This window comes from Gemella sp. 20925_1_85, assembly GCF_041433735.1.
Lineage (GTDB): Bacteria > Bacillota > Bacilli > Staphylococcales > Gemellaceae > Gemella.
The window spans coordinates 56,997-114,667 of sequence record NZ_JAPWCC010000002.1 but is presented as its reverse complement, the minus strand read 5'-3'; the positions used below and the strand labels follow the sequence as shown (position 1 = coordinate 114,667).

The window sequence follows — 57,671 nt, the reverse complement described above, 5'->3', positions numbered from 1 at the left end:
GGTAATATGGTGATATAACTATGTAATTCATAAATCTTTGTCTCCTCTTAACTTTATTATAAATTTAACTTATCTAAAAAGTATGGCATTTGAATTCTCCACCAAGGCCAGTCATGGGCAACATCTTCACCCCATACATCAAACCATGCTGGAATATTCTTTTCTTCAAATGCTCTTTTCAAACTATAAAATGATGGTAATCCATCTTGTTCCCATGGACCTAACCCTGTACATACAATAATATCAGCGTTTCTATAGTGATCAATAAACCATCCATCATTTTGATTCCAAATATTATCACTAGGTGAATTTCTATATATTAACTCATCATTTCCATATTCACCTACGAAAAATCTAGCATCATATACTCCACTAAGTGAGATTACTTTTCCAAATACATCTGGATGTTGTAGGAAAATATTAAATGAGTGATATCCTCCCATGCTACATCCAGTAGCCATCATTTGTCCAAACCAACCTGTTTTATGTTTAATAAACGGAATGGCTTCTTCAATGACATATTTTTCATACTGTGTATGAGCCAATGCTCTGTCATGACCATTTTTCCAGTCGCATAACCATGATTCACTATCGACACTCGATAATGTAAAAAATTGTACTTTTCCTTCATTTATAAAACTTTCACAAGCATGAATCATACCAAAATCATAATACTCATTGTGTGTACCACCTGATGAAGGAAACACAACAATCGGTAATCCTGCATGGCCATACCTATTAAGAACCATTTCTCTTCCTAAATTTCCACTATAATGACTTAAATTCTCTATATTCAATACTAAAACCTCCATTTTCTAAAAAATTCTATTACCAGTTCTCACTTATAAATCTCAAACATTCTGGTAAATATTTAGCCCAACACTCCTCACTGTGTTCTCCATTAGCTACAACATTTAATTTCAACTCACTTGTAGATAAACCAGCATCAATTAGCTGACGATAATAATCTAAACTTGCATCAATATATAATTGTTTTAAGTTACCGTTTGCTAATTGCTTATCCGTATCATCACCTTCATTTGTTCCAACTTCAATATACACTCTTTGATCTGAGACTTTATGTTTCGAAATAAATCTATCAAATTCTGGTTTATTTAACCAATTTGCAGATGAAAATACTCCAAGACACCCTACAACATCTTTATGTTCTAAACCAATATATTGTGATATATTAGCACCTAAAGAACTACCAATCATCGCTGTATATTCTCGTTGTGGTTTAGTACGATATGTACTATCTATGAATGGTTTAACTACATTTACAAAGAAGTCAGCATATTCTGACCCCAATCCACCTAAAGTCAAACCAAAATTTAATATTGGTAAACTTGAAAACTTCCAAGGTGCATATTCATTCATTCTTCCCTCATTATCATTATCAATCCCAACTATTATCATTTTTGGCATATCAGGATTTCTCTTAATTGCTGGTATAACCTTCCACGAATGTCCACTAAATGACTCACCACTATAAAAAACATTTTGTCCATCATTCATATACACTACAGGATAGTGTTTATGTTCATCTTGAGCATAGCCTTTTGGTAAAAGAACTCTAATACGACGATTTTTTCCCGTGTACGGCACTTTTAACTCATGCTCTTTCATTTCTAAATAAAAATACGCATCTCTATTCATTAATATTTTCCTTTTAAATTATTATTATAGCTATAATTCTACCTTATTTCTCTTATAAAATCAATTAATTGAGTGTAATTTTTCATGATTTTTCTGAAAATTAATTATTATTGATTATTTATATACTAGTGCAATATTCATAATTATATAATATATATAAAAAAACGAATTACCATACGGTAATCCGTTCCCCTCTATTAAAACTCACTATATACATACTCTTGGACATTTGAAAAATCCGTTAAAAAACAATATATTATTATTCCCATTATTACTGTATAAAAGAATAATACCCATAATGTTAGTCTTTGTTTATAGCTTAATTTACTTTTTAAGTTTGTAAAGATCTCTTTCAAAATCAATCCATCCTCTCCAACCTAGATGCATCGCATCATACATATAATAGTCTTCATATTCTTTACTTGAATAATCCATTACCTCTATATTATTATTTTTAGCAATTTCTTTTAATTTATTGTAGGCAACTTGTCTCTTTTCACTACCTATTCCAGTATAGTCACTCCATTTCCCGTGAGCAGGAAGAATTGCAAACTTGATATTCAACTTCAAGTCCTTAACAATAGATAATAGTATATCTAAGTCTTCGTATTCTTTAGAATCATCATACTTTGTATTTTTTGAACTATCTTTTAATTGATTATATTTAACTCTTATATATTTGTCATAATATGTATTATCAATTTGATAATCATTGTTATTAGTTCTTTCTTTGGCTTCCTCAGCTACTTTTTTATCTAATTCTTCCCAATTATAATCAGGTGTCTTTTCTCCACTAACTGGATAAAATTCTTTACCTTTATTTTTATAAAAGTTCAATTTATTTTTTAAAACATAAAAGTAATTATCAAGTTTTATAAACTCTCCTGTAAATTTATTACCCTTACCTTCTAAAAAATATCGTTTATAGCTTTTATACTTTTTATTCAATTCTTTATTTGTAGATGAAAGTTCTATAACCCTATTAATAAATTTCTCTTTGGTATCTCTACTAATATTATCATTTTTCATAGTATTATAGACATGCTCACTAGAAATCCTAGATAGAAATGCATCCTTTAAAATACCGTTTTTGTTATCAAACCACTGAATAGATTGAATCATTACTATCTCATTATTTTTCACATCATTCCCTATTGATCCAATAGTAGCCGCATGAATAATATTTTGAGAGTTCCCAACTCCTACTTGCATTATATTAAAATCTTCGTAATTGAATATTTTCTTAGGGTGATAATTTTCATTAATAGTCGTTGTTAACTCTGAAGACCCCAAAAGTAAAAGTGTCCTAGGCGTCATATTTTCAACTATTATATCTTTACTTTTATACTTTTCAAAAGCAGTACTATATCTAACACTATTGTCGTTCGACTTATAGTAGGTTTGTACCTTCTTTAAGAGGGTCACATCTAAAATTATAAGTGTAATTAATACCAATACTATTGATATTAAAAATGCTTTTAATCTTATCATGTTATTATTTCCTATTTTCTATATATGAAATTACCTTGTTTGGGGTATCGATTTCTTCATATGTTACTTCTGTTGGAGCTATGCTTAATCCGAAGATTTCTTCGATTTTTACTAACATTTCTACAAAAGCTAATGAGTCCATTAACCCTTCTTCTTTCATGTTTATATCTAAATCTTCTCTTACTACTTCGTCTTCACAGATTTCTTCTAACATTTCTAATACTTGTTCTTTTATCATCCTTGTTCTCCTAACTCTATATTATTTTTTTAGTACATGGCTTATTAGTTTATATGGTTCTCCTGAGAAGATATATAAACCTATTATTACTAAGTTGATCGTTATGAACCAACTAAGTACTTTATACCATGTTTCATTTTTATTCTTTTTGTAAAATTTACTTTTCTTTTGATAATATTCAAATCCTGCCATAAGTATTCCATGGTAGAATCCATATACTATATAGCTTATTGTTAAGCCGTGCCAAAATCCCATAAGAACCATGTTTACCATATAGGCATACATTGCTGTATTAAGTCTTTTCTTGAATCTTTTCTTCTTTGTTGCTTCCATAAAGACTCTTGAGAATACGAAGTCTCTAAGCCACGTTGATAGTGTTATGTGCCATCTATTCCAAAAGTCTTTTATGTCTATACTTAGGAATGGTTTATTGAAGTTCATCGGTGTTCTTATTCCTAAGATGTTACTACTACCTACTGCCATTAAACTGTATCCTGCAAAGTCAAAAAATAAGTACAATGTATATAGGTACATGTATTTTAATGAATAGACAAATGTCCCATGGTTTGTTAAACCTACTAAGTAGTGGTAACTTAGTGTTGAAAATACTATTTTATATAGTAATCCTAATATTAGTCTGTAGACTCCTTCTCCAGCTAATTCTAAGTACTCTGTCTTCGGCATTCTTTCTTTTATTTCGCTCATAAACCTTCTACTTCTGTCTATCGGTCCTGCGCTAACTGTTGGGAAGAATAGTAGGAATTGTACATATTCTACAGCACTGATTTTTTCTTTTATTAAGCCATCTGATATTTCTATCATAATTTGTATTGTCTTAAATGACATATATGATATTCCTATAAAGGCTAATAGGTGTAAGTGTGTATTTGCGAATACTTTGTTTATTACTAGTGGTAATATTGAAAGTATTACCAGTATTTTCAAGTATTTTTTACTTTCTGTTTTTTGTGCTATTAGTACTAATATGTATTCAAATAGAATAAATCCTACTAGGTAAGATAACATTGTGATACTCTTACCGTATATCGCTATGGCGAATATTACTGATAGTGCTAAGATATAATATTCTATTTTTTTACCTAGGTAGTTTATTATAAATCCTATGATTAGTGCTATAGCTAAGCATAAGAAAAATTCATTTCCGTCAAAGTGGTTCATTCTATACTAACTCCTTTAACTTTTTCTTATCTATTTTACCGTTGTTGTTTAGTGGCATTTCTTCTAAGAATACTATTTTTTTCGGTATCATATATTCTGGCACTAATTTTTTTAGTTCTTGTTTTATTTGTTTTGTTACTTCGAAGCGTTTTTCTATTTCTTCGTTATATACTACAAATGATGTCAATGCTTTTACTTTTCCGTCTTCATAGCTTGGTACTGTCGCTGCTTGACGTATTTTTTTATTTTTAAGTAGATTGTTATCTATGTCTTCAAGTTCTATTCTGTGCCCATGTAGTTTTACTTGGAAGTCTATGCGCCCTTCACAAAATAGCATTCCGTCTTTGAAGTACCCTAAGTCTCCTGTTAGGTAACTTCTTTCTTCTTTTCCGTCTACCTCTCCTATACCAAATTTTTCATTTGTTATAGCGTCGTTTTTAAAGTATCCTTTTGCGACTGTGTTTCCTGTGATTACTATTTCACCTTTGTTCTCTTCATCTGGATTTGCTAGGTGTACTTTTGTACCCCATTTTATTTCTCCTACTGGTAGATTCTCATAGTATTTTTCATTTACTTCTTTTGTTATTTCTACCCATGTGACCATTACTGTTGATTCTGTTGGCCCATATGTATTTATTACTTGTGCATCTTCAAAGTTTTTATGAATTTTTTCTACTGTTGTGCTGAATAGTTTTTCTCCACAAAAGACGAATTGTTTCACCTTCGGCATAAGACTTTGATTGAAGTTTTTATCTATGAAACACATTTCTATAAATGATGGTGTTGAGATCCATATTGTTGCATTTGATTTATTCAGTTCTTCAAACATTACTTTGAAGTTCTCTTGATGTTTTTTATCTATTTGTACTAAAGAGGCTCCTAGATAAATACTTGGCCATAATGACATTACCGATAAATCAAATGAGAACGGTGGATGTCCTAAGAACACTAATTCTTCTTTTTCATCATAGTATCCCGTGTACCAGTGTAAGAAGTTATTTAAATTATTGTATGTAATACATACTCCTTTTGGTTTTCCTGTACTTCCTGATGTGAAAATTATATAGAATATATCTTCATCTTTTACATAGTTTTCTTTTGAAATAGCGTTTTGAGTACTTGAGATTATTTCTTTAGCTGACTTAACATCTAGCATTTCTCTAGATAGTTCTATTTCTTCTGTGACCAGTACTACTTTTGAATCTGTTGTTTCTACTATTTCTTCTACTCGTTCTTTCGGTGTATTTATATCTACTGGACAAAATGCTCTTCCTGATTTTACACACGCTAAAAAGTACACTAACATAAATGGATGTTTATGTCCGTACACTACTATAGGGCTTTTGTCTTCACCCAGTTTTTCTTCAAGATAAGACGCAAGTCTATCTGAATACTCTATTAAATTTTTATATGTTAAATTTTCATTCTGATATATATTATTAATATATACTTCTTTAGAACTGTTTCTATATTGTTCTAGTTTTTCAAAAAAAGTTAATTTCATATTTATTTTATCCTTGCCTCTATATCTATTCTTTATCGACTTTTTATTTTCCATCACGATAGACCAAAAAATCGACATCATACTCCTTATACTATTATAATATAAAACTTAACAAATGTGATTAAAAATTAGTAAAAATTATAAAAAAAATTGATTTATTGCTTATTATTTTCAAAACAACAAATCAATTTTCATAATTTTTTTCTAAACTCGATTTATTTTAGGTCATTAAGTAACTTTTCTTTTAAATCTTTTGGTTTGAGCTCTACCTTCTCTTTATAACTAAGTCGTGTATCACTATTACTTGCAAAGTTAAATAAAGTTCCCTTCTCAGCAGAATATTGATTTCCAACCTCATAATTAGATAAATCGAAATCAAATGCAAAGATTTTTTCTATAAGTATCATTATATTTTCAAGATTTTTATTAACTAATTTTTCAAGTTCAGGACTTGTAAATGCTTTATGACTATCCGCTCCATGAATTTTTTTAGCTTTTGTAGTTCTAACATACATAATCTCAGGAGCTTTTTCATAAAATTCATCATCTAATATTAAATCACTATTTGCTAAACCTCTTAATCTATAGGTCTTTAGATCTTTTCCTAATTTAGCTATTTCTCTATAAAATATCCCTAATATATCCTCTGAATTTTTGTCAAACATCAGTTCACATGCCAATGCATAAGTTAAAATCTGAGAAATAAACCCTAATTCTAAACTATCTAAAGAAAAATCACTTTGACTACTCTTATAATCAATTATTGAAATATTCTTTCCATTAACATCTACTCTGTCAATTACCCCTGTGAATTTAATAGGTGGTATATTATATTTTTGTTTCAGTTCTTTTTTATTAACTTCCCCAGTTTTGACATTTTCACATGTAATAACATTGTCTACTATTTCCAGAGTGAATGATCTTTCTAAGAATGTTGGCATAAATTCTGTTAGAGCGAAATATTTTATTTCTATTGCTATAGCTACTTCAAGTCTCATAATCATATTATTTAAAATATATTTATGAGTATTTAACAATTCTATTAACTGCAATGTTTCTAATATATCTTTATTATCACTAGAATAAATAACATCATTCAATATCTTTTTAATACTAAACCTTCTTGTGATATCTTCATCTTTCGTCGTATTTATATCAAATTTACTTCCACATTCAGCTATAAAATTAGTTATTCTTTTTTCTGACATTACTGCATGGAAGAATTTTCCAGTAACAAGATTATCGATATCAATATCTCTTTCCTCTGCTATTCCAAGTACTCGTTTAACAAAGAATTGATATGGATTCCTTTCGAAATCAGAAATTTTAGAGATACTAAACTTAGAAAAACTTTCTTTCTTAATTTCTAAAAATTCATCTATATATTCTGAACTAAGTTGAAACTTATAATCTCTGATTATTTTAGATAAATAATTTTTAATACTAGTATCATTAGTGAAAAATACTCGGTCATTTAATTCATCAAGAACTTCGTAATTCTCATAACTTTCATGTTCTGAAGTAAGGTGATACTGCTCTAAAAACTTAATCATAAGTTCTACTAAAACCTCAACTTCTTTTGTCTTACTATCTTTCACTTCCATAAATCTACGATAAATTTTTGCAAATAGATAATTAAATTCCTTAGTTGAAACTATTTCTGAAATATTTTCTAAATAGTAATTATAGTCAGCAATAGAAAACTCTAAGATTTTTGAAGTTTGCTTTTCTTCTAATTCTGGGAATAAAGATCTCACAGTATTTAAGTATGGAGATGCAAAATTCTCTTTAAAACTTTTATCAATTAAACTATAACTTATATATGTTTTCTCTTGAGCTCTTGTCATAGCAATGTAGGCTACAAACTCTTCATCAATAAGTGCCGCTTCTTTTGTCGGCGATAAAAAGATATCATCATTTATTAATCTTTCTTTATCTTTATCGTCTATTAATCCTGAACTTTTAGATACTGGCAATACATCTTTATTGAATCCCATAACAAAGACAACTTTTTTATTTTCAACTTTTGCTAAATCCATAGTAGACATAATAATAGAATTATTTATTTCTGGTATTGAACGATACTTAATAGATGTTAATCCAGTATTAAATAGAGTTATGAATTTTTTATATTCAAACTTTTCACTGCCAAAATTCTCATTTATATCATTAATATATTCAAGAATTTTTTTATAAACTTGTCTATCTATACTATCAATTTTTAACTCTTCTATATTATCATACTCACCATCTTCTTTATCAAGATACATTTTAATCTTACAATGATCAAAAACATCTACTAATTTTTTTATGTATCTTTTAGCTTGAAGATTGTTCTTAGCTGAGACTTCTGAAACCTTATTAATAAGTTCTAATAAAACTTGTCTACAAATTTCAAGCTGTTCAGAGTTATACTTCCCTGTCTTTTCAATAAAGTAATCTTTCAGTATATCACTATGCGTATTTACCAATTTTTCATTCAATATATTTTCAAGGTCGTCTATCGAAATTACTCTAACTTTTTCTAATAAATCTCTGTATTTATATCTTCCACTTATATTATTTACTAGATTACTTGCTAAAAACTTATCTTTTATAATGTTTTCATCTAATTCTACAATATATTTTTCTAGTTGTTTTTCATCAATATTTGAATCTCCTAGTAAAACATATGCAATAACCTTTTGGCGATAAATATTCTCAAAATTCGTTAATCTAGTTTTTAACAGATTTAATAATCTAGTTTTAAAACTACCTTCATCAAAATATAACGTCTCTTGTATAAACTTAACTAAACGGTGATTACTAGTTTCAATATTTTTATCTAAATGAACGTCTAAATTGTAATCTTTAAAAATATTCAAATAATTTTCGTATGTATTATCACGATAAAGAATTGCTATCTCATTTTGATTGATATTATTATGTTTAAGTTTTACAATCTCACGAGCGATTTGTTTAACTTCTAACTCCTTATTTTTTGCACACATATTTTCAATACTATCATCAATCTCATACTGTGCTGTGAAGTTTTTATAGTATTTATAAGCAAGAATATCATTAGAAACCCCATTAAATCGACCTTTATGAGTTTCTAATTCTTCATATTCCTCTACTTTATTATCTTTTATTTTAAATTTCAACGTATTTATTTCTTCTTTTTTTACAAAGGCTACTACAGAAAAATTCACATCATTATTATTTTTCACTATTTCATTCATACTAGCAACAATCTCATGAGATTTTCTAAAAATATCAAGCTTATATTTTTCTTTACTATACAAATCAGATAGATAAAAGTCATTATATTTCATCTTTTCTAGTTCATAACCTTGAAGTAGTTGTGATAAATCAAAATTAAAATATCTATTTGCATCACTTATGACACTTATTATTAACTTTTTAGACTTTTGGGCAAGTTTCTCGATGTAATAATACTCCTGTGCTGTAAAGTTATAGTAAGCATCCACATAAAAAATATAATCACTTAAATCATTGTATTCCATGTACAAAAGCAATTCATTTATATAATCTACTTTATCAAAAGAACCCTGTTCTTTTAATAACCTCGAATATTCAACATATATTTCTAAAATAGCTTCCAATTTTTCTCTATGACTACTATCTAGATTAGTGTTTTTCTCTAAATACTCTTCTAATACATTAATACTTACGTTATACTCTTTTAATTCATTTATAATTTCTTCAACAACTTCTATGAAATTAACATCTTGTATAATTCTTTTAACTAAAAAGTTCTCATTACTTTCTAAATTTTTTGCAGCTTTATAGAAATAAAATGGTTTAATATTATCTCCTAGCCTACTAAGATTATCCATTCCCAATTGTTTCGATAATCTTCTAGTTAGACTTGAGAAGTTCATAACATCGATATTAAAAGTACCACCAAACTTATCGCACAAGATTTTTTCAAAATTAAAACTGTTCTGTTCTGGAGTTAATACGATTATTTTATGGTTATCTCTATTTAACTCGATATCATTTAATATGTAGTTCGTTTTCCCTACACCACTTGGACCGATTAATAATTCTAAGTTCATGTTTTCTCCTTTCTTTTTATATTACTTTATATTCCAGTCATTTTAATCTTCGCATAATTATCTTTAGAATAGACTTCTACCTTCGGTCTAATTCTTTCTTTTAGCTCACTAACATGTGAAATAATACCAATATTTCTTCCGTATGATTGTAAATCTATTAGCGTTGTTAGCGCAATATCTAGTGTTTCTGTATCTAATGATCCAAATCCTTCATCGATAAAGATAGTCTCAAGCGATATCCCACCACTTTCATTTTGAATAACTTCCGCTAACCCTAAAGCGAGAGCTAAAGAAGCTAAGAATAATTCTCCTCCAGAAAGAGAACTAATAATACGAGTACTATTTAGATAAATATCATGTATTTCAATCTCTAAACCTTGAAGACCTCCACCTTTCGATTTTTCATCGCGTCTAATAAATCTATATCTGTCATTTGTCATTTGTAATAATCTTTTAGTTCCAGCAACTAGAATTAAGTCTAGATAATATCCTTGAACGTAAGTTTCTAATGATTTCCTATTTTCAGTTTTCCCACTTACAACATCACTAAATGCTATAATTTCTCTTATCTCTTTAGATGATTCTAATAGTTCAATATACTCACTATGAATTTTTTTATATAATTTTTTATTATTTTCTAATCTTGTATTAAGAATTACAACTTTTTCTATAAAATCATTAACTTGAAATTCAATATTTTGTAGTTTCTGATGCTCTTCTTCTAAATCAGGTTGTTCTATCTCTTCTAACTCTTCTACGAGTTTTTCTATATTGTTTACTATAATTTTCTTGGCATCTTCAAATTTATTAATTTGAGATTCAAATTCTTCTAATTTAACCAATTCTGCTATGTCTTCTTCTGCCATTTCTAAAGTTATATAATACTTATTAAGCTTAGAATTAGTAAAATTCTCTACAATACTTTCTATTCTTTTACTAACTTCTAGTAAATTTTCTTTATTATTTTTCTGTTCTGTTTCTAGTTTAGTTTTTCTTATCAATAATTCATTACTATTATTTTGCTGAACGTTACATCTATTATCAAAGTCTTCAACCTGAGATTGTATTTTCTCATAATAGTCAGCAAACTCATCTAGCTCAATTTTCACATTTTTTTCAAACTGTTCTATTTTATTTTTCGCTTCTAGATGTTTTTGTTTAATTTCATCTTCATTTTTAAATAACTCTGAAAGTTCCTCTATTTCTTGATTTAGGCCCTTAATTTTATCCTCAGCTATTTTGATTGCTTTACTAATATCCGTTAGTTTAAGATTCTCTGTCTTTAATTCGTCTTCTAATTGTAATAGTTCTTCCTTAGATTTAAAGTTAATTGTATCCTCTAAATTTTTCAAAAGAGCACTTATTCTTTCTATTTCTTCTTCATCTTTTTTTATAAGAGTTTCTAGTTGAATTGTATCTTTATTAACTTTTTGAAGTGATTTTTCTATACTTTCATCTACTGCCTCTAAAGAGGAAATTTCTGGTAAGTGTTCAATCTTTTGTTTACATAAAGGACATTCATCACCTTCATGCAATTTCAATAGAAAACCATTTAAAACTTCTTGCTCTTTATTCTTATTTAATAATATAACTTCTTTCTCTAATTTCTTCTTCTCTACTTCAAGTTCTTCTAATTGTTTTTTATCAAGAGTAAGTTTAAAACTCTTGTCACTTACTTCAGCTAATTTATTATTATATTCTTCGAGTTTTTCTACATCTTGTTCTTTCTTTAAAACTTCTAATTTTAACTTACCAATACTGCTCTCTAGTATAGTTTTCTCCTCAATATCCTCTAAGTAGCCTTCTTTTGAAACTTTCAACCTAGAATCTAACTCTTTATATGTTTCTTTTTTCAAAGCAAGCTCTTCTAATGTTTTACTATAGATTTCAATGTTGGCTTTTGCAGAATTTAATTCATTAAAGTTATTATAGAAAAACTTATAATCAACAGTTTCCTTTCTAAGTTCTTCTATATTATCTTTTTGTGCATTTAATTCTAATTGTAATTTCTTATTATTTTCTAAGTCTAATTTATATTTGTCTGTATCAATTAATAAATCTTTCTCAAGTTTTCTTAATTGTGATTGTTTATTTAATAAAGTACTGTACTCTATAATCTTATCTTTACTCTTTTGTAACTCTTTTAACTTCTCTACTTCTAATCTTAGACTTTTATAATAGTCTTCTTTTTCACTTAGATTAGCTAGTTCTAACTTGTTATTTTTAAGTTGGATAAATTTATCATTGAGCTTACTTAATTCTATAAATTTCTCTTTTTCTTTAGAAAAACTACGTTCTAATTTTAATAATTCTTTTTTCTCGTTTTTTATTGTTTCTTCTTGTGAGTGAATAATACTTAGTATTTCTTCAAAATTTTCGTCTTTTAAATATTCAAACTTCGTAAGTTCTTCCTCAATATCAAACTGCTCAAATCTAGTAATCAATTCTTTTTCTTTTTGCTTATGTGAACTATCTAATTTTTTGGCTTGTTCTTGCAGTTGTTCCACGAATTTTTGATAGAAGTAAGTATTAAATAAAGATCTTAAAGTTTCTTTTTTTTCACTTGATTTTGATAATAAGAACTCTTTAAATTTCCCTTGAGGTAAGATAATTATTTGACAAAATTGCTTATCATCTAAACCTATCAACTCTTCTACTTTTTCTTTTACCTCTTGTTCTTTTGAGGCAATTACTTCTAATTTTTCATCAGTATATTGCATTAAAGCAACTTTCCCCGATGTTAAGTTTTTATTACCAGCCTTCAAATACGCCAGAGTTCTCTCAATTCTATATTTTTTTCCACTTAATTCAAAATCAAAGTTAACCTGTGTTTTATCCTTATCCAAGGCTGTCTTTGTTCTTAGTGAAGCTATATCTTTTCCCCCGGTTGTCTTATTGTATAATGCATAAGTAATAGCATCAAATAGTGTTGACTTCCCTGAACCAGTTTTTCCTGTAATTAGAAATATCGGTTCATTTATTATTTTATCCCATTCTATTATTTCATTCTTATATGGACCAAATTCTTTTAATTCTAATCTAATTGGTTTCATCTTGATTCACCTTATCTATAATATTTACCAGTACTTTTTTTTGTCCTTCAGTTAATTCATTACCAGTTTGTTCATTATAGAATCCCTCTATTAACTGTAAAGGACTCTTAGTTAGCATCTCTCTGTCTAATTTCACTTCATTATCAATGCCAGTATTTCTTTTTTGCTTTAGTATCAGAGTATTAGGATAATATTCTTTAATTCTAGGTAACGGATCAGTAATTCCCTCTAAACCACTCAGTTCCATACTAAAATAATCATTTTTACAATCATAACTTTGTTGAAACTCTTTCGTTAAAACTTCTTCATAAGATGCACTAATATTATATAGCTTTCTTTTTTGTTTTAATGGAATAAATTCTTCACTATAACTTTCCTTTGTTACCTCTACAAACCTCATTCCTTTAATTTGGGAAGCTTCAGAGAATGAGTACGCCATTGGACTTCCACTATATTTCAAACGTTCTTCATTTATTGCATTCGGATTATGAAGATGACCTAGAGCAACATAATCAAACTTGCCAAAGACTTCCACAGCCACATTTTCAACAGTTCCTATAGATATTTCTCTTTCAGAATCTGTCTCTAATCCTCCCGATACAAAAGTATGAGCTACTAAAATATTAATCTTATTCGTATCTAAATTTTTATAAATTTCATCAATTACTCTTTTAGTTGCTGCATTATGGGTTGTTAATGTAGGGTCTTCAAAATATTCTCTCGCTTCAAAAGGTTCAAAATATGGTAGTAAATATATATCGGCATCTTCATAAGAAATTTTATCAAAAGCTTGTTCTAATCTTGTATGAAGATAAAACTTATGTTTGCTAAACCAAGCTTCACCAATCGCCAATCTTTCTCTACTGTCATGGTTTCCACTAATAGCAAAAATTGGTATGTTGCACTCTATATTAATCTTAACTAATAATTCTTGAAGAAGTTTAGTCGCTTCTTTACTAGGGATACTTCTATCATACAAATCCCCTGCAATAATTAAAAAATCAAGATTAATATTCTTAATCTCAGTTATTAAATTCTCAAACACAAACTCCTGATCTACTAATAAATCTAATCCTTGTAATTTTCTTCCAATATGCCAATCAGCAGTATGTAAAAATTTAACCATATTATCACCTTTTCCTATAAATTATCTCTATTATATTATATATTAAAAACACTCAAAATAGTAGTAAAGATTAAATCTTCCTAGAACCAATTACTACTAATAAAAAATTATAATAACATATCATATTTTAAAGCTCATAAAAAAAATAACGAGAAGTAAACCAACTTCTCGTTATAATCATTATCTATTTTCCAAACAATCTTTGAATATCATTCCATGTTACTGCTAACATCAACGCAACCATTAATAATCCAAACGCTACAGTTAAGTAATATTGAGCTTTTTTATTAATTGGCTTTTTGAAGATTGCTTCATAAATTACGAATATGATACGTCCACCATCAAGAACTGGAATAGGAATTAGGTTCATGAGACCTAAGTTAACACTTAAAATTCCTGTCCATTTTAATGTTGTAATTAAACCACTTTGTGCAGCTGCAGAAGACATTTCATAAATCGCTACAGGTCCACCTAGTTGGTTTAAACTAAATCCTCCATTAAACAATGAAGCAAACAGATTAATAATTCCCATGAAAATCGCAGTTCCATAATATAGAGTTTGTTCAAAACCACTCTTAATTGAACCAGCTAAGTTTTTCTCATACGCTTGGTTTATTCCAAGTTTATAAGTTTTAACTTCTTTACCTTTTTCCACAGTTGTTTCTTCTTTTGGTGTAACTTTAATTTCTTGTTGTGAACCATCACGTGAAACTTTTAATGTAAGCTCAGAACCATTAGAACTTACTATCTCATTAGTCATTTCTTTCCATGTTGTAACACTCTTACCATTTACCTGCTCAACTACATCACCTTGTTTTAATCCTGATGAGTAAGCCGGATAGTTAGAAGCTAGTTCACCTAAACGCGTAGTATTAGATGGTACTCCACTATAAATTGAAATACCTAAGAAAATTGCTAGCGCTAATATAAAGTTCATTAATGGTCCTGCAAATAATGTCCAGAATTTTTTCCCCCATGAGTGTGAAGAAAACATTCTTTCTACTGGAGCAATTTGCTCTTCCATTCCACCAAATGCAACACATGCATCTTTTCTTACTTCATAACGTTCTATTTTATCACCAACAAAACCTTCTACGAATAATTTTTCTGTTAGATCAAATTCATTTAATTCTAATGGAAGTAAATCCATATCATTACTTTTATCTAAAACTATTTTTTCGACCTTATCATTTTCATCTAGTTTTAAATTAATTTTCATTCCTTTTTTTAGGTCATATACCGACATATCATTATTAAAATCAAAAACGTTATCCGGCATTTTTACATATCCACCAACAGGAAGAAGTCTAATCGTAAAGTTAGTCTCCCCTATTTTTTTGTGAAATATCTTAGGTCCCATTCCTATTGCAAACTCTTGGCACAATATTCCTGATTTTTTAGCAACTATAAAATGACCGAATTCGTGAATAGTTACTACTACAAAAAATATTAATATAAATGCTATAATACCTTGCATCTAATACCCCTCTCTATATTTTAAAATAAACTTAGTAATATTATTAAACATGGTGCTGATAGAATAACAGAATCGAATCTGTCAAAAATACCACCATGCCCTGGTAATAAATTACTACTATCTTTTACTTGATATTCTCTTTTGTATGCTGATTCAATTAAATCACCAAATTGACCAACGGCACTAACTACCAATGTAATAGCAATCGCAACTAATAGGCTAGAAAATATATTAGTTGTATAGAAGAACAATAACGCTATTACTATTGATGATAGACTACCTATTACTGAACCTTCAATTGATTTGTTAGGACTTATTTTCGGTGAAAGTTTATTTTTCCCAAACTTCATTCCACCAAAATAGGCAAAACTATCAGTAAACCAAATTGTAAGTAATAAATAAGCTACATGCGATAAGCTCAAGTTTCTTATCATAAACAAACAATAAAATCCTATAAAAATATAGGCAGTTACAAATATAATCGAACCAATTTCAACTAATTTAATTTTATGACCTGTTGCAACTACAGTCGCTAACATACCAACTAAAATTAAAAAAAGTAATCCATAAAGTTGTAACTGTGTAATTTCTTCATTTAAAAATAGTAATGCACCTGCTAAAGAAGATAACCCTAAAACTACTAGGTTGGTTTCTTTAAAAGTCATTCTTACTATTTCATACATAGCCATTACACCTAGTGCGAATGTTGTAAATTTAAAATAATCTCCACCTAAAAATAGTAATGGTAGGAAAACAATTAATGCCACTATGGCTGTTATTACCCTAGTCTTCATTTAAACCTCCAAACCTTCTATCTCTACTTTGATATTCTAATAATGCCTTGTAAAATTCTTCTTCAGTAAAGTCCGGCCATGCCACTTTAGTAAACAAGAATTCACTATAAGCAATTTGCCAAAGTAAAAAGTTTGAAATTCTTTGTTCTCCCGAAGTTCTTATTAATAAGTCAGGATCTGGAGTATTAGATGTAAATAGATTTTGACTCACATGTTCTTCAGAAATTTCATCTATACTGTATTTATTATTTTGCACGTCTTTAGTAATTTGTTTAATTGCTCTTAACATCTCATCTTTAGAACCATAATTCAATGCAAAGATTAATTTTAATCCAGTATTATTTTTTGTCTGCTCAATTGCATCATTTACTGCTTTTCTAGTATTTTCAGGAAGTTTCTCTACTACACCAATAACCTCAACTTTTACATTATTTTCCATAAGTTCCGGCATAAAACTACTGAACATCTTTTCAGGAAGATCCATTAAATAACTAACTTCTTCTTTAGGTCTCGCCCAGTTTTCTGTAGAAAAAGCATATAATGTTAGATACTCTACACCTAGTTTTGATGCATATTTTGTTATTTTTTTTACAGTTTGCATCCCTTCATAGTGTCCTTTAATTCTAGGCATATTTCTCTTTTTAGCCCAACGTCCATTACCATCCATTATAATAGCAACGTGTGTCGGAATTTTTTTTAACTCTTGTTTGTCATTTTTTTCCACTAATTCATTTTTTCTAAAAAATTTAAACATAATTCCTCCTAATGTAACACACTTCATTATATCATAAAAGGCTTAATGCAACAAACTTTTAATAATTTTTATTAATAACTATAGCTATTAATTTTTTATAGAATAAATATATTATATTTAAACAAAACAACCTATACAATTCTTAATATTCATATAATTTATTTTTCTCTTTTATATAAAGCATTTTAGGTTGCTTTCATTTAATATTCATGCTAGAATATACTCATTAAACATGATATTAAAAACGAAAATTGCTATTTTTAAAATAAGAATTTTTATAAACTGTTATCATAATATTTTTAAAATAATTCGACTAGCTTTAGCTTAGCCGTTTTTTTAATATTATTATTTTTTAATATCATGCAAATACATATATTGAAAGGATGATTAAATGAACAAAAATACAAGATGGACTGTCTTATTCGCCTCAATGGCAATTTTACTATGTGCAGGTTCACTATATTCATTTAGTGTTTTTGCAAAACCTCTAAGTGTTTCTAAAGGATGGAGTATGCCAGATGTTATGCTAGCATTTACTATTAACGCTGCTATCGCTCCTATTCCTACTATTCTAGGAGGATTTATTACAGATAAAGGAAAAGCAAATATCTCTATTATTTTAGGGGGAATCTTATTTGCTGTTGGATTTATTCTTACTGGATTTGCTACTACAAAAGGAATGTTATATTTTAGCTATGGCGTGTTATCTGGTGTTGGACAAGCATTTGCATATTCTGGAATTATAAGTAATGCACTTAGATTCTTCCCTGATAAAAGAGGATTAGCTGCTGGTTTAATTACAGGAGCAATGGGAGGGGCTAGTGTTATCGCTGCTCCAATCGCACATAGTCTAATAGCTAATTATGGAGTTCATAATGCTTTTATCTACTTAGGTAGTGTGTACTTAGTAATTATTATAATAGCTCTATTCTTCATAAAAGTTGCTCCTGCAAATTATCAACCTGAAGGTTGGATTCAACCTGTTGCAGAAATTAAACAAGAGGCTGCTAATAAAAATTGGAAACAAATGTTAATGAGTTTATCATTTTACTTTATTATTTCAATGTTTGCTATTGGAGCATTCTCTGGACTTATGGTAGCATCAAACGCATCAGTAATCAGCCAAACTATGTTCGGATTATCTGCTTCAGTTGCTGCAACTTTTGTTAGTATTTATGCTCTTTCTAACACATTTGGACGTGTTGTATGGGGTGTTGTTTCAGATAAAATAGGACATGAAAAGACTCTTATCGCGATTTATTCGGTAATTGCTATTTCTTTATTAACTCTAGTTAACATTAGAACTACAGTTGGTCTGACAGTTGGTCTTGTTCTCCTTGGTCTATGTTTTGGTGGAATTATGGGAGTTTTCGCGCCATTAGTAATGAAAACATTCGGTCCTATAAACCAAGGAGTTAACTACGGGATTGTCTTTATAGGATTTTCTACAGCTGCATTCTTTGCGCCTAAATACGCTGCTGGAATTGCTGCTAAAAATAATGGAGATTTTACAGAGGCGTTTTATGTGGCTATCTCTATAGTACTTGTTGGATTAGTAATAAGCATTATTTACTCAATCTTTACGAAACGTAGAATTAAATAATAAACAAAGAAATCATCTCAAAAAATGAGATGATTTCTTTTTATAATTTCGGTATTTGAATTTTTTGTCCAGCTGCAATATTATTATTACTGATATTATTAGCTTCTTTAATTTTTTCTACACCATTTTGTGAATTAGCTTCTCCATATGCTTTTGATGCTATAGCGAATAATGAATCTCCAGCTTTAATAATATAATCTTGGCCTGCTACAGGAGTTGTACTTACTACTCCTTCAGATTCACTATTTTCTGATCCATTAGTTGGTGTTTCTTTTTTAGTAGTACTTTCCTCTGTTACTTTTGAGTCATTAGCTTTAGGTATATCTTTATTATTTTCTGCTTTTGTCTCTTCAGGGACTTTAGCAGTCTGTTCTGTTGTTTGAACTACCTTATCCTTTGTCTTCCCTCCAAGAGAATTTCCTAATGCAGTAACTCCCACCAAAATAAGTGGCGCTAGTATTATAAATAATACAACTAGTACTGTATTCTTTATAGTATTTTTTTTCATCATTTCGCCCCTTGAATTATTTTACTTCTTCAAAATAATCGTGGTAGTAGCCACCTACTTTTCCACTGTTATCTACTACAAATATATATTCTTCTGTTTCATTCACTACTTCATATTCTTTGCCCACAGTTAGCATATTACTAACAGTGAATTTCTCAGCATCTGTATGTTTAACTATAACTTTTTTCGACATTTTTATTCCTCCTTACTCTTTATTTTTTATTTTATTACAATATAACTATTTTTTCAATTGTTTTTTACTCATTAATAATGAAACTATTACAAAAGCTACTAGAGATATTGATAACGAAATCACTACTGGTTCTATAAATTTAATTACATATACAGTTTTTATAAGTATATAACTTACTAATCCTAAAACTATAGAACTAAGTGCTCCGTATTTTTCAGCTTTTTTCCAGTATAATCCTAATAAAATTGGCCATAGGAAAGTCGCTTCTAATCCTCCAAACGCAAATAAGTTAACATTTACTATTAGACTAGGTGGTCTCATACTTAGTAACATTATCAATAAAATCACAAGAATATTAACACCATATACAAAGACAGGAACTTTCTTACCTGTAATTTTTTCTTTAATAGATTTATTATTAAATAGTAAATCCTTTATTAAAGCAGATGATATTAATAAGAATTGAGCATTTACTGTTGTTATGATTGCTGCCATTGGTGCTGCTAGAACTAATGCAGCTAAATACCAAGGAAGTACTTTTAACGTTATTATCGGAATAACTGAATCATAGTCTTTGATATCTGGGAATACTCCTCTTGCCATAACACCTATTAAATGAACTCCAAACATTACTATAAAGATAACAATTGATCCAACAATAATAGACTGTTTTAAGCTTCGTTTATTTTTATATAACATCGAGTTAATAGCAATTTGTGGAATACCAATAACCCCTACTCCGACTAATACCCAAAATGAACTAACATAGCTTGGTGTTAAACTACCATTTGCTCCAAACGGAGTTAATATTTTTTCATTTATATTAACCAAGTTGGCTGTAATTTGATCAATACCTCCACCATAATTAATTACAGCAAATAATAAAATTATCGTAGAGAAAATCATTATTAATCCTTGAATCATATCAGTTATTAGTATATTTTTTAATCCACCGAATACCACACAGAATATAATAATTACTGAGATAAGAACAATACCAGTCTTATACTCAATTCCCATAAAGGCTGTTAATAACTTAGCTCCACCAACCCATTGGGCACTCATCGCAGCAATTAAAAATACAATCATAGCAAGTGTTGATATAAAAGCTACTATTTTAGATTCATATCTATTTTTTAAATAATCACTTATTGTTATTGCATTTATTTTTTTGGCAGCAGTTTTGAACTTTTTAGCTAAAACTAATAGTACAAAATAACCCGTTACCACTTGAATTACAGCAAGTAATACCCAACCATAACCAAGTTTATAGGCAACACCAGGTCCTCCTAAAAAGGTTGAGGCAGATCCATAAGTAGACATTAAAGTTATCGCTAAGACAATACCACTTACCTTTCTATCTGCTAAGTAATACTTTTCAAAGAAACCACCATGTTGTTCTGTTTTACTAATACGATTCATAAATAATGGTAATAGTATTATTCCTAAAAATATAGTTACAAAGAGAATTAGAATTCTATAATCTAAATTACTTGTCATTGTTTTCCTCCTCTTTTATCTCATCATTTAGTAAAAGATTTGTTAAAACAATAACTAAGATGATTATCAGAACACTAACTACTATAGAACTATAGAAAAACCATTCGGGAAGTCCTAACACATACTTATATGATTTTACATTATTTACATCAAATTTAATGTAAGCAAAGTAATACCATAGAGCAAAATGTACAATTGCCAAGCAAAGTGCAACTATTCCCTCTTTATTTTTAAATTTATTCATTTGTCTTTCCTAATACCCTCATTAATATATTATAGATATTTTCATAATAAACTTTCATAAAGTCAACTATGATACTTCCAAGTAATAATCCGGCTGTTACATCACTAATAAAGTGTGCACCTAAAATCATTCTTGAAATTGGCACTGCTATAATTGCAAGAGTAGCAATTACAGCTAGTATTTCTTTTTTATTAATTACAAAAAGTAATGCTAAGAAAAATAATGCTACAAAAGTAGAGTGACCACTAGGAAAACTAAAACCATCATGAAGTTCTGGTAATGGTCTAACTCTTTGAATGCTATATTTAAATGCTGATAAGAAGAATCCTCCAAAACCTGCACTAAAGAATATAAATACAGCTTTCTTTAACTCTTTTATCCAAACTAAAAATCCTGTTAATAAGATCATTATTAATAATAATAACTTATCATTAAAAATAAGTGATATTATTTTAGCTGGCAAAGCTAATACTTTAATTTCAAGTAGATCAGCAATTACTCTATCAAAATCATTATTTGGAAATTTTATCGCGACAACTGCTAACGCTATGAAAACTAATATTTTCACATACGTAAGTACACTTAATTTCTTCATCCTAAATTTCACCTCCTACTTTATCCAAAATCTTATTATAAAAATCATTTACGTCATTTATCACACGTTTTTCATTTTTATAAACTTGCATAGAATGTTTATAATCTTCTAAATTATTATAAAATTCATCAATTTGAGAAATAGGAAGTGTTGCGAAGTCCTCTTCTACAACCACTTTTGCAAATCCATTTTTTTCGAAGAATCTAGCATTTTCAATTTGATCTCCTCTACTTTGATTAGTTCCAAGTGGAACAAGAATCGGAGGCAATTCTAAAGCTAAAAATTCATAAATTGAATTCGCACCTGCTCTTGAAATAACAAAATCAGTAATTTTTAGTACATCAAACAATTCTTTTGATAAAAATTCGAATTGCTTATACCCTTCTTTATCTATATTGTTATTTATTAATCCTTTTCCAACTAAGTGAACGATTTGATATTTTTCAGTAAGTTGATCAATATTATTCCAAATATAATCATTTAAAATTTTTGATCCTAGAGATCCACCCATTACCAATAACACAGGCCTATCTTCATTAAACCCTGTTAATTCATAAGCTCTTTGTCTATCTCCTGTATAAATATCATCTCTTACAATAGCTCCGATTAAACTGGCTTTCCCCTTCGGTAAAAACTTCTGAGTATCTTCAAATGTTGTAAAAATATGATTGCAGAACTTAATATTAATCTTATTAGCCAGCCCCGGTGTTAAATCTGATTCATGTAAGACTACTGGAATCCTTAATAGCTTTGCTGCCACGCAAACCGGAACACTAACAAATCCACCTTTTGAAAAAACAAAATTTGGTTTTTCTTTTTTTAATATAAGTAACGAATCTAATATTCCTTTCAATACTTTAAATGGGTCTATAAAATTTTCCCAAGAAAAATACCTTCTTAATTTACCTGAACTTATTTTAAAATATTTTACTCCTGAAATCTTTCCTATCATTTCGTTCTCTATACCAGTTTTACTACCAATATAAGAAATCTCATACCCATTTTTCTTAAATTCTGGAATCAAAGCCACATTTACAGACACGTGACCTGCTGAGCCTCCTCCAGTAAATAGGATTTTTTTCACCTTTATCCTCTCTCTTTCATCTTTTTTTCCAAACGCTCTTCTACGTTTTTAGGAACGAACTTCGATAAGTCTGCTCCGAAACCTGAAACACCTTTAACAATACTCGAACTAATAAATGAATATTGTTTATTAGCCATCATATAAAATGTCTCGATTCCTTCATCCAAAGCTTTGTTCATAAATGTTAATTGCATCTCATATTCAAAATCGGATACGGCTCTTAGACCTCTAACTATAACACTTGAACCAACCTTCTTTGCATAGTTTACTAATAAGCCTGAGAATGCGTCCACTCTCACATTTGGAATATCTTTTATTGTTTCTTCAATCATCTCCACTCTTTCATCAAGTGAAAATAAATATTTCTTATCAGGATTTACCAAGATAGCTACGATAATCTCATCAAATAACTCTGAACTTCGTTTTATAATATCTATATGTCCATAAGTAATAGGATCAAAACTACCTGGTACAATCGCTATTTTTCGTTTCATTTTTATTTCTCCATATATTCAAAGATTACTATATCTGTTATTCCATACTGTTTTTCTTTTATAACTTCAAGTTTTTTATCAGTAATAGTGATTTCTTCTGTATTACTCTTTTCACAAATAACTAACGCTTCATCATTACATAGATTATTTTCTAAAATACATTGTAATGCTTCATCTATTAATCCTTTATCATATGGTGGATCTAGAAAAATAATATCAAATTTTTCCTCTTTCTTTCCGAAAATTTTCAATGCTCGTTTGAAATCATTTCTATATAAAGAATAATCTGTAGCATCTATTCTACATTTTTCTATATTACTTTTAATGACTTTTATTGCATTATTACTTCCATCAATAAAAGTTGAATGTTTAGCACCACGACTTAACGCTTCTATTCCTAAGCCACCTGTTCCACCAAAAAGGTCTAATACTTTACAATCATAGCAATCTATCATATTGAATAAATTTTCTTTAATTTTATCCGTTGTTGGTCTTGTATTCATTCCTTCAACAGCATTTAATTTTATAGATCTGTATTTTCCTGCTATAACTCTCATTTGTCCTCACTATAAAGTACCATTATTTTGAATACTTCTTAAAATAAGGGAGAATATATATTCTCCCCCTATTTCTATTATTTCTTAGTTTGTAGACTTGAATCTAAATGCTCAAAACTTAAATGTAAGTCAGACATTCCTGATAATTCTACTTTTTTTACAAATTTCTTTTTCTTAAGTTCTTCTACTATGTTGCCTAATCTGTTTTCATCAACATATATACAAGCATATCTTCCTCTTTTAGAATAAGAAATAAAGTTCCCATATTTTTCTAATTTATTTAAGTCTTTAAAACTTTTAAAATAGACATATATTCCACGTCTTTCTTTTTCAAATAACTCCATAAATTTCTCCTAGAAATGAGCTGCTGCGTCTACTCGACCTTTCTCATCAATTTTAATTACTTTAACTTTCAGAGTGTCTCCAACTTTTACAACATCTTCAACTTTATTTACTCTTTCTGCAGCTAATTTAGAAATGTGAACTAGAGCATCAACTCCTGGGAATAATTCAACGAAAGCACCGAATTTTTCAATACGTTTAACTTCAGCTAAGTAGATTTCACCAACTTCTGCTTCACGAGTAATATTTTCGATAATTTCAATTGCTTTATTAATTCCTTCAATTTCAGGTGAAGAAATAAATACATCACCATTTTGTTCGATATCAATTTTAACACCAGTTTTTTCAATGATTTCATTGATAACTTTACCACCTGAACCAATAACATCTTTAATTTTTTCAGGTTTAATTTTAATAATTTTGATTTTTGGTGCAAATGTAGAAACTTCTTGGCGAGGTTCAGCAATAATGCTGTTCATGTGATCTAGAATTTGTAATCTACCTACACGTGCTTGTTCTAATGATTCTTTTAAGATTTGCTCACTTAAACCATCAATTTTGATGTCCATTTGAAGCGCAGTAATACCTTCTGCAGTACCTGCTACTTTAAAGTCCATATCACCAAGGTGGTCTTCCATACCTTGAATATCAGTTAAAATTGTGTAGTGTTCATCTTTTTTAACTAATCCCATTGCAATACCAGCTACCTGAGCTTTAATCGGAACCCCAGCTGCCATAAGAGCCATAGATCCAGAACAGATTGTCGCTTGAGAACTTGAACCGTTAGATTCTAAGATTTCTGATACAATACGAATTGTATATGGGAAATCTTCTTTAGAAGGGATAACTTGAGCCAATGCACGTTCCCCTAGAGCACCGTGACCAATTTCACGACGGCCTGGAGCACGACTAAATCCTACTTCACCAACTGAGAATGCTGGGAAGTTATAGTGTAACATAAATCTCTTGTTTTCTTCTTGAGTTAAGTCATCAATGATTTGTTCATCTGATAAGTTACCTAATGTTACAACTCCTAAAGATTGAGTTTGTCCACGAGTGAATAATGCAGAACCGTGTGTTCTTGGTAATACATCCACTCTAGATGCTAAAGGTCTAATTTCTGTTAATGCACGTCCATCAGGTCTAACTTTATCTTCAGTGATTTCACGACGAACCTCATCTTTTACGATTTTATCTAATGATAATTTTGCTTCTTTAACGATATCTAGCTCATCTTCAGCTGTTACACGTTCTTCGAATACTTCAAGAACTTTTTCTTTAACAGCAGAAATAGCTTCGTCACGTGCTTGTTTATCTTTAATAGCAATTGCCTCTTTCATTTGAGCTAATGCCATTGATAGTACTTCATTGTAAATAGTCTCATCAATAACCTTTAACTCTACAGCCATTTTTTCTTGACCAATTTCATTAACGATTTGTTGTTGGAACTCGATTAGACGTTTGATTTCTTCATGTCCAAACATTATAGCATTTAACATAATCTCTTCAGATACTTCTTTAGCTCCTGCTTCAACCATGTTAATAGCGTCACTTGTTCCAGCTACTTTTAAATCAACTGTAGAACGTTCCATTTGCTCGACTGTTGGGTTAATTACATATTCTCCATCTACATATCCAACTGTTACTCCAGCGATAGGTCCTTTAAATGGAATATTTGATACTGATAGTGAAAGTGAACTTCCTAGCATTGCTGCCATTACTGGGTCACAATCATACTCTACTGATAATACAGTAGAAATAACTTGTACTTCGTTTCTAAATCCATCTTCAAATAATGGTCTAATCGGTCTATCGATTAAACGTGCAGCTAGAGTTGCTTCTGTGCCTGGACGTCCTTCTCTACGTAAAAATCCTCCTGGAATTTTCCCTACTGCATACATTTTTTCTTCATAGTTAACTGTTAACGGGAAGAAATCAACATCTTTTGCTTCTTTTGAGGCAACAGCTGTTGTTAATACAACAGTATCTCCGTATTTTACTACTACTGCTGCGTTAGCTTGGCGAGCCATTTCGCCTAGTTCAACTGTTAATGTTTTTCCAGCCCATTGTGTTGTATAAACTTTTTTATCTTGAAACATGTTTATTTCCTTTCAATATTTTCTTAAACTTTATATAAATCGACTACCTTATTATATCATGAATGCTAGTATTTACAAAGAAAAAAAACGAAAACATAGTAGAAATAACTTTGATTTCTCTATATTTTCGTTTATTAATTTCTAAACTAATTGTAATTGATATAGTTTATATAAAACTAATATTATTAACAACATAATAACAAATAATATAATATATATTTTTTGTTTATTTGACATAATTATAAATGACCTTGAATCTCTTTTTCTAGAATATTTCTAGTGTGTTCACAAACACGAGTAAAGTGTTGGATTAAATCCATAAACACTACTCCCGCTGGAATTTCACAAATTCCATCTTTCATACGTTGAGTATGTTGTTTTCGTGCATTTTTTTCAAGTGCATAAATATTTTCACAAGCTGCTAACGCTGCACCTGCTAATGCTATGTTGTTTTCTTCTAGTGATTTTATAGTTTTTAAAATTACATCATTACAAAGATCATACATTTCTTGAACTTCTGCTTTTGCAGCATCAGAAAACTTCAGTTTTTTTCTAATTTGATAATCTACTGATAACACTATATCTCTAGCATGGTCACCAATTCTTTCAACATCACGAGTTCCATCTAATAATGTTGAAGCAATTAAACCTTCTTTTGGACTTAATTTTTCCCTAAATAATAGAGTTAAATAATCTGTCATCTGCTCGTCGAAATTGTTTATTGCATCTTCATAAGTTTCACCTTTTTCGCGTAATTGTTCATCACGATTCATAAAGTACTCTACTGAGTTACGTAAACTTTTTTTAGATAAAATTAACATTTCAACAAATTCTTTTTGCACTTGTCCTAATGCAACCGCTGGTGCACTTGTTACTAATGACTTATCAAGATATTGTGTACTGTATTTGATTTGCTCATCTTCACCTGGAATAATTTTCGTAACAATAACCACTAATAGACTAATGAATGGGAATTGTAATATTGTATTTAAAATATTAAATGTACCGTGTGCAGATGCAATAGTCATTTTCGGCTCTAGACCTAATGTTGTTTCTAAATATTGAATGAAAGCACCATAAGGTACTAACGCTATTAAACAGATAATAGTACCGATAACGTTAAATAATACGTGAGATGCTGCTACACGTTTAGCAGCAATATTACTTCCAACCATTGCTAATGCAGCTGTTGTAATCGCTGTCCCAATATTATCCCCGAATAGCACTGGTAATGCACCAGTTAGGCTTAAAGCTCCGTCTGCATACAGGTTTTGTAAAATCGCAATAGTCGCTGCAGATGATTGAATTAATACTGTTAAAAATGTACCTACTCCTACCCCTACTACCGCACTATCATTAATATGCGTTAATATGTTTTGGAACCAAGACATATCTCTCATAGGTCCCATTGCTGTAGACATCATTTTTAGGGCATAGAAAATCCCCCCAAAACCAAAAATTACACGACCAATATTATTTACAACTTTAGCACGAGTGAAGAATAAAAATGCTGCTCCTAAGAATAATAAAGGTAACGCATATTTAGATATATTAAATCCGATAATGAATGATGTTAATGTTGTTCCGATATTAGAACCCATTACAATAGCAATTGCTTGTTTCGTTTTTAATAATCCAGCTCCTACTAAACTTATAGTAATTACGATTGTTCCTGTACTTGACTGAATAAGTATCGTAACAATAATTCCGGCTAAGACAGCCATAAGTGGTTTAGATGTATATTTATCTAAAACATATCGCATTTTCTCCCCGGCTATTAATTGAAGTCCGTCCCCCATGTATTTAATACTGAATAGGAATAAACCAAGACCTCCTAAAAAAGAAAATAAAATTTCTTGCCAAAGTGCTGACACTTTTTTGTCCTCCTAGTATATGTTGCGTGTATCATATAACACACAAGTAAATTTTACCATATATATTTTAAAAGTACAACAAAAATTTGAAACAAGAAATATTAAAATATTATGACAAATGTTTACATTAATTACTTAAAAAACACTAATATGACACTAATATTTTTGCAAAATAAAAAAGGTATCTACATAAATGTAAACACCTTTTTCTATAATGCTTATTAAGCTTGTGGATAAACAGAAACTTTTTTACGGCTACGTCCGTATCTTTCGAAACGTACAACTCCGTCAACTAGTGAGAATAGTGTATCATCTCCACCTTTTCCTACGTTAGTTCCTGGCCAAATTTTTGTTCCACGTTGTCTGTATAAGATAGAACCTGCAGTTACGTACTGACCATCAGCTCTTTTAGCACCTAAACGTTTTGATTCAGAGTCACGTCCGTTTTTAGTAGAACCTACCCCTTTTTTAGATGCGAAGAATTGTAAATTTAATTGTAACATCATGTCTATTTCACCTCTCTTACTTCAATAGTTATATAATCTGAATAATTTTCTTCAATTGTTTTTAATGCAACTAACATTGCATTTAGTAGAAGTTGCTCTTTATCTGTAGATTTTAACGATCTATATGTTAAATGCCCAGTTACATCTTCATTTGCTGAAATATCAAACTGTACATCTTCATCTAGAGCATCTACTGCATTTATTAAACCGAATACTACAGCAGAAACACCTGCACAAACTATATCTGAACCATGTTCAGCATAATCAGCATGCCCATCAACTGTTACTTGTTTAATAACTTCAACTTCTTTTACGATTTCCACCTTAATCATGATTAAGCGTTAATTTTTTCAACTACTAATTTAGTGAAAGGTTGACGATGACCTAATTTACGGTGATTGTTCTTTTTAGGTTTGTATTTAAATACTGTGATTTTTTTACCTTTACCTTGAGCAACTACTTTAGCTGTTACTGTCGCACCAGCTACTAAAGGAGCACCAACTTTTGTTGCTTCTCCACCTACTAATACTACTTCGTCAAAAGTAACTGTAGAATCAACTTCAGCTGCTAATTTCTCAACTAAGATTGTTTGTCCTTCTTCAACACGTAGTTGTTTCCCACCTGTTTTAATTACTGCGTACATATCTGCACCTCCTTAAATATTTTTTACTAAGACTCGCCATATAAGGTGGATTTCTCTCTTGTTTACCTTATACGTGCGGTTGTAGTAGCTATTTAGGAGCTACACAACAATACAATTCTAACACATATATACCATGACGTCAACTATATTGATAACTTTTCTTGCTTTTTTTTCAAAAAAATTAAATCAGTAAACAATACTTCTAATGTTTACTGATTTAATAAACTATTTACGTTTTTTCTTATTAGAAACTAATGTAACTTTTTCAGGGTCAAAAGCTTGTTTCTTTTGTTTTTCCGGTTTATACGGCGGATATAAAGCATGTCCTAGGTATGTTTGGAATATCATGAATAATCCCCCAACGATATAATACACGGCTACTGCTCCAGCTACGATGAATGAGAAACCTGCAATCATTACAGGTGATATCCATTGTATCATTTGCATTTGTTCAGCTCCAGGTTGCCCAGGTTGCACAGTTTGTGGCATCATTTTTATACTTAATTTTGTTTGAATAGCATAAACTATGAACGCGATTATTGGCAATGTATATGAACGTGTACCAAGACTAAATACTCCTAGGAATGTTGAATCAACAATTCCTGCTGAATATAATGGATTTGTTAGCGTGTAGAATATTGCCATTAAGAATGGCCAAGGTATAAGAATCGGTAAGCATCCACCTAAGCTTATAGGCATAGCATCATATTTTTTCATGATAGCCATTTGTTCTCTTTGTAGTTCCATAAGTTCACTACGTGCTTGCATTTTTTCTTCATTAGAGATAGCTCTAGCTTCTTTTTCTTTAGCAGCTTGTTGTTTTTTCTGTACAACTTCTAACTCTGGACGAGCTAATTCTTGTCCTTTTCTTGCTTTATTTTGTACTTTATAGTTGTGTAGCATAAATGGAAGTACTAATAATCTGATAATCAGTGTTATAATTACAATTGACCAACCCCAACTTCCTGTATACTCATAAATTTTTGCTAAAAATATATCCATCGGTTTTACGAACGTTTCATAAAATGTGCCAGATCTGTCATATGCTGAACAACCTGACAATGTTACCATTCCAAGCAAACCTAATAAAATTGCTGATAGTTTTTTCAATTTCATTCTCCTTAAATTTTTATTTCTACTTTGTAACTATAGTAAAATCTTACTAATATTATACCTAGTAAATTATATCAGATATAAAAGAGGTAGTCAAACTATTGTTTAATTAAACTTCATTAAATTTATTAAAGTTACAAAAAATATATTTATAACGTTCAAATTTAATTGACAGTTAGGAGAATTAGATATATAATATTAGTAAGAAAGGGATGATTATTATCAAAGATATACAATATATTACAGATATCGAGAAGTTAAAGGTTATTTCTGATCCTTTAAGAATAAATATTCTTACGACACTCGGTACAGAAAAGAAAAACTCAAAAGAACTTGCTAAACTATTAAAAATTAATAGAACTAAAATACACTATCACCTTAATATTCTAGAGGAAAATAATTTTATCGAAGTAGTTGATACAGATACAATTAATGGTATAATCCAAAAATACTATCTACCGACTGCACAAGCGTTTGTACCTTCACCTAGTATCTTTAACGACTTATTTAACAATACTTCAGTTAATTTTAATATAAATAAAGAAGACATGGAAGATTTCTGGAATGAAGTTAAAAAACTAGAGAAAAAATTCTCCTCAGATGATAAAAATAGTGTTAGTATTAGTATTATTTCTACAGCTCGTTAAGAGCTGTTAAATAATACTAATACTGTCAAATATTTTTTAACGTTTAAAATTTTATAAAGGATGTGGACACTATGTTTAAAAATAAAAACTTTTCACTTTTACTATTCGGTCGTTTAATCACCAACTTCGGTGACAGCATATATTCAATTGCTACTTTAACATTGATATATACATTAACTAAATCGACCTTTTATAGTGGTATTACCTTATTTTTAATATCATTCACCGCTATATTACAAATATTTATCTCACCAATAATCAATAAGTTTAATGTAAAGAGATTTTTAATTATTTCACAGTTATTGCAAGCTATAATATTACTCGTTATTACTTATCTAATCTACGTAAATAAATTGCAGATTACTATGCTAATAATTTTTATAGTTTGTATTAGTTTCATTAATCAAATAGTTTATCCTATTCAACTTGCCTTACTTCCAAAAATAGTTAAACAAGAAGATTTAGTTAAAGCAAATTCATTATTTTCTATAGCTTACCAAGGTAGTGATGCACTCTTTAATTCAATAGGTGGATATATTATTTCAATTTTCGGAACTATATTTGCATTCATAATAAATAGTATTACATTCTTTATTAATAGTACTTTATTCATCTTCTTATCAGATGATTTATCTAAAAATGAAAATACTAATACTATACAAGAAAACTACTTTTCTAAATTAAGTAGTGGTATAAAAATTTGGAATACTCCTTTATTAAAACCATTATTAATTGGAATAATAATAATTAATTTTTCTACCAGTTCATTACTAACTCTACTTCCTGAGTATTCGGAAACTAGTTATTTTTATGGAGTTTTACTTAGTGCATCTGGACTTGGTATCCTAATAGGAGCATTTCTTTCTAACAGTCAGATATTAAAAAATATAAGATTGGGAGTTTTATACACTACATTCACACTAGGCATAGGTCTATCTTGGGGAGCACTTAGCATAATTAACAATAATTCCATTACAAACAAAATTATAAATTTCTCATTATTTCTTTTTGGTTGGATATTGATTGGAATTTTAAATACATATTCTCAAACAATGATCCAATGCATTGTAAGTAAGGATAAATTAGATGTTGCTATGTCTACTATGATTGGCTTGTCTATAGCCTTTAGTCCGCTAGGAGCATTATTAGCAGGAGTACTAAGTATAAAATATAACATAGAGACTATTATCATTATTACTTCATTATTAATTTTCAGTATTTTTCTATTTTGGTTATTCAATAAAAATATTAGGAATTTACCTAGTTTTTCAAAACTACTAGAAAAAGGAGATTAAAATAGTCTAGCCCCTACTTAGAAATAGACTTTACTATTATAAATTAAATCTTCATATTTTTTTCATAAAAAAATAGCTAGTAACTTGTTCAGATAAGTTACTAGCTATTTAATTAATTTCTATTTTTTATCTTCTTTTGGTAAGAATGCATTTAATAACACACCACTGATAGCTGCAAGAGCCATTGCTGGAAGTTCGAAGTTAATGCTTTCGAATTTCAGCATTGCTCCACCAACACCTAAAACGATGATTACTGATGAAATTACTAAGTTTCTGTTGATACTTAAGTCTACTTTTTCATCTACTAACATTCTAAGTCCACTTGAAGCGATTATACCGAATAGTAAGATCGATACACCACCCATAACTGGTGATGGAATCGTAGAGATCAGAGCTGAGAACTTACCTACAAAACTTAAGATAAGTGCGAATACCGCCGCTCCTCCTAATACGAATACAGAGAAGATACGTGTAATAGCAAGAACCCCAATGTTTTCACCATATGTTGTACTTGGTGGTCCACCTAAAAGTGATGCAAACATCATCGCTGTTCCATCAGCTAAAATTGAACGGTGTAAACCAGGATCTTTTAAGAAATTTCTTCCTACTACTTCAGATAATACCATTTGGTGACCGATGTGTTCGTTAATAGTTACTATAGCAATAGGTACCATTGCTAATGCTGCAATATTCCACTCTGGCGTATATGTTACAAATGGAATAGTGAACTTCGGTAAGCTAAACCAAGGAGCATCGATAACCGGTTTGAAATCTACCAGTCCTGCAAATACGGCTACAATGTACCCAAATACAATTCCTAATAATACTGGAATTTGTTTTGCAAATCCTCTTAAAGCTACACAACAGAAGATTGTTGCCGCTAATGTGATAAGAGCTACTAAGAAATATTTTAAGTCATAAACTTTAGCTCCATCTACTGTTTTATACATCGCCATATTGATTGCTGTAGGAGCAATTCCTAGTCCAATAACAATGATAATAGGTCCAACTACAACTGGTGGTAAAAGTTTCAATAGCCAATTTACACCAAATTTGTAAATTAACATTGCTACAACACCATAAACTAAGCTGGCTAAAAATGCACCAAGCATTGCTGTTTCAACACTGTGAGTAGTTGAAAGTACAATAATTGGATTAATGAAGGCAAATGAAGATCCTAAATACGCAGGAATTTTACCTCTAGTTATTAATAAATACGTAAGTGTTCCAATACCTGATGTTGTTAAAGCAGTACTTGCTGGTAATCCTGTTAAAATTGGTACTAACACTGTCGCTCCAAACATTGCGAATAAGTGTTGTAAGCTTAACGTTACCCATAGAGCTAAGTTAGGCTTTTCATGAACATCTAGAATTGGTTTTACTCTTGTTTTTTCTGCCATTCTTCTTCTCCTTTTTTTATATTCAAACTTTCATAATTATATCACATGAATAGTCAATTTGAAAGTGTTTTTTTCTATTTTTTTTAATTTAATTTAAAGTAAATTTTAAATTAACTAATAATATTTCATTCTAAATAATTCTTTCCTTTTGCTTCTTAAATTACCCTAATCTTTCAAATCTAAATTCTAAAATTATATAATGATTATTTTCTACAATCCCATATAAAAACGCAAGATTAAATCATTTAATCTTGCGTTTTTATATTTATTTAACTTCTATATCAAGAATTACAACTTCTTCAACTGGCTTGTCTTGGGCTCCAGTTTTTACAGCTGCAATTTTTTCTAGAGTTTTCGCTCCAGCGATTAAATGTCCAAATACTGTGTGACGGTGATCTAAGTGAGGAGTTCCCCCTAGTTTAGCATACCCTTCAACAGCTTCTTGTGGCCAACCACCTTGTTCAAGTGCTTGTAAGGTTCTAGCATCTACGTGAGAATTTTGAACAATAAAGAATTGACTTCCATTTGTGTTTGGTCCAGCATTCGCCATACTTAACGCACCGTAGAAGTGGAAGTAATCCATTGAGAATTCATCTTCGAAACTATGTCCCCAGATTGATTCTCCTCCCATACCTGTACCAGTTGGGTCTCCACCTTGAATCATAAAGTCTTTAATTACACGGTGGAAAATAATACCTTTATAGTAACCATTTTTTGCATGAGTTAAAAAGTTTTCTACTGCTTTTGGAATATCTTTTTCAAATAATTTGAAAGTCATATCTCCGTGAGTAGTTTTAATTTTTACTCTAACTTGACCTTTTTTTACATTTTTTGTTAATTGAGTTAACATTATATCTCTCCTTATTATGATTATGAGCTTACCCAAAAATTCTAAAATTTTACAAAGTTCATACGAAAACCATAGACGCAGTGGTTTATTGATATCTAAAATCGCTTTATAAAAGTTTTTTAGATATCTAATAAACTGTGCGGGGGGGACTCGACAAAATCTTGTTTCTCCGAAATCACGATTTTTAAGTCACGCCCTATTTTACTATGCGTTTTTCTCGATTAATCTTTCGTTGATTTCTCTTAAGATATTTTCTTTGAATTCAGCAAAGCTTTCTTCTTTTTGATCGTGTGAACCAAATGTTCTAACGTTAACATTTCTGTTTTCTACTTCTTTATCTCCAATTACTAATGTATATGGAATTTTTTTACTTGCTGCTTCACGGATTTTATATCCTAGTTTTTCATCTCTATCATCGATAGCTACTTTAACACCAGCTTTTTTAAGTTCTTGCATGATCTCTTTAGAATAATCATAGTGGTAGTCATTGTTTACTGGGATAATACGTACTTGGTTTGGTGATAACCATGTTGGTAAATCTCCTTTGTACTCTTCTAATAAGAAAGCAACCATTCTTTCCATTGTTGATACAATACCACGGTGGATAACTACTGGACGATGAGCTTTTCCATCTTCACCAATATATTCTAATTCGAATCTTTCTGGTAATAAGAAGTCTAATTGAATTGTAGATAATGTTTCTTGTTTTCCGATTGCTGTTTCTACTTGAACGTCAAGTTTCGGTCCGTAGAATGCCGCTTCTCCTTCAGCTTCAACATAATCTAAACCTAACTCGTCAGCAGTTTCTTTTAACATTTGTTGAGCGTTATTCCACATCGCATCATCATCGAAGTATTTTTCAGTATTTTCTGGATCTCTGTATGATAGACGGTAGCTGAAGTTTTTAATACCTAAATCTTTATATGCTTCTTCAATAAGTCCTACAGTAAGTTTGAATTCATCTTTAAGTTGATCTGGACGTACGAAAATGTGAGCATCGTTTAGAGTCATACCACGAACACGTTGTAGTCCACTTACTGCTCCACTTGCTTCATAACGGTGCATCATTCCAAGCTCTGCGATACGTATTGGAAGTTCACGGTATGAGTGACGTTCATTTTTATAAACCATCATGTGGTGAGGACAGTTCATTGGACGAAGTACCATTGTTTCGTGATCCATCTCCATTGGTGGGAACATGTCTTCTTGGTAGTGTTCCCAGTGTCCACTTGTAATATATAAATCTTTAGATCCCATAATTGGAGTATAAACGTGGTCATATCCTAATTCTACTTCTTTATCAACGATATATCTTTCGATAGTACGACGGATAGTAGCACCATTTGGTAACCATAATGGTAATCCAGCACCAACTTTTTGACTTGTAGTGAAGATTCCTAATTCTTTACCTAGTTTTCTGTGATCACGTTCACGTGCTTCTTGTAGACGTACTAAGTGTTGTTCTAAATGTTCTTTAGTGAAATAAGCTGTTCCGTAGATACGTTGTAACATTTTATTATCACTATTACCTCTCCAGTATGCACCAGCTACAGATAATAATTTAAATTCTTTAATTTTTGAAGTTGCACTTAGGTGTCCACCACGACAAAGGTCAGTGAAGTCTCCTTGTGTGTAAACTGTAATAACTTCATCAGCTGGAAGGTCATTAATTAATTCTACTTTATATGGATCTTCTTTAAAGATTTCTAAAGCTTCTTCTTTACTTACTTCGCGACCTTCAATTGCATAGTTTTCGCTAATAATTTTCTTAACTTCTTTTTCAATTGCTTTAAAGTCTTCTTCTGATACTTTGTATTCAGCATCAAAGTCATAGTAGAATCCACCATCAATAGCTGGCCCAACACCGAAGTGTACATCTTTACCATATAATCTTCTTAATGCTTGCGCTAATACGTGTGCACAAGTGTGACGTAATACATATAAACTATCTTTATCTTCATCATCTGCAACGATAAGTTTTAAGCGACCATCTTTTGTTATCGGTTTGTTAACTTCGATATAATCTTCATCTAATTTTGCAGAAATCACTTTTTTCTTAAGACTTACACTAATACTTTCAGCGATTTCTAATGGTGTTTTATTATCATATTCTCTTACATTTCCATCTGGAAAAACTAATTTAGCCATATTAAGGTCTCCTTCTTTTTTATATACTTAGTCTAACTTACTCAAAAATTAAAAAGTCCCTTCTCTAGCCGAAACTAAAGAAGGGACGAATCTTTTCGTGGTACCACCCAAATTCGAAGTAAATGTACTTCCTCTTTGTGAATAAAGCTCACTAACTATGTTAATACTATTAGCTAGGTAGTAACATATATTGCTTATAGGTATTTTCAGCACCATACCCTCTCTTAAATAAGTTAAATATATATCTTATCCTAAGTATACATTGATTTATTTCATTAATGTAATTCTAGCACAAAGATAGATGAATTTCAAGGGGAAACTCATCTATCTTTTGCATTTTATTTATTTTTTTTTCCAGTAGCTTCTAATACCACTAACAGTTAAAATTAGTATTAACACCATAAAAATATAATTTTTAATACTAAAATATTTCGCAGCTTCTGTTTTTACTATCTCTATCTTTTTATCTATGTTATTAGACTTTTTGACTTCTAAATTACTTTTCTCGAATGCAGTTATATCATCATCACTGATTTTAGTATCTTTCAAAGCGATATAATATAGATACTTAGCATCCTTTAATGCTGTAATATCGGTTACTGAAGTATTGGATATATCTATACTAGAAATATTTGGCACATCTTTCAATGCATCTATATTCTTTAAACCTAGATTATCATTTAACATTAATCGATATAGATATTTTTTATCTTTTAACGCATCTACATTCTCGATATTGTTTTTATACAATAGTAGTTCTTCTAAACTTGCTAAATCTTTAAGCGCAGTAATATCGCTAATATTATTTCTATCTAAATATAAAGTTCTCAAAGACTTCAATTCAGCCAATGGTGTTAAGTCTTTAATAGCATTCTCTTCAGCAACTAGACTCTCAAGTTTTCCTGCATTTTTTAAAAATGATATATTATCTAAACCTATACCTGAAATATTTAGACTTCTTAGATTTTCTAGTTTTAAATTATTTGGAATATAATCTTTTAAGACACTGTTCATAGAAATATCTAATGATTCTACTTTTAGATCATTTAAAAAATCTAAATTATTCATTAAATTTTTTCTAAGCACTAATTGTCTTAACTTTGTTAATTTAGCCAAACTCTTTGGATCTTTTATTTTATTGTTAGTAAGGTTTAAATCTTCCAATTCAACTAATTTTTCTAATGGTGTAATATCTTCGATAAAATTATTAGATAAATTTAGATTTTTTAAGTTAACAGCGTATTCTAAACCTTTTAGAGAAAAAATGTTTTTCCAAGGTAATGACAGACTTGTAAATTGTTCCATCATACCTACAGTTATTTCCTCACCTTTAAAGTCTTTATTAATATGAAACTTATAGTATTCTATTAAAGCCTCTTTAAGATTAAGATCATCGAAATCTATTTTTTCGCTATTTTCAATTTCTGTAAATTTCTTTTCTCCAAAGGGTACATAAACATCGTTAGCCTTTACCTCCGGAACAGATACTGTTAATCCCAATAACGTTATGATAAAAGCTTTATATATTACCTTTTTCATTTTTTTCCTCTTTATTTTTTCTATATTCAGTTATTTTATTTCTTACAATTATTAATCCGTATGCAGCAAGTGGAATTAAAAATACAAAATACGGAAATACATATCTACTTTTCGCTTCCCATATCATATGGAATAACGTTCCACCAATAAAAGCAACTGGAATTATAGTTAATATTTCTTTTTTCTTCTTATACATATTTACTGCAAATACTACAGAAAATACATACACAAATACTTGAAATACCTTCATAATAAAAGTAAGTACGTGATGCGTTTCGTCAAAGTAAATTTGTTTTACAAAAAAGTCCTTCACTTTTTCTAACTTAGTTTCACTATCAAAATTCCTTTGAGGTGCAGTTACCAATAAACTCTGGAATGTTGGTTCTATAAACTGATTTTCATATTTTCTTTGATAAAAATCTACAGCATATCTAGGATTCTTCTTAAATACTTCTACTCTTTGTTTTATAGAATCTTTAGAAATTTCCGTTATGCGATTTGTATCATAATCTTCTTCTGGCATAATATCATAGTTAAATCTATTCCACCAACCAGCTTCACGATCTCCTTCTTGCATCCCCATCGCTATCCATGTGATTTTAGGAACACCATCAGCTATTGATTTTTGACTTTTTACTTCATAATAATTATAGATTAAACTCTTAGATGCAGTCATTAAAAATAAACAGCTGATTATAAACGCAATGACTTTTTTATCCCTTACTCTAATAAGATAAATAACTGCCGCTGAGAATATAGCTAACATATGTATTAAGTTATTACCTATAAATAGTATCGCAACATTAATACTAATAGCACTTATTACCAACATATACCATTTTTTATGTTTAGTATACTTTATAAAGTAATAGTAAGCCAGTAATGTTAAAAACATACCCGGTAATAATCCGTAAACAAATGCAACATAAAATATTAACGGAAAACATAGACCACTAAGAATTACAACTAGATAATTTGTATCTTCATCATCAAACATTATATTAGATATTTTATATAACATAAAGATAATATAACTGATTGAAAAACTTTGCATTATATATAAAATAAATGTTGCTCTACCAAATAATGACAGTATAATTTGGAATAAAAACACTGTTGTAATTTGATGTGAATATATGTATAAATAGTTATTTCCTTTATCAAGACCACTGTAGTTTTCTCTTATGAAATTATTAGCTTGATCTATTACGTTAAATGGATCAAACTGAACATAGTCTCTTCTCAATATTGCAAACAAGATACTAACAATAAACGCATAGATCATAACCATCAATACCAATCTTTGGACACTTATTATTTTCTTTAAATATCTTGCTAATATTAAGATAACTATACTAAATATTATAAGGAACATAATATTTAGTATAGCACTATCATTTTCATAATATAAAGTTTCTTGATAATCTTTCGGAAATATCGCTGTTTTTGTTAATACTAATAAAGAGTTTATCCCCATAAGCACTACGAAAATTACAGCTATAACTTTTACTAAAAAGTTAGAAAATTTATTTAATATTTCCTTGTTCATTGTCAATTATTCCTCTTCGTTTTTCTCTTCGTTTAAGAATTTTTCAACAATAAATCTTGGGCGTCCTTTTGTTTCTAAGTAGATTTTACCTACGTATTCACCCACAATACCTAGTGAAATCATAATCATTCCACCAATAAACCACATTGATATCATTAAACTTGACCATCCTGGTCTTGCAAATCCTGCAAAGTAACTATACAATGTGTAGAAAAATACTATCGCAGCAATAAATATCATTAATGCTCCACCTATAGTAATAAATCTAATTAACTTTACAGATAAAGAAGTAATTCCTTCAAAAGCAAATGCTAACATCTTAGATAATGGATATTTACTTTCTCCAGCGAATCTTTCTGCACGTTCATATGTAACGATGTCACTTGGATATCCTATCATAGGAACGATACCACGTAAGAATAAGTTTACCTCTTTGAATTGAGCTAACCCTTCTAACGCGCGTTTACTCATTAAACGATAATCAGCATGGTTAAACACTGTATTTGCGCCTAATTTTTCCATCACTTTATAGAAAGCTTCAGCTGTGAAACGTTTAAAGAATGTATCTGTAGTTCTTGCAGAACGAACACCATAAACTACATCAGCACCAGCTAGATATTTCTTCATCATTTCATCCATAGCATTGATGTCATCTTGTAAATCAGCATCCATAGAAATACTTACATCACAGTGATCTTTAACAGTCATAAGTCCTGCTAAAAGTGCATTTTGGTGTCCTCTATTTCTACTTAAGTTAATACCACTGAATAATGGATTTTTTTCATGAAGTTCTTCTATCATTTCCCATGTTCTATCTTTTGAACCATCGTTCACTAAGACAACACGGCTATCTTTTGAAATTAAATCTTCTTCTATCATAGAATTCATTTTAACTTCTAATCTTTTTGCAGTTTCGTTTAATACCTCTTCTTCATTGTAACAAGGTATAACTACATATAACTTTTTCATTACAAATCTCCTATTTTACTTTTTACTTATAGCTTTATTAAGTCTATTCAACAAAGCCTTATTCTCTTTCGTTTCTTCGATTGGTAGTATAAAAATTTCCTCTACCTTTTCCTCATCAAACTCCCTTAGAATATTATATAAATTTTTATTAGATTGTTCAACACTTTTCTCACTATCTGCTAAATATTTTATAGAAACATTTAAATCATTAACTCTAGATTCCATTTCTTTATATGTAATAAAACCTGTTTTTTGACTTTTGTTTTTTAAAACATTTATTAAATTTTCAAATGAATCATTAAACAATACTAATTCCGCTTCAGGAGAATAATGTCTATATTTCATTCCTGGTGATATAGGTGCGGCATTTTGTGTAAGTACTTCTTCATTATACTTCACACTACCTTCTCCTAGTACAGACTCAATATCTTCTTTAGTAATATCTCCGGGACGCGCAATAACAAGCGGATATCTTGTACAATCAATAACCGTACTTTCTAAACCAATATCCGATTGTTCATCTTCAATTATTACATCTATTTTCCCATTCAAATCATGATAAACATGTTCAAATTTTGTCGGAGATGGCTTTCCACTTGTATTAGCACTTGGTGCTGCTAATAGAACTTTAGTTTCTTTTAATAATTCTCGAGCAGTAATATTAGACGGCATTCTTACAGCTAACGTATTTAAGCCCGCAGTAACTTTTTTAGAAATACCGTTATTTTCTTTAACATTTAAAATTAAAGTCATCGGCCCTGGCCAGAACTTATCTATCAGTTTCTTAACATTTTCATCACTATAATCAACGATATTATCTAGCTGACTCATTTCATAAAAATGAACAATCAGTGGATTATCACTCGGACGACCTTTTGCCTCATATATCTTACTTACCGCTTCATCATCCATAGCGTTAGCACTTAAGCCATAGACAGTTTCTGTTGGAATAGCTACAAGCTTTCCATTTTTATAATACTCAGTTAACTTACTGTATATCTCTTCTTTACTTTCACTTTTCGAAATATTAATTATTTCAGTTTCCATCCTATCTCCTTTCTAAAATTTCATATTACACTAACATTATAAATATTGTAATAACTATTATTAATATATAACTTAAATAATCTAGTTTATTATATTTTAGTACTTTATACTTACTTCTTACACCGGTAGTAGAATAACCCCTTACTTCCATTGCAGTAGCAAGCTCATCAGCTCTTTTCAAAGTAGCTATAAATAGTGGTATCAGTATAGGAATAAACTTCCTTATTTTCTGCGCTAGGCTTCCTTCATTAAAATCTGAACCACGTGAAACCTGAGCATTTATTATTCTATTAGTTTCTTCTAATATAGTCGGAATAAATCTAAGTGAAATAGATAATACTAACGCAAAAGTCGAAATTGGCACCCCTACCTTCTGTAGAAACCCAAGACTCTTTTCTATAGCACTTGTTATTTCTGTTGGCGAAGTAGTAGCCATAAAGACAACCATTATCGCAACAACTAAAATAAACCTAACTGTAATCAATGCGATTCCTAAAAGTGCACCACTATAAATCTTCCAACCTAGTACTTCATACAACATGGTACCTTTTTTATTAAAAACAAGGTGAATCAATGAAGTAAATAAAATTAGTATGCTAATAGCTTTTACACTATTAATTAAAAATGCAGGACTCGTTTTAGATAGTATAACTATCGCTAGTAGCATTAGTATTAAGATAAGAAATTCTAACACATTATATGCAATAAAGACATCTACTAAGTACCAAATTACAAAAAATATTTTAGCTCGCGGATCAAGATTATGAACAATAGTATTTAATGGAATATACTTGCTTATTAACGAATTATTCATTTCTACTACTTCCTATCTTATTTTTTAAAGCATTAATTAATTCATCATATTTCCTAGGAAATACATTCAATGCTATATTATTTGCTTCTAATTTTCTGTAAAACTTCAATACTTCTGGTAATTCTAATGAATTCTCCTTGAGTACCTGTTCATTCAAGAAAAGGTCTTCCACCTTTCCTTCAAAACTAATTTCTCCATTTTTTAAGACGAAAACTTTATCCGCATATTCCAATACATAATCCATATTGTGGGTTACAAGTACTATCGTCATATCAAACTCTTCTTTAAGTCTTTTCACCATAGCCATGATTTCCTCACGACTCTGATAATCTAGAGCAACTGTAGGTTCATCTAATATTAGTACTTTAGGTTCTAAGGCAAGTACACCACATAAAGCAACTTTCCTCATCTCTCCTCCTGATAATTCAAAAGGAGATTTATCTAAGTAACTTTCGTCAAGTCCTACTAATTTTATTAATTCTTTTGCTTTCGAGATAGCTTTTTCTTCTTCAACTCCGTAATTTAAGGGCGCAAAGATAATATCTTTTAATACGCTTGTTTCAAATAATTGCTGTTCAGAAAACTGGAATAACACCGCAACATCTTGTCTTAATATTTTCAGTTTTTTAGCCAATTCTCTTCTTTCTTTTTTACTCTGTGGATTAGTAATCAATATATTATCTACTGCTACTTCTCCTTTTGTAGGTAATAATAAGCCGTTAATATGCTCTATAAGGGTAGACTTTCCACTACCCGTCTTACCTACTATTACTGTATAACTTCCTTCATCTATCTTCAAGTTTATATCTTTTAAGACTTCTCTAGCATATGGGGTCTTATAATTATAAGTATAGCTTACATTTTTTAAACTAATTTGCATATTTTTCTTAATACACTCCCCTCGTCTTCTTCTATTTCAAATATTTCTTGATTCAGGTAATTGTTTAAATCTTTTTTTATTCTCTCTACGAAAGGAACCTCTAAGCTATATTTTTCCAAAATCTCAGTGTCAGCATATAGCATTGTATAACCCCCTTGATAAACTATTTCTCCACTTTCTAATATGACAATATCATCTGAATAAACACTCTCTTCTGCATCGTGAGTGATAGAGATTATAGTTATTCCTTTTTCTTTATTTATTTTTTTTATATACTCTAAAATAGACTTTTTAGCTTTAGGATCTAGCATACTCGTAGCCTCATCCAATATTAAAATCTCAGGATCTAAAGCTAGCGAAGATGCTATTGCCACCCTTTGTTTTTGCCCACCTGATAATGATGAGGGCTCATATTTTCTATAGTCCGTCATATCAACAATTTCTAATACTCTATCTATTATCTCATCCATCTTTTCTTGAGGAACATTTCTATTCTCAAGTCCAAATGCTATATCTTCTTCTACAGTAGATCCTACGAATTGATTATCAGGATTTTGGAAAACAATAGCTATTTTATTTTTTATATCATCATAAAGTTCTTTATTGTACTCTTTATTATTAAAAGTTACTTTCCCAGAAGTTGCTAAATTCTGTCCATAAATCAACTTCATAAGCGTTGACTTTCCGCTTCCGTTTTTCCCTAAAACACTAAGCCAACGCCCTTCTTTTATTTCTAAATTTATATTTGATAATGCAGTCTTTTTAGAACTAGAATATTGAAAAAAAACATCTTCAAATTTTATCATTTTATTACCTAATTTTCTACAGAATATCCTTATATTATATCAAATATCCCGATTTTTCTCAAACTAAATACGGATAGCTATTCAAATATATTTGTATCATTTTCATTTTTCTTAAAGAGAACTTTCGCTTCGGTTTCTCTCGGGGTTGACCCAAAAGTCCTAAAATTTGAAAAAAGTTCATATGAGAACTCATAGACGCAGTGGTTTATTGATATCTAAAATCGCTTTAGAAAAGCTTTTTAGATATCTAATAAACTGTGCAGGGGTGACTCGACAAAATCGATTTCTTCGAAATCACGATTTTTGAGTCACTCCCATTATTTATTACAATAAGCTTTTAAACTATTATTTATAAACTTATTTATTTTATCATCATCATAAACTACTTCTTTAAGATACAATCCTGCAGCATCAGCTTTAGGCCCTGCGAATTGGCGTTCTTTTTTCTCTAATATCTCTTTTATATACTCCGCTTCATATTTGCCAGACGCCACATTTTGTATAGTTCCTATAATTATTCTAACCATATTGTATAGGAAACCATTCCCAGTAATTTCAAAATTTACAATATTAGGGTTAACTGGATCTTTTTCCATAGTTAAACTATATATTGTTCTAACCTTGTCCTCAACACTAGAATTTTTCGAACAAAATGATGAAAAATCATGTTCTCCAATAAAATATTGTAACGCTTCTTGAGCTTTCTCGAAATTAAAGTCAAAACTATGTTTACCTACATAATTTAATAAGAATGGATCCACTTCTCTTCCTATATACAGTTTATAATAGTATGTTTTTTGTATACTATTATATCTAACATGAAAATCTTCTGAAGCTGACGTCGCCCCCACTATTCTAATATCTTTCGGAATAGTAGCATTCAATGCCTTAACCCATGCTTCGTCTGGAATATTCAAATCAGTATCAAAATGCAATACCTGACCATAAGCATGGACACCGCTATCTGTTCTTCCACTCATGTAAAGTCGTACATCTTTTTTATTAATTTTCTTTAAACTTTTCTCAATTTCTTCTTGAATTGTATTATTATTTGGTTGTATTTGAAACCCATGGTAATTACTACCATCATATCTACAAAGTAAAACTACTCTCACTCTTATCTCCTAAATTTTTTATTTTAATCTTTATTTCTTAATTGTCGTATTATCCCTTGAATGTTTTCTAACGACTCACTCTATATGCTATTATACCATAACAATAGAAAGAGAAAAAGACAAGATAAGAGTTCACCACATCAACAAATAAGTAAAAACCGCACTTAACTCTACTCAGCTGACATACGAAATTACAACTTAATCTTATATATTCAACATGCTATTTTGACAAAATAAAAAAGGAGTGACTCAAAAATCATGATTTCAGAAAAATCATTTCATCGAGTCACCCTCGCTCAGAGCATTCATAAAATTAATTAATATTATATTATATTCTATTCACCTTTAGAATCTCCATAATGTCTTTGCAAATATTATAACTTGCATGAGGTAAATAATTTTTTGTCATACTACATTTAATCTTCTTAATATTATTTTCAGAAAACAGTTCTTCTAAACAATCTAGTACCTCTTCTAAATTTTCAGCAATTTTTGCCATTCCATTTTTTCTAAAATAGATAGCATTTTCCATCTCTTGTCCAGGAACTGGGTTAAAAAGAATTAACGGAACATTGCTTGCTAATGCTTCAGAGACTGTCACTCCTCCTGCCTTAGTTATAAGAACATCAGCAGTCTGCATCCATTCTCTCATATTTTCAGTATAGCCTAGAATTTTAACCCTTTCTTGTTCAGCGTAATTCATTTCTAATTCATTCTTCAATTTTCTATTTTTACCACAGATTACTACTACTTGAGTATCGTTATTTTTCAGCAATATTTTCCCAATAAGTTTTGAAAAATCAGTAGATACTCCAAAAGCACCAGCAGATAATAAAACTGTCTTTTTATCTATAAATAATTTATTATCTTCCAACCATTGTTCAACATCCATTTTATTATCGAATTTTTCAGCGATTGGTATTCCAAATTTCTTAACTTTTTGTTTTTCTACATTTAACTTCAATAACTCTTTTTCAGTTTCATCCGTCGCTACATAATATCTAACTGTACCTTTAGTTAACCAACTTTTATGAAAATGATAATCCGTTATTATATTAACTATCGGTATCTTACTATCTTTCAATAATGATAAAGCTGGAGTTGGAAATGTTGAGACAATAATATCTGGTTTAGCTTGTTTTACTAGTTTTTTCAAATACTCAGAACTAAAATATCTATAAGCAGAGATATTACTATGATTTTTTCCTGCATAGTATAAATACCCGTAAACATCTCTAAAATATGAAAAGCTATATAAATATAATTTTTTTAAAACTGGTGTCAAATTCGGATGAGCCTGTAAAAACAAGTCTGTTTCGATAACTTCAACCTCATCAGCATAATATTTTTCAAATGTTTCTTTAATATTTTTTGATACTTGAAGATGCCCATTTCCAAATGAACCTGTTATTAATAAAACTTTTTTCATATTACCTCACCTCTACTTTTTATTATAATAGATAAGATTATAAGTTAATACTATTACGCTACCTGAACACATCCCGGCCATTGTATCCGTCGGATAATGTACTCCTAAATATACTCTAGAAGTCGCTATAAATAAAATTCCTATTATCGCTATAAGAATAGGAAAATAATTATTATTTCCTTTCTTCGATAATTTAATAAATATTAACGCCAATGTTAAATACATTATTGTTGCTGCAGTCGTGTGCCCACTAGGGAAACTTAAGCTATTTAATTCAACTAAACGATGAATATTAGGTCGAGGACGATTAAAAATAATCTTAATAAACGCCATCACTATGCCGCACGTACCCATTGTAAGAGTTAAAAATAGAGCCTCTCTTTTAAACTTACTCACAAATAAAATAATAACTATTATAGCAGTTATTATTGCACTAGGTTTCTGATCTGCTATATTTGTTGTATTTAAATATATACTTGTAAGTACTGGATTTTCTAAACCTTGAATAGAATTAATAATCATACTATCCAAAGGTTTCAAAAAACTATTATAACCACTCGCAATAAGGCCAAACATCACTATAAAAAATATAATTAATCTTTTTTGATTATTTTTCGTCATTAAATCTCCTAACCTTTTTTTTAATCTCTAATTCATATCATATTACCATAATTTTATACATAATGATAGCAAAATAATATTATAATCTCAGCAATTTTCTTTTTAAATTATTTACTTTCTTATTGATTTATATTATTGATTTCAGTTAGAAATATTTTATAATAAATCTCATTTTTTATTATAATTTCGAAGTTATACATATGGCTATGTCTTCTTACAAATACAACATTTCTCTTTCACTATTTTCATAAATTTACATTATTATATTAACTATCTATTTCTTGATTTTTAAACCATATTTCATTATAATTAGTAAGTCAATTAAATAAGTTTATACAGGAGAATGTATGTCAAAAATAAAAAAAATTATAATATCAGTAATTCTACTATTCTCTGTAGCAATTGCTAGTTTGTATTATTATGGACGTACCCACAACATTAACTTTTTCGACTTTAAATATATACAATCATATTGGAAAAATAACGATCACAATACTAATACAAACAATGAACAAAACGATACAACAAAAGATAATCATGACAATATAGAAAAACCAAAAGAACCAGAAAAAAAAGGTAAGAGCTTAGAAGAAAAGCAAGCTGTTATGAAAGCTGATACCCCTACTATGAATGCATATGGTTTATATTATGATTACGCTAATATGACTTTACCTGAAGTTATACAAGCATATGCAAAAGAATATGGGATAAAAAATTCACAGATAGCTTTTTCATATAAAAACCTAGCAACTGGTGAGTTAATTGAAATGAATGAAACTCAACCAATGACAGCTGGTTCTACGTATAAATTACCGCTTAATATGTTAGTAGTAGATAACTTTGAAAAATATAACTTATCTATGACTAAACGATATGACATCACTAACACTTACTATGAGTATGATGGTGAGCACAATACATATGTTAAAGTTTTTAAAGGGGCTATGACTATTCCCCAAATGCAATACTATTCATTAGTTCATTCAGAAAATACTCCTGCATACGCGCTTGCCGATCGCCTTGGAGGTATGAATGAAGTATACAAAATGTATAGCAACTACGGTGAATCTAAAGCAGAATTAAAAAACTTTAGTACCGAAAATAAAACAACAACTAACTATTATATTCAAGTACTACAACACTTGTGGGATAATAGAGAAAAATATAAAGACATTCGCGCGTATATTGGTGAATCTTTCCCAGGAGATTACTACAAACGCTATCTTCCAAATCTGGTGATAGAACAGAAACCTGGATATGTTAAAGAAGCACTAAATGTTGATGCTATTGTTTATGAGAAAACACCTTACATTATAGCTTTATATACTGCAGGTTTAGGAGGAGCTACTCCTGCTACTGAAGAAGTAAACCTTGTCGGATTAGATCAAGTAGGACAAATTTCTTATGTTATAAACGAATGGCACCGAGTTAATATGAATCCATAAATTTAATACACTCTTTAGAGAGGGAGTGACTCTACAAAATCGATTTCTTCGAAATTACGATTTTTGAGTCACTCCTCTTTTATTTTCTTTTGACAAATTCCTTATAATCATTTATAATATTTTGTAAAGTTATAACTTTACAAAATATTATGTGGAGGTTGTTATGTTTTGTAATAATAGATTGAAGTCCTTACGTACTAAACGAAAAGTTTCTCAAACTGCAGTAGCTGAACATCTCGGTGTTACTCGTGCCGCTTATAATAGTTGGGAAAAAGGAAAATATATACCAAATAAAAAAAATTTAGATGAACTAGCACTTTACTTTAATGTAGAGACTACTTACTTTGAATCAGAATATGAGCTAGTTAATAAGTATCTCCAATTAAACGAGATAAATCAAAAAAAACTTTTGACTATAGCTGGCGAGCTATATGTTTCTCAGTTATATAAATACCAAGTTCACGCAAAATTATCAGCTGGTCTAGGTAACTTTTACTATGAAGATTATGAATTCGATACTGTTTACTTCGACAAAGACATATCATATGATATAGCTTCTTGGATTGATGGAGATTCTATGGAACCAAAATACCACAACGGAGATGTTGCCTTGATTAAAAAAACTGGATACGATTTTGACGGATTGGTTTATGCAGTAGTCTATAATGAGGAAACATACATAAAAAAAGTTTTTCTAGAAGAAAATACAGTTCGTCTAGTTTCTATTAATGACGACTACAAAGACATAATAGCACCGATAGAAGAAGTAAATATAGTAGGAGTTGTTACAGATTCATTTAAACCTATAAAAGAGGTATAATAATATGGGAATAATCGATTACACATTAGAACCTCATTCAGACATAGCATTTATAGACATGAAATCTTTTTATGCAAGTGTAGAATGCGTAGAACGTGGACTTAATCCTTTAACAACCTCACTTTGTGTAATGAGCAGAAGCGATAACTCTAACGGTTTAATATTAGCAAGTTCCCCTATTTTCAAAGAAGTCTTTGGAAAAAATAATGTAGGTAGAAGTTATGATCTTCCTTTCGATATTAACACACGACGTTTCTCATTTTATAACGCAAAAAGACAAGGACTTGAAATAACTCAACAATATATCAATCATGTCGAAGCTTGGGCTAGAAAAACACTCATCGTATCGCCAAGAATGACACTATATATCGAAAAAAATATACAGATACTCAACGTACTTAAAAATTATGTTCCAGATGAGGATATTCATCCCTATTCTATAGATGAAGGATTTATCGATTTAACGCAATCTCTCAATTACTTCATAAAAGATTCTACAAAAACAAGAAAAGAAAAATTAGACATAATTTGCGCAAAAATCCAACATGATATATGGAAAAAAACAGGCGTTTACTCAACTATAGGAATGAGTAATGCAAATCCTCTTTTGGCAAAACTCGCTCTAGATAATGAAGCGAAAAAAACTCCTACTATGCGTGCTAATTGGTCGTATGAAGATGTTGAAACAAAAGTATGGAATATCCCTACACTTACTGACTTTTGGGGAATAGGAAACAGAACGGAAAAAAGATTAAATAAATTAAAAATATATTCTGTTAAAGACCTAGCACATGCTAATCCAGATATATTAAAAAAGGAATTCGGAATAATTGGAGTTCAATTATGGTTCCACACAAATGGAATCGATGAGAGCAAACCTTCAAAACCTTATAAACCTAAATCAAAAGGTTTAGGTAACTCACAAGTACTCCCTAAAGATTATAAGATCAAATCACAAATAGAACTAGTTTTATCAGAAATGGCAGAACAAGTGGCCATAAGATTAAGAAGAGTTAAGAAAAAGGCAAAATCCGTACATATCCATATCAGCTACAGTAGAATCGAAAGTAAAAAATCTATTAATGCATCTAAAAAGATTAATCCTACTCAAAGTACAAAACAATTAACCAATCATGTTATATCACTTTTTAGAAGTAAATATGATGGTGGTGCGGTACGCTCTATTGCAGTTAGATATGATAACCTAATAGATGATAATCTTACAATCTATACGTTATTCGATGATATTGAAGCTATTGAAAAACAAAGAAAAATTGATAAAACACTAGATATTATACGTGATAAATACGGATTCTTATCAGTTCAAAATGGAAGTATGTTAATGGAAGGTTCACGTGTGAAAGAAAGAAGTAAACTAGTAGGAGGTCATGCTGGTGGCATGGATGGAATAATATGATAAATAGAAATTATCTTCCTTATAAATCTGCAAGAGAATACGCTGACCGTGGAATGGCTAAATGGATGGGCTTTTTCATCTCAGAACACACTACCGCGATTAATACGCAAGGTGACACTATAGATTTTTCGAACAATATGGATGAAGACGAAAAAAGATTACTATTAAACCAACTGTATTTCTTTAAAGGTTTATCGTACTTATACACCACAACTCAACGTGAACCATATCTAGGAAAAGTTGTTGATTGTAATAACGATACTATTTATTTTTCAACTAAACAAAACATACTGAAAATTTCAATTAGCGACATTCTAAAAGTTTCATTAGCAGAGGAATTAGACTATGAACAAACTTAACCAACATGAAGTCCAATTTGATTATTTTAGTAGTAATTATGATCAATTCGAAAAAGATTTCTATAAATATTCTGCATTGAATGTACCTTTGACATTCTTAACAGATGATATTCTAAGTTTAATGGCAAATAACAATAGTAACTTTTTCAGATTAACTGCTAATAAATCAAAAGATAAAAGAGACCACTACTTTTTTTTCAGAGTCAAAACTCCTTTAGAAAATAAAATGGTGAGGATCTTTCAATATATTGGACATAAATTCATAAATGAAAAATAAACTCGAAACTAGGATAACTTCCTAATTTCGAGTTTATTTATTTCTAATTTAATAGATTCTATTGTTTTTGTTTTCTTCTAATCGCTATTGCTGCTCCTAGAGCTAATAGCGCCATACTAATAGTCTGCTCTGATTTTAAACCAGTTTTTGGTAACTCTTCTTTTTCTTTTTTAGAAGTTTCTTTTTCTACTTTATTAGAATTAGTGCCATTATTATTAGAATTTTCATTTTTGTGTTCTTCTTTGTACTCAGCTTTAACCGGTGTTACTATTTGAACACGACTTTCTAAATCTTTAGCCCCTACTCTAATTCTTTCTAAAATAGTAAATTTACTAAAGTGGTTTATTTTGAATTGTAGTGAACCATCATTAAAACTACTTTCAACTTTTTCTAAAACATTATTATCTGCTATGTGATAAACTTCTAATTCTGCATTATCATTTTTCACTACAGACACTTTAACTGTACGTTCAGCATCACTGTCTAATTTTTTGCCATCTTTTTTGAAATGAATTTCAAAAACTTCAATAACTTTATATTCACTACCTAATTTTTCAATAATAGTTTTATTTAACTTTTCATCATTTATCGCACCTACAAAGACATCGTCAGCTTTTATTTTGTTTTTATCAAAAGATACAGCTACATCACGTCCTGATAATGTTGCAGATAAAACTTTATTTTTAACCGGAGTATTATTATTCTCTGAAGTTTCTTGTTTCTTATCATTAGATGAATCTTTTTTATCTGAAGTTACTTTTGGAGTCTCTTTACTAGGAACTTCTTGTTTATTTTCAGGAACAGTTTGTTCTTTAGGAGTATCCTTCTTATCAGTTTCTTTTACAGATTCTTTATTATCTTTCTTATCTTCAGTTACTTTTTCTTCTTTTGGTTTTTCTACTTTCACTGAAGAATCACCCTTTAAAGAATTTTCTAAAATAGCTTTCACCTTTTGAAGATTTATATTATTAGGAGCAACTGATAACAACTGATTAACTTTAGTTAGCCATACTTCTTTTATTTCTTGTTCTTTCTTTTTATCGACTTTAATATCAGCAAATAAATAATTTATAAATTCTTTCTCATCAATAGAATTCCAATCTATCTTATCTTCTAAAATAGATTTAATAAAACTATCTTCTTTTTGATTTTCTGCTATTGGTTTTGTCGTTACATTTTGTTTTTCAGGTTTTGATGTCACTTCAGGTGCAGGTTTCGTTTTTTCAACTTCTTCTAAAATAGGTTTTTCACCTACATTTCCCACGTGAGGTTTTTCTTCATGTTTACAATCTTCACACACCGGAGGTGCAATAGGTTCTACAGGTTTTGGGGCTAATTCAGGTTTAGACATTATTTTTTCAGGTTCTTCTAAAACAGGTTTGTTTACATGTTCTGAATTAACATCGTGGTTAACTTCTGTACTCACAACAACATTGTTTGTTTCTTCGTGTGCAGAAGCTGTTCCAAGAGATCCCGCAGCGATACCTATTAGAACACTAGCAATGCCTACTGAAACCTTTCTAATCGAATATTTTCTCGTACTAAACATAATTTTCTCCTTATCAACTTTCTTAAAAATTACAATATACTTATTAATCTATCTTTTTTATTATAATATATCTAAGAAAAATGAGCAAGCATGAACCTATTTTAATAACTTACAATACAAAAATACCAGAATCAAAAAGGTAAATATTCTACTTTACTTTTTAATTCTGGTATATAATAATATCCATAATTTTTAAATTATATATTATTTAATTTGGTGTTTATTCATTTTTTCTTGGAAAATCGCTGTAATAATTTGACGTAGCTCTTCTTTTTCTTTTTCTGGCCATTCTCCTTCTTTTTGAGCTGCTGCATAAAGCTCTGGATACTCAATAGAAATTCTCTTAACAGTACGTGTATTAGCATGTTTTCTTACGAAAAATGGAATCTTCTTCATTAATTCTTCAGGAACTAATGAAAGTATTCTTTCTGCAGTCTCTTTATCACTAATTACTGAAAAAGTAAGACCTTTCTTAATCTGTTTTTGTTCCTGTTCTGTAAAATCTTCTAACTTCATTCTTGTTCTCCTAAATATGTATATTTTCAATTAAGATTATATACTAATACTATTAAAACAACAAATGAATTCCACTGATAGAGATTATCAATATTAAAACGTTATCAACTTATAACTACTTACTTTAAAAATAACAAGATTTTATAAATATTCAATAATGTAAACTAGCACTTTTACATCTTCAACATATAATAATAAATAATGGAATATATCGAAAAATACTCAATTTTTAAATTCGATATAAAACCATTAACTACCTTTAACCGCTTTTCTAATAGCATTTGTGAACACTTAATACTCAATATATAAGTTTATGGTATGAACATTTTTTATAAGTATTTTAATGCTTTTTGCGCAATTTTTGCGCATAAAAAAAGCCCCTTATTTTGGGGCTTCATTTTTATCTTGTATTGTGTAGTAAATTTAACCAAAATTCATTTTTATTAACTACGTCGTCATATATGCTAAAGTAAAATTGATAATTTCTATCTAAGTCTTCGTCATCAAAATTTACTTGAAAAACTAGTTTCTCGTAGTCTTCTTCTTCTAAATGTCCTAAGTGGCTTTTTAACTCGTCTACACTGTAAGATGTTGTAATGTCGTTTGGTTTGTCTTCGAACCAAAAATCAACCCATGCTTCGTCTTCTAAAACTAATTCATTAATTACAACCATCATTTTATCATAATTTCTCATTTTTAATTCCTCCGAATATCTAATTAATTTTTTTGCTACTTTAAAACTCATATTTTCTAATTCATACTTACCACTGCGGTAATTTTGAATAACGCTAAGTGTCAATCCTGTATCTTTTGAAATTCTATAATCAGTTAAATCACTGTTGAATAATTCTTCTATTTGTTTAATCGCTTGATCTATCATTTTATCCCTCCTGTTCTTTACATTATTAATTATACCTTATATAAGGTATAATGTCAATAGATATTTTAAAACTTTTTAAAAAATTGCATAAAAAAATAAGCCCCTACTTATTAAGTAAGGGCTGTAAAGATCTATTTAGTTATTTTTCTCTCCACGTTCCGTGAGTATCTCCAGTTTCTAGGTTCATAGAAGCTACGTAACGTCTTTCTCCACTATTAGAGATGTAAGATAACCATTCATATCCTTCTGCATAGCAAAATTCCATATAGTTAAACTCTTCTCCATTTTCGTAAGCTCCTACTACTTCTGAATTTAGAGATGGTGCATTTCTGATATTAAGTTTGTCTACTCCTACAGTATATACACGTACTGTTGGTAAAGACTGTAAATCAGTATTTAATTTAACTTCTCCAACTTCTGTATCGTCTGTTGGGAAGTAGAACCAACCTACAATCCCATCAAAGTTACGTTCCATATAACGTGCTGGGCCTCCAACATATAATGCATCTGCATTACCATCAACATTTTGTTCAATAGTTTTCATAGTATATCCATCACTATCCTCAATTACTACTCCAGTGTGTCCATATGGATGGCCATAGATATATGTAGTGTCCATTACAAATACTGCTCCAGCTTTAGGTCTACTGTCTAAGTTCCCTGCTTCATTATATTCAACACGATACCCTAATGTAGCAGCACTATTTAATAGATCAATAGCATTACCCCATAAGGCTTTCCCGAAAAATAATACTGATAGATAGTTCGGTTCATCGACACATTGTGTTCCATAAGCTCCGTCTTGGTCTACTCCGATACCTAAATTCGCTATTCGTTTTACCTCGTTTATAATTTCAATTGTTTTAACCATTATTTATCCTCCGTTTTGTTTTCGTTATTTTTTCCTACAGTTTGTCTATAAGATTGGTGCACCCCAACTGCACTAAAGCCTAAGGCAATTGCAGTAGGATCTTTGAATAGAATCGTTCCAATCAATCCACCCAATACTCCTAAAATATTAGGTATCATTTCATCTGGAAAGAATTTAGACTCTTTTAAAAATTTACCTAGCATTCCTAATAATGCTACTATTAGAAATACTGATGCTGTTTGTAAATCTGGCATATATCTCACCCCCTTTCTATGGTAATTTTGTCATCCAAGCCTCTTGCGTTGGATATACAATTAAACCTGAATTGATTCCTTTTAGCATTTCGCTTGTAATACTATCTTTATTGATATCATTCAAAATCAACTTCACAATTCCATACGTTTGCTCAAACTTGAATAGTCCTATACTATCTCCACTCTTTGAATAAGCTGGCACAAGGAAATTCCCCGAAGGTCTGAAACCTTGAGGGATAATACTTTCTCTTGCATCAAATTTTTTGGTTGGTATAAATCTGATTACTACGTTTTCTCCTTCTTGATAAAAATCACGTCCTTGTCCACTATTTAACGCTTCTAAAGATATAGTTAAATCAGTTATAGATACATTTACAAAATAATTTTCGCGTGCAAATCTAATTCTTCCCCCAGTTGTTAGGTTAATGTTAACGCCCATACTTCCATACAAGACTTTCCAACCTGTATTTTTACCAGGATTTCTTTCTTTGTAATAATAATAATCTCCTAATGATACATTACTATTTACATAAGTATCTCCAGGATTTGCTATTACTTTCCCCTCGGGAGTACCACTTCCTGTTAACGGCTTACTAGTTGGTAATTCAACGTTATTTCCTCCACTTATACTTAACGTATTATTGTTAAGTGATAGTGTCTGATTAGGTTTCAAAATGTTTAATTCATCTTTAGATACAAAATTCATAGCTGTTAAGGCTTTGTTAGTTACAAATTTTGTACTGTCGACCGTTGGTTGATTGTTCCTATTCTCAAGGTTTGTAACACGTCCAGCCAATTCACTGTCATCATATACTGTGTCATTATCTTGCTTATTCTCTAAAGCACTTACTCTATCCCTTAAAGGTTTATCATTATAAGTTGTGCCAGTTGGTCTACCCTCTAAGTCTGTTAAACGTTTTTTTACTTCAGAATCATCATAAGATGTGCTTGCAGTAGTAGGTCTATCTTCTAATGCTTTAACCCTATTTTTTAAATCGCTGTCATCATATACGGTATCCTTATCAACCTTTTTCTCAAGATCACTGACACGTTCTGACAATGCACTATCATTATATGCTGCAGGAACTTCTGTAGTTTTTGCATATCCTAGATTTTTAATTTCCTCTATAACACTTTTTTTAGCTTCAGTAATATCACTAGTTGTTGCAAAGCCATTTATACTAGGGATTTCATTCTTAGTAGCATAAATTTTTTCTGCTTCAGTTATAGTTAGATAATTACTTAAATCAACTCCACCACTTATTTGAAGTTTAGCTAAATAATCTTTTAGTTCGGCACGTGTCACAACATCTAAAGATTCAATATTCTCTACATGTTTAATTCTTCTTTTTTCTGCCTCACCCTTATCAATTTCAGATAATACAACATTGAATTTAAACTTGAATATATCCAGCGAATCTGAATCACTGTCTAGGAATAGAAATCCTAATACCTCCTCACACCTAGCGATTAAATCTGTATT

55 protein-coding genes and 1 other annotated feature (2 of these 56 cut by a window edge) are annotated in these 57,671 nt (G+C 29.8%); of the genes, 8 read left to right on the top strand and 47 right to left on the bottom strand.

What is annotated here, in order from left to right; all coding sequences use genetic code 11:
* The 13 genes from O3884_RS01325 to O3884_RS01265 form a co-directional block, all read right to left on the bottom strand.
* A protein-coding gene (locus O3884_RS01325; RefSeq protein WP_371451220.1) for an ATP-grasp domain-containing protein crosses the window boundary here: on the bottom strand, positions 1 to 31 show its 5' portion. It extends 1,133 nt beyond the left edge of the window; 31 of the gene's 1,164 nt are visible here — the first part of the coding sequence; its start codon is at positions 29 to 31; the stop codon falls past the left edge of the window.
* A gap of 25 nt (positions 32 to 56) precedes the next feature.
* Positions 57 to 797, bottom strand: a complete 741-nt coding sequence (locus tag O3884_RS01320; protein WP_060913782.1) for an esterase family protein — start codon at positions 795 to 797, stop codon at positions 57 to 59.
* A 31-nt stretch (positions 798 to 828) separates the two neighbouring features.
* Positions 829 to 1,659: an alpha/beta hydrolase gene (locus tag O3884_RS01315; RefSeq protein WP_060913781.1), complete on the bottom strand. Its 831-nt coding sequence runs from the start codon at positions 1,657 to 1,659 to the stop codon at positions 829 to 831.
* 324 nt (positions 1,660 to 1,983) lie between these two features.
* Complete coding sequence (gene dltD, locus O3884_RS01310; RefSeq protein ID WP_371451219.1) at positions 1,984 to 3,150, bottom strand: D-alanyl-lipoteichoic acid biosynthesis protein DltD; 1,167 nt, start codon at positions 3,148 to 3,150, stop codon at positions 1,984 to 1,986.
* Positions 3,151 to 3,154: 4 nt separating this feature from the next.
* Complete coding sequence (dltC, locus tag O3884_RS01305; protein WP_003145008.1) at positions 3,155 to 3,388, bottom strand: D-alanine--poly(phosphoribitol) ligase subunit DltC; 234 nt, start codon at positions 3,386 to 3,388, stop codon at positions 3,155 to 3,157.
* Between the two features lie 21 nt (positions 3,389 to 3,409).
* The gene (gene dltB, locus O3884_RS01300; protein ID WP_371451218.1) at positions 3,410 to 4,567 is read right to left on the bottom strand and encodes a D-alanyl-lipoteichoic acid biosynthesis protein DltB; all 1,158 of its coding nucleotides are present in this window, start codon (positions 4,565 to 4,567) and stop codon (positions 3,410 to 3,412) included.
* A gap of 1 nt (position 4,568) precedes the next feature.
* On the bottom strand, positions 4,569 to 6,071 hold the full coding sequence (dltA, locus tag O3884_RS01295) for a D-alanine--poly(phosphoribitol) ligase subunit DltA (RefSeq protein ID WP_371451217.1): 1,503 nt from the start codon (positions 6,069 to 6,071) through the stop codon (positions 4,569 to 4,571).
* A gap of 215 nt (positions 6,072 to 6,286) precedes the next feature.
* Positions 6,287 to 10,132, bottom strand: a complete 3,846-nt coding sequence (locus O3884_RS01290; protein WP_371451216.1) for a PD-(D/E)XK nuclease family protein — start codon at positions 10,130 to 10,132, stop codon at positions 6,287 to 6,289.
* 26 nt (positions 10,133 to 10,158) lie between these two features.
* Positions 10,159 to 13,185: an AAA family ATPase gene (locus tag O3884_RS01285; protein WP_371451215.1), complete on the bottom strand. Its 3,027-nt coding sequence runs from the start codon at positions 13,183 to 13,185 to the stop codon at positions 10,159 to 10,161.
* Positions 13,172 to 14,311 carry an exonuclease SbcCD subunit D gene (locus tag O3884_RS01280; protein ID WP_371451214.1) on the bottom strand — a complete coding sequence of 380 codons (1,140 nt, stop codon included), beginning with the start codon at positions 14,309 to 14,311 and terminating at the stop codon, positions 13,172 to 13,174. Before O3884_RS01280 ends, O3884_RS01285 begins: the two co-directional genes overlap by 14 nt.
* Before the next feature lie 184 nt (positions 14,312 to 14,495).
* Positions 14,496 to 15,788 (bottom strand): RIP metalloprotease RseP, encoded by a 1,293-nt coding sequence (gene rseP / locus O3884_RS01275; RefSeq protein WP_060913848.1) that lies wholly within the window; start codon positions 15,786 to 15,788, stop codon positions 14,496 to 14,498.
* A 20-nt stretch (positions 15,789 to 15,808) separates the two neighbouring features.
* On the bottom strand, positions 15,809 to 16,582 hold the full coding sequence (locus tag O3884_RS01270; protein WP_371451213.1) for a phosphatidate cytidylyltransferase: 774 nt from the start codon (positions 16,580 to 16,582) through the stop codon (positions 15,809 to 15,811).
* Entirely contained in the window at positions 16,572 to 17,336 is a 765-nt protein-coding gene (locus O3884_RS01265; protein WP_060913850.1) for an undecaprenyl pyrophosphate synthase, read from the bottom strand. The genes O3884_RS01270 and O3884_RS01265 overlap by 11 nt, the downstream gene beginning before the upstream one ends.
* A 391-nt stretch (positions 17,337 to 17,727) precedes the next feature.
* Here O3884_RS01265 and O3884_RS01260 point away from each other — a divergent pair, with 391 nt between their 5' ends.
* Positions 17,728 to 18,939: an L-lactate MFS transporter gene (locus O3884_RS01260; protein WP_371451212.1), complete on the top strand. Its 1,212-nt coding sequence runs from the start codon at positions 17,728 to 17,730 to the stop codon at positions 18,937 to 18,939.
* A gap of 40 nt (positions 18,940 to 18,979) precedes the next feature.
* Here O3884_RS01260 and O3884_RS01255 read toward each other — a convergent pair whose 3' ends face one another.
* The 15 genes from O3884_RS01255 to O3884_RS01185 form a co-directional block, all read right to left on the bottom strand.
* Entirely contained in the window at positions 18,980 to 19,447 is a 468-nt protein-coding gene (locus tag O3884_RS01255) for a LysM peptidoglycan-binding domain-containing protein (protein WP_371451211.1), read from the bottom strand.
* Between the two features lie 16 nt (positions 19,448 to 19,463).
* Entirely contained in the window at positions 19,464 to 19,640 is a 177-nt protein-coding gene (locus tag O3884_RS01250) for a DUF6501 family protein (protein ID WP_003145576.1), read from the bottom strand.
* Positions 19,641 to 19,685: 45 nt separating this feature from the next.
* Positions 19,686 to 21,140 carry a sodium/pantothenate symporter gene (gene panF / locus O3884_RS01245; protein WP_371451210.1) on the bottom strand — a complete coding sequence of 485 codons (1,455 nt, stop codon included), beginning with the start codon at positions 21,138 to 21,140 and terminating at the stop codon, positions 19,686 to 19,688.
* A complete protein-coding gene (locus O3884_RS01240) occupies positions 21,130 to 21,384 on the bottom strand; it encodes a DUF997 family protein (RefSeq protein ID WP_294681766.1) in 255 nt (84 codons plus the stop codon). Before O3884_RS01240 ends, panF begins: the two co-directional genes overlap by 11 nt.
* On the bottom strand, positions 21,377 to 21,979 hold the full coding sequence (locus tag O3884_RS01235; RefSeq protein ID WP_371451209.1) for a phosphatase PAP2 family protein: 603 nt from the start codon (positions 21,977 to 21,979) through the stop codon (positions 21,377 to 21,379). The genes O3884_RS01240 and O3884_RS01235 overlap by 8 nt, the downstream gene beginning before the upstream one ends.
* A gap of 1 nt (position 21,980) precedes the next feature.
* Positions 21,981 to 23,063 carry an undecaprenyldiphospho-muramoylpentapeptide beta-N-acetylglucosaminyltransferase gene (locus O3884_RS01230; RefSeq protein WP_294681770.1) on the bottom strand — a complete coding sequence of 361 codons (1,083 nt, stop codon included), beginning with the start codon at positions 23,061 to 23,063 and terminating at the stop codon, positions 21,981 to 21,983.
* Between the two features lie 2 nt (positions 23,064 to 23,065).
* Positions 23,066 to 23,557, bottom strand: a complete 492-nt coding sequence (gene coaD / locus O3884_RS01225; protein ID WP_274459379.1) for a pantetheine-phosphate adenylyltransferase — start codon at positions 23,555 to 23,557, stop codon at positions 23,066 to 23,068.
* A 2-nt stretch (positions 23,558 to 23,559) separates the two neighbouring features.
* Positions 23,560 to 24,114: a 16S rRNA (guanine(966)-N(2))-methyltransferase RsmD gene (gene rsmD, locus O3884_RS01220; protein WP_294681775.1), complete on the bottom strand. Its 555-nt coding sequence runs from the start codon at positions 24,112 to 24,114 to the stop codon at positions 23,560 to 23,562.
* A gap of 77 nt (positions 24,115 to 24,191) precedes the next feature.
* Entirely contained in the window at positions 24,192 to 24,458 is a 267-nt protein-coding gene (locus tag O3884_RS01215) for a DUF2129 domain-containing protein (protein WP_371451208.1), read from the bottom strand.
* 9 nt (positions 24,459 to 24,467) lie between these two features.
* Positions 24,468 to 26,555, bottom strand: a complete 2,088-nt coding sequence (gene pnp, locus O3884_RS01210; RefSeq protein WP_371451207.1) for a polyribonucleotide nucleotidyltransferase — start codon at positions 26,553 to 26,555, stop codon at positions 24,468 to 24,470.
* Positions 26,556 to 26,794: 239 nt separating this feature from the next.
* Complete coding sequence (locus O3884_RS01205) at positions 26,795 to 28,429, bottom strand: Na/Pi cotransporter family protein (protein ID WP_371451206.1); 1,635 nt, start codon at positions 28,427 to 28,429, stop codon at positions 26,795 to 26,797.
* A gap of 221 nt (positions 28,430 to 28,650) precedes the next feature.
* Complete coding sequence (gene rpmA, locus O3884_RS01200) at positions 28,651 to 28,932, bottom strand: 50S ribosomal protein L27 (protein ID WP_003145565.1); 282 nt, start codon at positions 28,930 to 28,932, stop codon at positions 28,651 to 28,653.
* Positions 28,933 to 28,937: 5 nt separating this feature from the next.
* The gene (locus O3884_RS01195; RefSeq protein ID WP_294681783.1) at positions 28,938 to 29,267 is read right to left on the bottom strand and encodes a ribosomal-processing cysteine protease Prp; all 330 of its coding nucleotides are present in this window, start codon (positions 29,265 to 29,267) and stop codon (positions 28,938 to 28,940) included.
* Between the two features lie 2 nt (positions 29,268 to 29,269).
* Positions 29,270 to 29,578, bottom strand: a complete 309-nt coding sequence (rplU, locus tag O3884_RS01190; RefSeq protein ID WP_371451205.1) for a 50S ribosomal protein L21 — start codon at positions 29,576 to 29,578, stop codon at positions 29,270 to 29,272.
* Positions 29,579 to 29,597: 19 nt separating this feature from the next.
* Positions 29,598 to 29,669, bottom strand: a sequence feature (ribosomal protein L21 leader region).
* 134 nt (positions 29,670 to 29,803) lie between these two features.
* Positions 29,804 to 30,694 carry a YidC/Oxa1 family membrane protein insertase gene (locus tag O3884_RS01185; RefSeq protein ID WP_371451204.1) on the bottom strand — a complete coding sequence of 297 codons (891 nt, stop codon included), beginning with the start codon at positions 30,692 to 30,694 and terminating at the stop codon, positions 29,804 to 29,806.
* Positions 30,695 to 30,903: 209 nt separating this feature from the next.
* Here O3884_RS01185 and O3884_RS01180 point away from each other — a divergent pair, with 209 nt between their 5' ends.
* Both O3884_RS01180 and O3884_RS01175 read left to right on the top strand, forming a co-directional pair.
* Positions 30,904 to 31,338, top strand: coding sequence for an ArsR/SmtB family transcription factor (locus O3884_RS01180; RefSeq protein ID WP_371451203.1), 435 nt, complete (start codon positions 30,904 to 30,906; stop codon positions 31,336 to 31,338).
* A gap of 71 nt (positions 31,339 to 31,409) precedes the next feature.
* Positions 31,410 to 32,633, top strand: coding sequence for an MFS transporter (locus tag O3884_RS01175; protein ID WP_371451202.1), 1,224 nt, complete (start codon positions 31,410 to 31,412; stop codon positions 32,631 to 32,633).
* Positions 32,634 to 32,752: 119 nt separating this feature from the next.
* On the opposite strand, the gene O3884_RS01170 is transcribed toward O3884_RS01175, so the two are convergent.
* The 13 genes from O3884_RS01170 to O3884_RS01110 all read right to left on the bottom strand — a co-directional run bounded on the left by O3884_RS01170 (position 32,753) and on the right by O3884_RS01110 (position 47,800).
* Positions 32,753 to 34,033, bottom strand: coding sequence for a solute carrier family 23 protein (locus O3884_RS01170; protein WP_371451201.1), 1,281 nt, complete (start codon positions 34,031 to 34,033; stop codon positions 32,753 to 32,755).
* A 265-nt stretch (positions 34,034 to 34,298) separates the two neighbouring features.
* Positions 34,299 to 34,883: a peptidylprolyl isomerase gene (locus O3884_RS01165; protein WP_371451200.1), complete on the bottom strand. Its 585-nt coding sequence runs from the start codon at positions 34,881 to 34,883 to the stop codon at positions 34,299 to 34,301.
* 204 nt (positions 34,884 to 35,087) lie between these two features.
* Positions 35,088 to 37,031 (bottom strand): threonine--tRNA ligase, encoded by a 1,944-nt coding sequence (thrS, locus tag O3884_RS01160; protein WP_371451199.1) that lies wholly within the window; start codon positions 37,029 to 37,031, stop codon positions 35,088 to 35,090.
* Between the two features lie 342 nt (positions 37,032 to 37,373).
* Entirely contained in the window at positions 37,374 to 38,570 is a 1,197-nt protein-coding gene (locus tag O3884_RS01155; RefSeq protein WP_371451198.1) for a leucine-rich repeat domain-containing protein, read from the bottom strand.
* The gene (locus O3884_RS01150) at positions 38,551 to 40,119 is read right to left on the bottom strand and encodes a glycosyltransferase family protein (protein ID WP_371451234.1); all 1,569 of its coding nucleotides are present in this window, start codon (positions 40,117 to 40,119) and stop codon (positions 38,551 to 38,553) included. The genes O3884_RS01155 and O3884_RS01150 overlap by 20 nt, the downstream gene beginning before the upstream one ends.
* Before the next feature lie 6 nt (positions 40,120 to 40,125).
* Positions 40,126 to 41,088, bottom strand: a complete 963-nt coding sequence (locus O3884_RS01145; protein WP_060914072.1) for a glycosyltransferase family 2 protein — start codon at positions 41,086 to 41,088, stop codon at positions 40,126 to 40,128.
* A gap of 15 nt (positions 41,089 to 41,103) precedes the next feature.
* Positions 41,104 to 42,135, bottom strand: a complete 1,032-nt coding sequence (locus O3884_RS01140) for an L-threonylcarbamoyladenylate synthase (protein ID WP_371451197.1) — start codon at positions 42,133 to 42,135, stop codon at positions 41,104 to 41,106.
* A gap of 25 nt (positions 42,136 to 42,160) precedes the next feature.
* On the bottom strand, positions 42,161 to 42,949 hold the full coding sequence (locus O3884_RS01135) for an energy-coupling factor transporter transmembrane component T family protein (RefSeq protein ID WP_371451196.1): 789 nt from the start codon (positions 42,947 to 42,949) through the stop codon (positions 42,161 to 42,163).
* A complete protein-coding gene (locus tag O3884_RS01130) occupies positions 42,942 to 43,829 on the bottom strand; it encodes an energy-coupling factor transporter ATPase (protein ID WP_371451195.1) in 888 nt (295 codons plus the stop codon). Before O3884_RS01130 ends, O3884_RS01135 begins: the two co-directional genes overlap by 8 nt.
* Positions 43,814 to 44,635 carry an energy-coupling factor transporter ATPase gene (locus O3884_RS01125; RefSeq protein ID WP_371451194.1) on the bottom strand — a complete coding sequence of 274 codons (822 nt, stop codon included), beginning with the start codon at positions 44,633 to 44,635 and terminating at the stop codon, positions 43,814 to 43,816. The genes O3884_RS01130 and O3884_RS01125 overlap by 16 nt, the downstream gene beginning before the upstream one ends.
* 317 nt (positions 44,636 to 44,952) lie before the next feature.
* Positions 44,953 to 45,750 carry a tRNA pseudouridine(38-40) synthase TruA gene (gene truA, locus O3884_RS01120; protein WP_371451193.1) on the bottom strand — a complete coding sequence of 266 codons (798 nt, stop codon included), beginning with the start codon at positions 45,748 to 45,750 and terminating at the stop codon, positions 44,953 to 44,955.
* A 328-nt stretch (positions 45,751 to 46,078) separates the two neighbouring features.
* Entirely contained in the window at positions 46,079 to 47,179 is a 1,101-nt protein-coding gene (locus O3884_RS01115; protein WP_371451192.1) for an MGDG synthase family glycosyltransferase, read from the bottom strand.
* Positions 47,180 to 47,191: 12 nt separating this feature from the next.
* Positions 47,192 to 47,800, bottom strand: a complete 609-nt coding sequence (locus O3884_RS01110; RefSeq protein ID WP_371451191.1) for a phosphatase PAP2 family protein — start codon at positions 47,798 to 47,800, stop codon at positions 47,192 to 47,194.
* Between the two features lie 347 nt (positions 47,801 to 48,147).
* Here O3884_RS01110 and O3884_RS01105 point away from each other — a divergent pair, with 347 nt between their 5' ends.
* The 5 genes from O3884_RS01105 (at position 48,148) to O3884_RS01085 (ending at position 52,118) form a co-directional block, all read left to right on the top strand.
* Positions 48,148 to 49,245 (top strand): serine hydrolase, encoded by a 1,098-nt coding sequence (locus tag O3884_RS01105; RefSeq protein ID WP_371451190.1) that lies wholly within the window; start codon positions 48,148 to 48,150, stop codon positions 49,243 to 49,245.
* Between the two features lie 163 nt (positions 49,246 to 49,408).
* Positions 49,409 to 50,065, top strand: coding sequence for a LexA family transcriptional regulator (locus O3884_RS01100; protein WP_371451189.1), 657 nt, complete (start codon positions 49,409 to 49,411; stop codon positions 50,063 to 50,065).
* 130 nt (positions 50,066 to 50,195) lie between these two features.
* On the top strand, positions 50,196 to 51,482 hold the full coding sequence (locus O3884_RS01095; RefSeq protein WP_371451188.1) for a DinB/UmuC family translesion DNA polymerase: 1,287 nt from the start codon (positions 50,196 to 50,198) through the stop codon (positions 51,480 to 51,482).
* Positions 51,479 to 51,841: a hypothetical protein gene (locus O3884_RS01090; protein WP_371451187.1), complete on the top strand. Its 363-nt coding sequence runs from the start codon at positions 51,479 to 51,481 to the stop codon at positions 51,839 to 51,841. Before O3884_RS01095 ends, O3884_RS01090 begins: the two co-directional genes overlap by 4 nt.
* The gene (locus O3884_RS01085) at positions 51,828 to 52,118 is read left to right on the top strand and encodes a DUF5960 family protein (RefSeq protein WP_371451186.1); all 291 of its coding nucleotides are present in this window, start codon (positions 51,828 to 51,830) and stop codon (positions 52,116 to 52,118) included. Before O3884_RS01090 ends, O3884_RS01085 begins: the two co-directional genes overlap by 14 nt.
* 58 nt (positions 52,119 to 52,176) lie before the next feature.
* Here the strand turns inward: O3884_RS01085 and O3884_RS01080 are convergent, their stop codons facing one another.
* From O3884_RS01080 to O3884_RS01055, 6 genes are all read right to left on the bottom strand, one after another.
* Positions 52,177 to 53,667 (bottom strand): YSIRK-type signal peptide-containing protein, encoded by a 1,491-nt coding sequence (locus tag O3884_RS01080; RefSeq protein WP_371451185.1) that lies wholly within the window; start codon positions 53,665 to 53,667, stop codon positions 52,177 to 52,179.
* A gap of 204 nt (positions 53,668 to 53,871) precedes the next feature.
* Entirely contained in the window at positions 53,872 to 54,183 is a 312-nt protein-coding gene (locus tag O3884_RS01075) for a hypothetical protein (RefSeq protein WP_371451184.1), read from the bottom strand.
* A 400-nt stretch (positions 54,184 to 54,583) separates the two neighbouring features.
* Positions 54,584 to 55,063 carry a hypothetical protein gene (locus tag O3884_RS01070; protein WP_371451183.1) on the bottom strand — a complete coding sequence of 160 codons (480 nt, stop codon included), beginning with the start codon at positions 55,061 to 55,063 and terminating at the stop codon, positions 54,584 to 54,586.
* Positions 55,064 to 55,202: 139 nt separating this feature from the next.
* Positions 55,203 to 55,934 carry an SH3 domain-containing protein gene (locus O3884_RS01065; protein WP_371451182.1) on the bottom strand — a complete coding sequence of 244 codons (732 nt, stop codon included), beginning with the start codon at positions 55,932 to 55,934 and terminating at the stop codon, positions 55,203 to 55,205.
* The gene (locus O3884_RS01060; protein WP_371451181.1) at positions 55,934 to 56,188 is read right to left on the bottom strand and encodes a phage holin family protein; all 255 of its coding nucleotides are present in this window, start codon (positions 56,186 to 56,188) and stop codon (positions 55,934 to 55,936) included. Before O3884_RS01060 ends, O3884_RS01065 begins: the two co-directional genes overlap by 1 nt.
* Before the next feature lie 16 nt (positions 56,189 to 56,204).
* Positions 56,205 to 57,671: the 3' portion of a hypothetical protein gene (locus O3884_RS01055; protein WP_371451180.1), read on the bottom strand. It continues 234 nt past the right edge of the window; the window shows 1,467 of its 1,701 coding nt (coding positions 235–1,701); its start codon lies beyond the right edge, outside the window; its stop codon occupies positions 56,205 to 56,207.

Excerpts from the sequence above, each read along its gene's own strand:
- O3884_RS01265 (WP_060913850.1), bottom strand. The coding sequence starts at position 17,336 with ATGTTTAAATTTTTTAGAAAAAATGAATTAGTGGAAAAAAATGACAAA.
- dltA (WP_371451217.1), bottom strand. The coding sequence starts at position 6,071 with ATGAAATTAACTTTTTTTGAAAAACTAGAACAATATAGAAACAGTTCT.
- O3884_RS01130 (WP_371451195.1), bottom strand. The coding sequence starts at position 43,829 with ATGCAAATTAGTTTAAAAAATGTAAGCTATACTTATAATTATAAGACC.
- O3884_RS01240 (WP_294681766.1), bottom strand. The coding sequence starts at position 21,384 with ATGAATAAATTTAAAAATAAAGAGGGAATAGTTGCACTTTGCTTGGCA.
- O3884_RS01125 (WP_371451194.1), bottom strand. The coding sequence starts at position 44,635 with ATGATAAAATTTGAAGATGTTTTTTTTCAATATTCTAGTTCTAAAAAG.
- O3884_RS01155 (WP_371451198.1), bottom strand. The coding sequence starts at position 38,570 with ATGAAAAAGGTAATATATAAAGCTTTTATCATAACGTTATTGGGATTA.
- O3884_RS01215 (WP_371451208.1), bottom strand. The coding sequence starts at position 24,458 with ATGGAGTTATTTGAAAAAGAAAGACGTGGAATATATGTCTATTTTAAA.
- O3884_RS01095 (WP_371451188.1), top strand. The coding sequence starts at position 50,196 with ATGAGCAGAAGCGATAACTCTAACGGTTTAATATTAGCAAGTTCCCCT.
- O3884_RS01105 (WP_371451190.1), top strand. The coding sequence starts at position 48,148 with ATGTCAAAAATAAAAAAAATTATAATATCAGTAATTCTACTATTCTCT.
- panF (WP_371451210.1), bottom strand. The coding sequence starts at position 21,140 with ATGACAAGTAATTTAGATTATAGAATTCTAATTCTCTTTGTAACTATA.
- O3884_RS01150 (WP_371451234.1), bottom strand. The coding sequence starts at position 40,119 with ATGAACAAGGAAATATTAAATAAATTTTCTAACTTTTTAGTAAAAGTT.
- O3884_RS01100 (WP_371451189.1), top strand. The coding sequence starts at position 49,409 with ATGTTTTGTAATAATAGATTGAAGTCCTTACGTACTAAACGAAAAGTT.
- O3884_RS01085 (WP_371451186.1), top strand. The coding sequence starts at position 51,828 with ATGAACAAACTTAACCAACATGAAGTCCAATTTGATTATTTTAGTAGT.
- O3884_RS01165 (WP_371451200.1), bottom strand. The coding sequence starts at position 34,883 with ATGTTAACTCAATTAACAAAAAATGTAAAAAAAGGTCAAGTTAGAGTA.
- O3884_RS01255 (WP_371451211.1), bottom strand. The coding sequence starts at position 19,447 with ATGAAAAAAAATACTATAAAGAATACAGTACTAGTTGTATTATTTATA.
- O3884_RS01060 (WP_371451181.1), bottom strand. The coding sequence starts at position 56,188 with ATGCCAGATTTACAAACAGCATCAGTATTTCTAATAGTAGCATTATTA.
- O3884_RS01185 (WP_371451204.1), bottom strand. The coding sequence starts at position 30,694 with ATGAAATTGAAAAAACTATCAGCAATTTTATTAGGTTTGCTTGGAATG.
- O3884_RS01140 (WP_371451197.1), bottom strand. The coding sequence starts at position 42,135 with ATGGAAACTGAAATAATTAATATTTCGAAAAGTGAAAGTAAAGAAGAG.
- O3884_RS01315 (WP_060913781.1), bottom strand. The coding sequence starts at position 1,659 with ATGAATAGAGATGCGTATTTTTATTTAGAAATGAAAGAGCATGAGTTA.
- O3884_RS01235 (WP_371451209.1), bottom strand. The coding sequence starts at position 21,979 with ATGAAGAAATTAAGTGTACTTACGTATGTGAAAATATTAGTTTTCATA.
- O3884_RS01280 (WP_371451214.1), bottom strand. The coding sequence starts at position 14,311 with ATGGTTAAATTTTTACATACTGCTGATTGGCATATTGGAAGAAAATTA.
- rplU (WP_371451205.1), bottom strand. The coding sequence starts at position 29,578 with ATGTACGCAGTAATTAAAACAGGTGGGAAACAACTACGTGTTGAAGAA.
- pnp (WP_371451207.1), bottom strand. The coding sequence starts at position 26,555 with ATGTTTCAAGATAAAAAAGTTTATACAACACAATGGGCTGGAAAAACA.
- O3884_RS01260 (WP_371451212.1), top strand. The coding sequence starts at position 17,728 with ATGAACAAAAATACAAGATGGACTGTCTTATTCGCCTCAATGGCAATT.
- dltD (WP_371451219.1), bottom strand. The coding sequence starts at position 3,150 with ATGATAAGATTAAAAGCATTTTTAATATCAATAGTATTGGTATTAATT.
- O3884_RS01070 (WP_371451183.1), bottom strand. The coding sequence starts at position 55,063 with ATGATAGATCAAGCGATTAAACAAATAGAAGAATTATTCAACAGTGAT.
- O3884_RS01250 (WP_003145576.1), bottom strand. The coding sequence starts at position 19,640 with ATGTCGAAAAAAGTTATAGTTAAACATACAGATGCTGAGAAATTCACT.
- O3884_RS01145 (WP_060914072.1), bottom strand. The coding sequence starts at position 41,088 with ATGAAAAAGTTATATGTAGTTATACCTTGTTACAATGAAGAAGAGGTA.
- O3884_RS01075 (WP_371451184.1), bottom strand. The coding sequence starts at position 54,183 with ATGAAGTTAGAAGATTTTACAGAACAGGAACAAAAACAGATTAAGAAA.
- dltC (WP_003145008.1), bottom strand. The coding sequence starts at position 3,388 with ATGATAAAAGAACAAGTATTAGAAATGTTAGAAGAAATCTGTGAAGAC.
- O3884_RS01180 (WP_371451203.1), top strand. The coding sequence starts at position 30,904 with ATGATTATTATCAAAGATATACAATATATTACAGATATCGAGAAGTTA.
- O3884_RS01270 (WP_371451213.1), bottom strand. The coding sequence starts at position 16,582 with ATGAAGACTAGGGTAATAACAGCCATAGTGGCATTAATTGTTTTCCTA.
- O3884_RS01090 (WP_371451187.1), top strand. The coding sequence starts at position 51,479 with ATGATAAATAGAAATTATCTTCCTTATAAATCTGCAAGAGAATACGCT.
- thrS (WP_371451199.1), bottom strand. The coding sequence starts at position 37,031 with ATGGCTAAATTAGTTTTTCCAGATGGAAATGTAAGAGAATATGATAAT.
- O3884_RS01065 (WP_371451182.1), bottom strand. The coding sequence starts at position 55,934 with ATGGTTAAAACAATTGAAATTATAAACGAGGTAAAACGAATAGCGAAT.
- O3884_RS01135 (WP_371451196.1), bottom strand. The coding sequence starts at position 42,949 with ATGAATAATTCGTTAATAAGCAAGTATATTCCATTAAATACTATTGTT.
- dltB (WP_371451218.1), bottom strand. The coding sequence starts at position 4,567 with ATGAACCACTTTGACGGAAATGAATTTTTCTTATGCTTAGCTATAGCA.
- O3884_RS01175 (WP_371451202.1), top strand. The coding sequence starts at position 31,410 with ATGTTTAAAAATAAAAACTTTTCACTTTTACTATTCGGTCGTTTAATC.
- rseP (WP_060913848.1), bottom strand. The coding sequence starts at position 15,788 with ATGCAAGGTATTATAGCATTTATATTAATATTTTTTGTAGTAGTAACT.
- O3884_RS01080 (WP_371451185.1), bottom strand. The coding sequence starts at position 53,667 with ATGTTTAGTACGAGAAAATATTCGATTAGAAAGGTTTCAGTAGGCATT.
- rsmD (WP_294681775.1), bottom strand. The coding sequence starts at position 24,114 with ATGAGAGTTATAGCAGGAAAATACAGATCTATAAAATTAAATGCTGTT.
- O3884_RS01170 (WP_371451201.1), bottom strand. The coding sequence starts at position 34,033 with ATGGCAGAAAAAACAAGAGTAAAACCAATTCTAGATGTTCATGAAAAG.
- O3884_RS01110 (WP_371451191.1), bottom strand. The coding sequence starts at position 47,800 with ATGACGAAAAATAATCAAAAAAGATTAATTATATTTTTTATAGTGATG.
- O3884_RS01290 (WP_371451216.1), bottom strand. The coding sequence starts at position 10,132 with ATGAACTTAGAATTATTAATCGGTCCAAGTGGTGTAGGGAAAACGAAC.
- coaD (WP_274459379.1), bottom strand. The coding sequence starts at position 23,557 with ATGAAACGAAAAATAGCGATTGTACCAGGTAGTTTTGATCCTATTACT.
- O3884_RS01195 (WP_294681783.1), bottom strand. The coding sequence starts at position 29,267 with ATGATTAAGGTGGAAATCGTAAAAGAAGTTGAAGTTATTAAACAAGTA.
- rpmA (WP_003145565.1), bottom strand. The coding sequence starts at position 28,932 with ATGTTACAATTAAATTTACAATTCTTCGCATCTAAAAAAGGGGTAGGT.
- O3884_RS01115 (WP_371451192.1), bottom strand. The coding sequence starts at position 47,179 with ATGAAAAAAGTTTTATTAATAACAGGTTCATTTGGAAATGGGCATCTT.
- O3884_RS01285 (WP_371451215.1), bottom strand. The coding sequence starts at position 13,185 with ATGAAACCAATTAGATTAGAATTAAAAGAATTTGGTCCATATAAGAAT.